Source organism: Rhodoluna sp. (assembly GCF_024639375.1).
In the GTDB taxonomy this organism is placed as follows: domain Bacteria; phylum Actinomycetota; class Actinomycetes; order Actinomycetales; family Microbacteriaceae; genus Rhodoluna.
Genome location: NZ_JAHEIM010000006.1, coordinates 1 through 53,012, shown reverse-complemented (window position 1 = coordinate 53,012; position 53,012 = coordinate 1). Strand labels below are relative to the sequence as shown.

Annotated in this window: 54 protein-coding genes and 1 tRNA gene; 40 read left to right on the top strand and 15 right to left on the bottom strand. The window is 51.9% G+C overall.

Translation table 11 applies throughout. From position 1 onward, the window contains the following. Positions 1-54 precede the first annotated feature (54 nt). A complete protein-coding gene (locus Q0L28_RS03190) occupies positions 55-2,004 on the top strand; it encodes a 5'-nucleotidase C-terminal domain-containing protein (protein ID WP_296631499.1) in 1,950 nt (649 codons plus the stop codon). A 47-nt stretch (positions 2,005-2,051) separates the two neighbouring features. On the opposite strand, the gene Q0L28_RS03185 is transcribed toward Q0L28_RS03190, so the two are convergent. Further along, complete coding sequence (locus Q0L28_RS03185) at positions 2,052-3,896, bottom strand: ABC transporter ATP-binding protein (RefSeq protein WP_296631505.1); 1,845 nt, start codon at positions 3,894-3,896, stop codon at positions 2,052-2,054. Positions 3,897-3,980: 84 nt separating this feature from the next. Here Q0L28_RS03185 and Q0L28_RS03180 point away from each other — a divergent pair, with 84 nt between their 5' ends. After that, entirely contained in the window at positions 3,981-4,433 is a 453-nt protein-coding gene (locus Q0L28_RS03180; protein WP_296631495.1) for a DUF1761 domain-containing protein, read from the top strand. 179 nt (positions 4,434-4,612) lie between these two features. Here Q0L28_RS03180 and cysE read toward each other — a convergent pair whose 3' ends face one another. Both cysE and cysK read right to left on the bottom strand, forming a co-directional pair. Next, entirely contained in the window at positions 4,613-5,119 is a 507-nt protein-coding gene (gene cysE, locus Q0L28_RS03175) for a serine O-acetyltransferase (protein WP_296631492.1), read from the bottom strand. A 12-nt stretch (positions 5,120-5,131) separates the two neighbouring features. Then, on the bottom strand, positions 5,132-6,064 hold the full coding sequence (gene cysK, locus Q0L28_RS03170) for a cysteine synthase A (protein WP_296631488.1): 933 nt from the start codon (positions 6,062-6,064) through the stop codon (positions 5,132-5,134). A gap of 110 nt (positions 6,065-6,174) precedes the next feature. Between cysK and Q0L28_RS03165 the strand changes: the two genes are divergently transcribed. The 4 genes from Q0L28_RS03165 to Q0L28_RS03150 all read left to right on the top strand — a co-directional run bounded on the left by Q0L28_RS03165 (position 6,175) and on the right by Q0L28_RS03150 (position 8,770). Then, positions 6,175-6,741 carry a hypothetical protein gene (locus Q0L28_RS03165; RefSeq protein ID WP_296631485.1) on the top strand — a complete coding sequence of 189 codons (567 nt, stop codon included), beginning with the start codon at positions 6,175-6,177 and terminating at the stop codon, positions 6,739-6,741. Next, entirely contained in the window at positions 6,741-6,938 is a 198-nt protein-coding gene (locus tag Q0L28_RS03160; RefSeq protein WP_296631482.1) for a DUF6186 family protein, read from the top strand. Before Q0L28_RS03165 ends, Q0L28_RS03160 begins: the two co-directional genes overlap by 1 nt. Positions 6,939-7,035: 97 nt before the next feature. Continuing rightward, complete coding sequence (locus tag Q0L28_RS03155) at positions 7,036-8,028, top strand: aldo/keto reductase (protein WP_296631479.1); 993 nt, start codon at positions 7,036-7,038, stop codon at positions 8,026-8,028. Positions 8,029-8,038: 10 nt separating this feature from the next. After that, positions 8,039-8,770 (top strand): creatininase family protein, encoded by a 732-nt coding sequence (locus Q0L28_RS03150; protein ID WP_296631478.1) that lies wholly within the window; start codon positions 8,039-8,041, stop codon positions 8,768-8,770. 47 nt (positions 8,771-8,817) lie between these two features. Here Q0L28_RS03150 and Q0L28_RS03145 read toward each other — a convergent pair whose 3' ends face one another. Next, positions 8,818-10,209, bottom strand: a complete 1,392-nt coding sequence (locus Q0L28_RS03145; RefSeq protein ID WP_296631474.1) for a cytochrome P450 — start codon at positions 10,207-10,209, stop codon at positions 8,818-8,820. Positions 10,210-10,303: 94 nt separating this feature from the next. Here Q0L28_RS03145 and Q0L28_RS03140 point away from each other — a divergent pair, with 94 nt between their 5' ends. From Q0L28_RS03140 to Q0L28_RS03090, 11 genes are all read left to right on the top strand, one after another. Then, positions 10,304-11,422: an FAD-dependent oxidoreductase gene (locus Q0L28_RS03140; RefSeq protein WP_296631471.1), complete on the top strand. Its 1,119-nt coding sequence runs from the start codon at positions 10,304-10,306 to the stop codon at positions 11,420-11,422. A gap of 2 nt (positions 11,423-11,424) precedes the next feature. Then, positions 11,425-11,868: a flavodoxin domain-containing protein gene (locus Q0L28_RS03135; protein ID WP_296631467.1), complete on the top strand. Its 444-nt coding sequence runs from the start codon at positions 11,425-11,427 to the stop codon at positions 11,866-11,868. Positions 11,869-11,989: 121 nt separating this feature from the next. Then, positions 11,990-12,946 carry a 5-dehydro-2-deoxygluconokinase gene (iolC, locus tag Q0L28_RS03130; RefSeq protein ID WP_296631464.1) on the top strand — a complete coding sequence of 319 codons (957 nt, stop codon included), beginning with the start codon at positions 11,990-11,992 and terminating at the stop codon, positions 12,944-12,946. After that, positions 12,946-13,821, top strand: a complete 876-nt coding sequence (locus tag Q0L28_RS03125; protein WP_296631462.1) for a deoxyribose-phosphate aldolase — start codon at positions 12,946-12,948, stop codon at positions 13,819-13,821. Before iolC ends, Q0L28_RS03125 begins: the two co-directional genes overlap by 1 nt. A 17-nt stretch (positions 13,822-13,838) precedes the next feature. Beyond that, positions 13,839-15,335 (top strand): CoA-acylating methylmalonate-semialdehyde dehydrogenase, encoded by a 1,497-nt coding sequence (locus Q0L28_RS03120; protein ID WP_296631459.1) that lies wholly within the window; start codon positions 13,839-13,841, stop codon positions 15,333-15,335. A gap of 19 nt (positions 15,336-15,354) precedes the next feature. Beyond that, complete coding sequence (gene iolB / locus Q0L28_RS03115; RefSeq protein WP_296631456.1) at positions 15,355-16,248, top strand: 5-deoxy-glucuronate isomerase; 894 nt, start codon at positions 15,355-15,357, stop codon at positions 16,246-16,248. A 24-nt stretch (positions 16,249-16,272) separates the two neighbouring features. Further along, entirely contained in the window at positions 16,273-18,198 is a 1,926-nt protein-coding gene (gene iolD, locus Q0L28_RS03110; RefSeq protein WP_296631453.1) for a 3D-(3,5/4)-trihydroxycyclohexane-1,2-dione acylhydrolase (decyclizing), read from the top strand. Then, positions 18,198-18,974 (top strand): TIM barrel protein, encoded by a 777-nt coding sequence (locus Q0L28_RS03105; protein ID WP_296631449.1) that lies wholly within the window; start codon positions 18,198-18,200, stop codon positions 18,972-18,974. The genes iolD and Q0L28_RS03105 overlap by 1 nt, the downstream gene beginning before the upstream one ends. A 32-nt stretch (positions 18,975-19,006) precedes the next feature. Beyond that, complete coding sequence (locus Q0L28_RS03100) at positions 19,007-19,882, top strand: sugar phosphate isomerase/epimerase (protein ID WP_296631445.1); 876 nt, start codon at positions 19,007-19,009, stop codon at positions 19,880-19,882. Positions 19,883-19,942: 60 nt separating this feature from the next. Beyond that, positions 19,943-20,971 carry a LacI family DNA-binding transcriptional regulator gene (locus tag Q0L28_RS03095; RefSeq protein ID WP_296631443.1) on the top strand — a complete coding sequence of 343 codons (1,029 nt, stop codon included), beginning with the start codon at positions 19,943-19,945 and terminating at the stop codon, positions 20,969-20,971. Between the two features lie 131 nt (positions 20,972-21,102). Next, positions 21,103-22,014: a sugar phosphate isomerase/epimerase gene (locus tag Q0L28_RS03090; RefSeq protein ID WP_296631440.1), complete on the top strand. Its 912-nt coding sequence runs from the start codon at positions 21,103-21,105 to the stop codon at positions 22,012-22,014. A 59-nt stretch (positions 22,015-22,073) separates the two neighbouring features. On the opposite strand, the gene Q0L28_RS03085 is transcribed toward Q0L28_RS03090, so the two are convergent. Further along, positions 22,074-22,835: a GntR family transcriptional regulator gene (locus tag Q0L28_RS03085; RefSeq protein ID WP_296631436.1), complete on the bottom strand. Its 762-nt coding sequence runs from the start codon at positions 22,833-22,835 to the stop codon at positions 22,074-22,076. Positions 22,836-23,035: 200 nt separating this feature from the next. Between Q0L28_RS03085 and Q0L28_RS03080 the strand changes: the two genes are divergently transcribed. Beyond that, entirely contained in the window at positions 23,036-24,028 is a 993-nt protein-coding gene (locus Q0L28_RS03080; protein ID WP_296631433.1) for a Gfo/Idh/MocA family oxidoreductase, read from the top strand. Between the two features lie 10 nt (positions 24,029-24,038). Here the strand turns inward: Q0L28_RS03080 and Q0L28_RS03075 are convergent, their stop codons facing one another. From Q0L28_RS03075 to aroA, 3 genes are read right to left on the bottom strand one after another with little or no spacing between them, the layout of a single operon-like run. After that, positions 24,039-24,815: an inositol monophosphatase family protein gene (locus Q0L28_RS03075; RefSeq protein WP_296631429.1), complete on the bottom strand. Its 777-nt coding sequence runs from the start codon at positions 24,813-24,815 to the stop codon at positions 24,039-24,041. A gap of 10 nt (positions 24,816-24,825) precedes the next feature. Continuing rightward, positions 24,826-25,863, bottom strand: coding sequence for a ribosome small subunit-dependent GTPase A (rsgA, locus tag Q0L28_RS03070; RefSeq protein ID WP_296631427.1), 1,038 nt, complete (start codon positions 25,861-25,863; stop codon positions 24,826-24,828). Continuing rightward, positions 25,860-27,188 carry a 3-phosphoshikimate 1-carboxyvinyltransferase gene (aroA, locus tag Q0L28_RS03065; RefSeq protein ID WP_296631425.1) on the bottom strand — a complete coding sequence of 443 codons (1,329 nt, stop codon included), beginning with the start codon at positions 27,186-27,188 and terminating at the stop codon, positions 25,860-25,862. Before aroA ends, rsgA begins: the two co-directional genes overlap by 4 nt. Before the next feature lie 75 nt (positions 27,189-27,263). Between aroA and Q0L28_RS03060 the strand changes: the two genes are divergently transcribed. Both Q0L28_RS03060 and rsrA read left to right on the top strand, forming a co-directional pair. Beyond that, the gene (locus Q0L28_RS03060; RefSeq protein ID WP_296631422.1) at positions 27,264-27,869 is read left to right on the top strand and encodes a sigma-70 family RNA polymerase sigma factor; all 606 of its coding nucleotides are present in this window, start codon (positions 27,264-27,266) and stop codon (positions 27,867-27,869) included. Next, positions 27,869-28,117, top strand: coding sequence for a mycothiol system anti-sigma-R factor (gene rsrA / locus Q0L28_RS03055; RefSeq protein WP_296631419.1), 249 nt, complete (start codon positions 27,869-27,871; stop codon positions 28,115-28,117). The genes Q0L28_RS03060 and rsrA overlap by 1 nt, the downstream gene beginning before the upstream one ends. A gap of 41 nt (positions 28,118-28,158) precedes the next feature. Here rsrA and Q0L28_RS03050 read toward each other — a convergent pair whose 3' ends face one another. Both Q0L28_RS03050 and Q0L28_RS03045 read right to left on the bottom strand, forming a co-directional pair. Continuing rightward, positions 28,159-28,770 carry a GDSL-type esterase/lipase family protein gene (locus Q0L28_RS03050; RefSeq protein ID WP_296631417.1) on the bottom strand — a complete coding sequence of 204 codons (612 nt, stop codon included), beginning with the start codon at positions 28,768-28,770 and terminating at the stop codon, positions 28,159-28,161. Positions 28,771-28,772: 2 nt separating this feature from the next. Beyond that, on the bottom strand, positions 28,773-32,495 hold the full coding sequence (locus Q0L28_RS03045; protein ID WP_296631502.1) for a multifunctional oxoglutarate decarboxylase/oxoglutarate dehydrogenase thiamine pyrophosphate-binding subunit/dihydrolipoyllysine-residue succinyltransferase subunit: 3,723 nt from the start codon (positions 32,493-32,495) through the stop codon (positions 28,773-28,775). Positions 32,496-32,668: 173 nt separating this feature from the next. Between Q0L28_RS03045 and Q0L28_RS03040 the strand changes: the two genes are divergently transcribed. Together Q0L28_RS03040 and Q0L28_RS03035 are read left to right on the top strand one after the other, a co-directional pair. Then, on the top strand, positions 32,669-33,979 hold the full coding sequence (locus Q0L28_RS03040; protein ID WP_296631414.1) for a hemolysin family protein: 1,311 nt from the start codon (positions 32,669-32,671) through the stop codon (positions 33,977-33,979). Then, positions 33,972-35,018 (top strand): hemolysin family protein, encoded by a 1,047-nt coding sequence (locus Q0L28_RS03035; protein WP_296631411.1) that lies wholly within the window; start codon positions 33,972-33,974, stop codon positions 35,016-35,018. Before Q0L28_RS03040 ends, Q0L28_RS03035 begins: the two co-directional genes overlap by 8 nt. Here Q0L28_RS03035 and Q0L28_RS03030 read toward each other — a convergent pair. Continuing rightward, positions 35,015-36,097, bottom strand: a complete 1,083-nt coding sequence (locus Q0L28_RS03030; protein WP_296631409.1) for an NADH:flavin oxidoreductase/NADH oxidase — start codon at positions 36,095-36,097, stop codon at positions 35,015-35,017. The genes Q0L28_RS03035 and Q0L28_RS03030 overlap by 4 nt on opposite strands. A 31-nt stretch (positions 36,098-36,128) precedes the next feature. On the opposite strand from Q0L28_RS03030, the gene Q0L28_RS03025 reads away from it, so the two are divergent. Continuing rightward, complete coding sequence (locus Q0L28_RS03025; RefSeq protein WP_296631406.1) at positions 36,129-37,337, top strand: glycosyltransferase 87 family protein; 1,209 nt, start codon at positions 36,129-36,131, stop codon at positions 37,335-37,337. Here Q0L28_RS03025 and Q0L28_RS03020 read toward each other — a convergent pair. Both Q0L28_RS03020 and Q0L28_RS03015 read right to left on the bottom strand, forming a co-directional pair. After that, positions 37,334-38,539 (bottom strand): homoserine O-acetyltransferase, encoded by a 1,206-nt coding sequence (locus tag Q0L28_RS03020; protein WP_296631404.1) that lies wholly within the window; start codon positions 38,537-38,539, stop codon positions 37,334-37,336. The genes Q0L28_RS03025 and Q0L28_RS03020 overlap by 4 nt on opposite strands. A 28-nt stretch (positions 38,540-38,567) precedes the next feature. After that, on the bottom strand, positions 38,568-39,866 hold the full coding sequence (locus tag Q0L28_RS03015; RefSeq protein WP_296631401.1) for a bifunctional o-acetylhomoserine/o-acetylserine sulfhydrylase: 1,299 nt from the start codon (positions 39,864-39,866) through the stop codon (positions 38,568-38,570). A gap of 109 nt (positions 39,867-39,975) precedes the next feature. Here Q0L28_RS03015 and Q0L28_RS03010 point away from each other — a divergent pair, with 109 nt between their 5' ends. Genes Q0L28_RS03010 through Q0L28_RS03000 form a run of 3 tightly spaced genes read left to right on the top strand, consistent with a single transcriptional unit; the run spans position 39,976 to position 43,273 of the window. After that, positions 39,976-40,623: a uracil-DNA glycosylase gene (locus tag Q0L28_RS03010; protein ID WP_296631397.1), complete on the top strand. Its 648-nt coding sequence runs from the start codon at positions 39,976-39,978 to the stop codon at positions 40,621-40,623. Positions 40,624-40,632: 9 nt separating this feature from the next. Continuing rightward, positions 40,633-41,205, top strand: a complete 573-nt coding sequence (locus tag Q0L28_RS03005; RefSeq protein WP_296631395.1) for a GNAT family N-acetyltransferase — start codon at positions 40,633-40,635, stop codon at positions 41,203-41,205. Between the two features lie 43 nt (positions 41,206-41,248). Beyond that, complete coding sequence (locus tag Q0L28_RS03000) at positions 41,249-43,273, top strand: S8 family serine peptidase (protein ID WP_296631393.1); 2,025 nt, start codon at positions 41,249-41,251, stop codon at positions 43,271-43,273. A 54-nt stretch (positions 43,274-43,327) separates the two neighbouring features. Here the strand turns inward: Q0L28_RS03000 and Q0L28_RS02995 are convergent. Further along, positions 43,328-43,412 (bottom strand) — tRNA-Leu (locus tag Q0L28_RS02995). Positions 43,413-43,500: 88 nt separating this feature from the next. Here Q0L28_RS02995 and Q0L28_RS02990 point away from each other — a divergent pair. Genes Q0L28_RS02990 through Q0L28_RS02960 form a run of 7 tightly spaced genes read left to right on the top strand, consistent with a single transcriptional unit; the run spans position 43,501 to position 47,242 of the window. Continuing rightward, a complete protein-coding gene (locus Q0L28_RS02990) occupies positions 43,501-44,601 on the top strand; it encodes an ATPase, T2SS/T4P/T4SS family (protein ID WP_296631390.1) in 1,101 nt (366 codons plus the stop codon). Then, complete coding sequence (locus tag Q0L28_RS02985) at positions 44,598-45,359, top strand: type II secretion system F family protein (protein WP_296631387.1); 762 nt, start codon at positions 44,598-44,600, stop codon at positions 45,357-45,359. Before Q0L28_RS02990 ends, Q0L28_RS02985 begins: the two co-directional genes overlap by 4 nt. Continuing rightward, positions 45,356-46,009, top strand: a complete 654-nt coding sequence (locus tag Q0L28_RS02980; protein ID WP_296631384.1) for a type II secretion system F family protein — start codon at positions 45,356-45,358, stop codon at positions 46,007-46,009. The genes Q0L28_RS02985 and Q0L28_RS02980 overlap by 4 nt, the downstream gene beginning before the upstream one ends. Before the next feature lie 11 nt (positions 46,010-46,020). Then, complete coding sequence (locus tag Q0L28_RS02975; RefSeq protein WP_296631381.1) at positions 46,021-46,176, top strand: hypothetical protein; 156 nt, start codon at positions 46,021-46,023, stop codon at positions 46,174-46,176. Beyond that, positions 46,166-46,555 (top strand): TadE/TadG family type IV pilus assembly protein, encoded by a 390-nt coding sequence (locus tag Q0L28_RS02970; RefSeq protein WP_296631379.1) that lies wholly within the window; start codon positions 46,166-46,168, stop codon positions 46,553-46,555. The genes Q0L28_RS02975 and Q0L28_RS02970 overlap by 11 nt, the downstream gene beginning before the upstream one ends. After that, positions 46,530-46,877, top strand: a complete 348-nt coding sequence (locus Q0L28_RS02965) for a hypothetical protein (protein WP_296631376.1) — start codon at positions 46,530-46,532, stop codon at positions 46,875-46,877. The genes Q0L28_RS02970 and Q0L28_RS02965 overlap by 26 nt, the downstream gene beginning before the upstream one ends. After that, entirely contained in the window at positions 46,874-47,242 is a 369-nt protein-coding gene (locus tag Q0L28_RS02960) for a hypothetical protein (RefSeq protein WP_296631374.1), read from the top strand. The genes Q0L28_RS02965 and Q0L28_RS02960 overlap by 4 nt, the downstream gene beginning before the upstream one ends. Here the strand turns inward: Q0L28_RS02960 and Q0L28_RS02955 are convergent. Further along, entirely contained in the window at positions 47,235-48,410 is a 1,176-nt protein-coding gene (locus Q0L28_RS02955) for an MFS transporter (protein WP_296631371.1), read from the bottom strand. The genes Q0L28_RS02960 and Q0L28_RS02955 overlap by 8 nt on opposite strands. A gap of 36 nt (positions 48,411-48,446) precedes the next feature. Here Q0L28_RS02955 and prfB point away from each other — a divergent pair, with 36 nt between their 5' ends. The 7 genes from prfB to Q0L28_RS02920 all read left to right on the top strand — a co-directional run. Next, positions 48,447-49,559 (top strand): peptide chain release factor 2, encoded by a 1,113-nt coding sequence (gene prfB, locus Q0L28_RS02950; protein WP_296631369.1) that lies wholly within the window; start codon positions 48,447-48,449, stop codon positions 49,557-49,559. A gap of 38 nt (positions 49,560-49,597) precedes the next feature. Further along, entirely contained in the window at positions 49,598-50,275 is a 678-nt protein-coding gene (gene ftsE / locus Q0L28_RS02945; RefSeq protein ID WP_296631367.1) for a cell division ATP-binding protein FtsE, read from the top strand. After that, positions 50,275-51,183 carry a permease-like cell division protein FtsX gene (ftsX, locus tag Q0L28_RS02940; RefSeq protein ID WP_296631365.1) on the top strand — a complete coding sequence of 303 codons (909 nt, stop codon included), beginning with the start codon at positions 50,275-50,277 and terminating at the stop codon, positions 51,181-51,183. Before ftsE ends, ftsX begins: the two co-directional genes overlap by 1 nt. A 47-nt stretch (positions 51,184-51,230) precedes the next feature. Then, positions 51,231-51,704 carry an SsrA-binding protein SmpB gene (smpB, locus tag Q0L28_RS02935; RefSeq protein WP_296631362.1) on the top strand — a complete coding sequence of 158 codons (474 nt, stop codon included), beginning with the start codon at positions 51,231-51,233 and terminating at the stop codon, positions 51,702-51,704. Next, positions 51,704-52,150 carry a DUF805 domain-containing protein gene (locus Q0L28_RS02930; RefSeq protein WP_296631361.1) on the top strand — a complete coding sequence of 149 codons (447 nt, stop codon included), beginning with the start codon at positions 51,704-51,706 and terminating at the stop codon, positions 52,148-52,150. Before smpB ends, Q0L28_RS02930 begins: the two co-directional genes overlap by 1 nt. 109 nt (positions 52,151-52,259) lie before the next feature. Continuing rightward, positions 52,260-52,529 (top strand): 30S ribosomal protein S15, encoded by a 270-nt coding sequence (rpsO, locus tag Q0L28_RS02925; protein WP_296631358.1) that lies wholly within the window; start codon positions 52,260-52,262, stop codon positions 52,527-52,529. A gap of 273 nt (positions 52,530-52,802) precedes the next feature. Beyond that, positions 52,803-53,012 (top strand): hypothetical protein (locus Q0L28_RS02920; protein WP_296631356.1); only part of this gene is annotated, 210 nt, incomplete at its 3' end.

Sequence of the window (53,012 nt, the reverse complement as noted above, 5' to 3'; positions counted from 1 at the left end):
CAACGTTAACCTTGCATTCTTATTCGGTTCACAGCACGGCCCTACTTTGGCAACATGTTGAACATTTCAAAAACACTTTCGCGCACTCTGCTTGGAGCCGCTGCTGCGGTTGCCATTGCCGCTGCATCTTTTGCAGCTCCCGCTTCAGCCGAGACCACCTATGCGGTGCCTACTGCACCCGAGGTAACCTCAGCCACCGTCGTTCAAGGCGGAGTAAAAGTTACTTGGAAGGCAGCTACTGCTGAGCCAAAGGTAACTAACTACGTAATCACCGGTGGCGTTGGCTCATGCCCAGTTATCGTTCCGGCAAGTGCTCACAGCGCGGTTATCCCGGCGCTAAATAAGAACGACCTTTACATCTCTGTTCTTGCGTCAAATGCTTATGGCCTATCGCCAGCCGGCACTTGGGATGAAGCAATCACCCCAAAGACCATTGCACGCAGCACCATCAAGTCTGTTCAGGTGCTTCAACTAAGCGACTTCCACGGTGCAATCGAAACTACTTCAAGCAACATTGGCGCACCAATCTTGGCGACAGCTTTTGCTGAAGAACGCAAGAACGTTGCGGCAACCGTGACACTTTCTTCTGGTGACAACATTGGTGCTGCACCGGTTATCTCAAGCGCATTCGACGAAATGCCAACCATCGAAGAAATGAACGCAATGAAGTTTGACGCTTCTACGTTTGGTAACCACGAGCACGACAAGAACCTGACTCACCTCAAGTCGGTTATCGCTGCCTCTGACTTCAAGTGGGTAGTTAGCAACTACGACACCGTTAGCCCGCTAAAGGCAAGCGCAACAAAGTTTGCAAGCAAGTTCACCATCATCAACCGTGGTGGAGTGAAGATCGGTGTTGTTGGTATGAACACACCTGAGACCGTAGACACTACTTTCCCAGGCAACCTTGACTACGCAACTGGCAAGTCAATCAAGATTCAGGCAGGCACTGGCTCAACCGTTGCTGCAATTCAGGCAGCTAAGAAGGCTGGCGCTGACCTAGTTATTGCTTTGGACCACGAAGGTTGGACTCAGAGCTTGGCTGGCAAGGCACTTGGTGGCTTGGTTGAAGATGCAAAGGCGCTGTCAGGTGCTGCAGTGGTCTTCGGTGGCCACTCGCACCAGCAGTTCACATCAGTGATCAACGGTCGATTGACTGCAGAAGTTAAGAACGCAGGTGTTCAGTACACTCGCACTCAGATCTGTGTTGACACTGCAAAGAACCGCGTGCTTGGTTCATCAATCGACTACATCAACAAGGCCGACGTGCCTGCGACTTACAACGCTGACGCGACAGCAGATGCTATCGCGACCAAGTACAAGTCGCAGATCACTGCTAAGTACGACGTGAAGATCGGCGTTATGTCAGCAATCGCACCTCGCGGTGGTACACCTGCTGTTGAGCGTTCGAGCGAAGCTGCACTTGGTTCATATGCTGCGGATGCAGTGCGCGCCAAGTACAACACTGACCTTGTGCTTCTAAACGGTGGCGGAATTCGCGACACCTTCCCAGCGGCAACCTACAAGCCAGCCGACACAAGCCTGCGTCGCCCGGCTACTGGTTCAACTGGCCCTTACGACGTGACTCTTGGTGACGCCTATGCAGTGTTCCCATTCGGTAACTCGGTGAGCATCGCTTCTCTAACTGGAGAGGGAATCTGGGCGGCTCTTGAGAACGGTGTTTCTCAGTACCCATCAGCTGGTCGCTGGCCACAGGTGAGCGGCATCAAGTTCACCGTTGACACCACTAAGGCTGCTGGCTCTCGCATCACTGCGGTGACCAAGACCGACGGCACTGCAATTGCCAAGGACTCAAAGGTTTACTCAGTGGCAACCGTTGACTACATGGTTTACGGTGGCGACGGCTACACCCAGTTTGACCCAAGCAAGGTTTCTGTTCGTGACCTACTTGTTGACGTTTTCGCTGACGCACTGAAGAAGGATCTCGCTGCTGGCAAGACCACAGTGATGGCAACCGACGGACGCATCACCGTAATCAAGTAATCAGGACCAAGTCGCAAAGTGGCCACCCTTCGAGGTGGCCACTTTTGTTACTCCGCGAAAGTGTTTTGAGATTTCACCAAGCGCGCATAAGCGCCGTTGGCGGCAAGTAATTCTGGGTGCGTTCCGCGCTCAACGATTTCACCTTTATCCAGAACCAAAATGATGTCGGCATTGGCCACGGTTGACAAACGGTGAGCAATTGCGATGGTGGTTCGATTGGCAGTCGCAGCATCGAGAGTAGCTTGCACGATGCGTTCCGAATTGGTGTCCATGGCACTTGTTGCTTCATCCAAAATAATTACTGGCGGGTCTTTCAGAAGCACTCGCGCAATAGCAATTCTTTGTTTCTCGCCACCACTTAGTCGATAACCGCGCTCACCCACCATGGTTTCGTATCCCTTGGGAAAGCTCATAATCACATCGTGGATGTTTGCTGCTTTGGCTGCATTCTCAATTTCAGCCTGAGAGGCCGAGGGCTTGGCATAGGCGAGGTTTTCGCGAATGGTGTCATAAAACAGGTATGTCTCTTGATTCACGATTCCAATTTTTTGAATCAACTCTTCTTGATTGAGTTCTCGAACATCGGTACCGGTAAATTTCACGACCCCGCCAGTCACGTCATAAAAGCGGGGGATTAGATAACTGATTGTGGTTTTGCCAGAACCAGAGGCTCCGACAATTGCTACATATTGCCCCACTTCAACTTTGAAGCTCACGTTTTTGAGAGTTGGCTCCGTGGCGCCTTCGGTTTCAGGGTAAGCGAAAGTCACATTCTCAAATTCAAGCGTGCCGAGTAAAGCTTGGTTTATTGCTTTGGTTTCTTTTTTATTTGTAATTGAAGGTTTCAAGTCAAAATACTCAAAGATACGTGCGAATAGCGCCTGAGAGGTTTGCAGATCCAAAGAGATTTGCATCAGGTTCATCATTGGAAATAGCAGACGAGCCTGGGCAGTGGTGAAAGCAACCACCGTTCCAACCGTGATTGGTTCAACGTTGAGAATTAGGTATCCAGCGCAGAGATAAATGATTGCTGGAATAGATGACATGAACACCTGCACCAAAGCAAAAAATGTTTGACCGCTCATGGTCTGTCGCACCTGCAAACCAATTTGGTTTTTGTTTTCGGTCTCATAGCGAGAAATCTCGCTTGCTTGGCGGCCGAAGCTCTTAGCCAGCAGGATTCCACTTACACCCAAAGATTCCTGGGTGATTGACGACATCTCGCTCAGGGACTCTTGAGTTTTGCTTGCGATCTTGGCTCGCACCTGGCCAACTTTGCGCTGCAGCAGAACCATCAGCGGCAACATCACTACTGCTACGAGTGTCAATTGCCAGCTCAGCAGCAGCATGGCCACAAAGGAAGCCAACACGGTCACGGTGCTTCCCAGGATGCTGCTCATTGTGTTGCTGAGCACTCCGGCCACTCCGCCAACGTCATTTTGCAGTCGAGATTGAATCGCTCCAGTTTTGGTCTTGGTGAAAAATGCCAATTCCATGGCTTGCAGGTGGGCAAACATTCGAACGCGCAAGGAGCCCATCACCTTGTTTCCCACATTTGAGGTTAGGTAGGTTTGCCAGACGCCGAGCACAGCAGCCAACAGCCAAATACCAATCATGCTCAACACGAAAACCATCAGAAGGTTTAGTTCCGGCGTTCCCGAAGAGGGGAACAGCGCGTTATTAAAAGCTCCCTGAATCAAGAGCGGTGGAATCACCGATAGTGCCGCAGAAAGGAAAACTAAAACTGCTGTGCCAATGAGGGGCCGCTTATATGGAGCAAAGAGTTGGAAGATACGCTTCAGAAGGTTCTCAATTTTTGGAGCTGAAGCATTGCGTGCTCGAATCTGTTCTGGGTCAGTCGAGAATCTTCCCATTGGTCCGCCACCATGCATGCTCATTGTTTGAGTCTAAAACCCTGGCCAACTTGGCTAGTCAAATGCGGATTCTTCGAGGTTTAGGTTGAGTAGTCTTTTGGCATGGATATTTCAAACATCAACTGGCTTGCAGTTTTCGTAGCGTCACTTTCTTCATTCGCGATTGGTGCAATCTGGTTTGGGCCAAAGACCTTTTACCCAACTTGGATAAAGGCGCAAGGGCGAGAAGTGCCAACCGAACGCATTGAAATGAGTGGTGGCGAAACCGCGCTTATGTTTGGCGGCACCTATGTTGCTGCACTAGTGCAGGTAGCTACATTAGCCATCATCATCGAGTTGGCGCGTGCAGCATCAATCACCGTTGACTGGAGCACCGGAGCCGTAATTGGATTTGCTTTCAGCGTTGGACTTGGAGCCTTTGGTTCACTTTCGCACCGCATGTTTGGCCAGGCCGACCACAAGGTATACCGATCAATCAAGGTGTGGTTGATTGAAGTGGGTCAAGACGTCTTGGCAGTTACCGTGGCCGGAATCATCCTGGGAGCCTGGTTCTAAACCAAAGAACTTAAATAAAAAAACCCCGACCACGGTCGGGGTTTTTATTGAATTACTTCTTGCAGTTGCAGCTACCGCCGCAGCATCCGTCTGACATGGAGTCTCCTTGTTTATGGAGGCGAACTATTCGTTCGTCGTTATCAGTATGCGCTTTGATTCTGTGAAATCAAGTGGGCTCGCTATGAGCGAACTTCGCCTCTTGGGCCAATTACTACGGCACCGGCAGGCACATCCTTAGTGACTACTGCATTGGCGCCAATTTTGGCGTTGTCGCCGATGGTGATTGGGCCCAGAACAACCGCGGTGGCGCCAATAATCACGCCGTTGCCGATGGTTGGGTGGCGTTTGCCGTCGGTGATTTCGCTGGCCCCAAGGGTGACACCGTGGTACAGCATCACGTCGTCGCCGATGATTGCGGTTTCGCCAATTACAACGCCCATTCCGTGGTCGATAACTACGCGGCGGCCAATTTGTGCGCCTGGGTGAATTTCAATGCCGGTCCAGAAGCGAGTCCAGAAAGCGTGGATGCGGGCGGGAATGCGCCAACCCCAACCCCAAAGCATGTGGGCCACCTGATGTGACCAGAGTGCGTGAAGACCCGGTGAAGTCAAAAACAGTTCGAACGCCGAACGGGTGGCTGGGTCGCGTTCTACGCCAGCCTTGAAGTCTTCACCGGGTCTTATCAAAGTCCCTTTAGTTTAGTCGAGGTCTGCAAGGTCCTTGTAAAGCACGGTTGAAAGGTAACGCTCACCGAATGAAGGAATGATCACAACGATCTTCTTGCCAGCAAATTCTGGGCGCTGTGCAATCTGGTTTGCGCCCCAAAGCGCCGCACCAGATGAAATACCGGCAAGGATGCCTTCTTCTGCACCCGCACGACGAGCCCACTTGATTGCTTCTTCGGTAGGCGCGTCAAGAACCTCGTCATAAACGTGCGTGTCAAGAATGTCTGGAACGAAGTTTGGGCCGATTCCCTGAATTGGGTGACCAGCAGGTGATCCACCGTTAAGAATCGGTGACGCTTCTGGCTCGATTGCGAAAACCTTGATGTCTGGGTTCTTCTCTTTTAGAACTTGCCCAACACCGGTGATGGTTCCACCAGTACCGATACCAGCAACGAGAGCTGCAACTTCACCGTTGGTGTCGTTCCAGATTTCCTGTGCAGTTGTGTGGCGGTGAATCTCTGGGTTCGCTGGGTTAGCAAACTGACGAACCAAAACAGCACCCTGAGTTGCGCCGATTTCTTCGGCCTTTGCAACTGCACCGCGCATACCTTCGGCAGCTGGCGTTAGCACTAGCTCTGCACCATATGCACGAAGCAAGGTGCGACGCTCACGGCTCATTGAATCTGGCATGGTCAAAACTACTCGGTAGCCACGAGCTGCACCAACCATTGCAAGCGCAATGCCGGTGTTGCCTGAGGTTGCCTCAACGATGGTGCCACCAGGCTTTAGTTCGCCTGACTTCTCAGCTGCGTCAACCATGGCGATGCCGATGCGGTCTTTAACGGTTGCACTTGGGTTGTAGAACTCAAGCTTGGCCAAAACCTCAGCCTTGCTGTCGATGATTCGGTTAATGCGCACCAGGGGAGTGTTTCCTACTACCTGGGTGATGTTGTCGTAAATCGCCATGAGACTTCCTTGTTTTGAGGGTTGATTACATCTGTTGCAAATATAGCCAGCCACAAACACTCGATTGAACGTGTTTCTGAGTGTTACGGCCATCGGCTAGCCTGTGAAATGTGAAGAGACTATTGCTGGGGATAAATCCGTGGTTGCCGGTCTTTGCCTTTGTAACCATGTTTCACACCATGCGCGGCAGCACCGTTGATGCCATCATTTTTGGCACCGGTACGGCCCTTTTGATTGCCGACTGGAAAAAGCTGATTCCTTGGCACATGCCAGAGCGACCGAAAGTAAGCCCTTGGGTGATCGCCGCGGTGATTGCGGTTAGCGCTTCGGTGCTGTTTTTCTCTGAGCGAGCCGGCTGGCAAGACTTCGTGCTCTTCTTTGTATTGGCTCCCGTGGCTTTGGTCATGGTCTATTACCGTGACCACGGGCCAAAGCCTTCGGCTACCAAGGTGATGAACCGCACCAAGTGGATCTGGGTCACTCTGGCCCTATTTATGGCTGTTTCGGAGCTTTTTGCCTACATTTTTGCCAACGTATATAAAGATGACACCACTTATCCGACGGTTTCGATCTTGATACACCCTTATTTAGAGTCGAACTGGGGTCGCGCAATCTTTTTGACCGTTTGGATGCTGATTGGCGTTGGCTTACTCAGAATCACTCGAGGTCGTCGCTAATGCCTCCGATTCCAGTCATTGAGTATGTCGCTGTGATCCTCATTGGGGTTGTCATTTGGTTACTCGGTCGCATTCGCCCAGATGTGATTGCACCTTTTGGTCGACTAATCGACCGCATCATGCACCACCGCAATACCCGCCTGGCCCTAATGGTGGTCTGGTGGTGGCTGGGCTGGCACTTCTTCACCGATAAATAGGGACCGTGCTCAGCGATCCGTTCTAGTCAGGTTTACTGGCACGTGCTAGGATAATCCAAAGTTTTCTCTCAATGTTGCGAGCAAAGGATTATTCATCGTGGAATACAGAGATTTTGGGCAGACTGGCTGGAAAGTCAGCGAAATTGCTTTCGGTGGTTGGCAGCTTGGCGGCACATGGGGTGAAGTCAATGACGACGATTCCGTCAAAACTCTCTTGCACGCCTATGAAAAGGGAATCAACTTTGTTGACACCGCCGAACTCTACGGGCGTGGCCGAAGCGAATCGGTGGTGGGTCGCTCTCTGAAAGAGTGGACTGGCAACAAGATTTATGTTGCCACCAAGATTCAACCTGTGCAGTGGCCAGATGCTGATGACGACAATCCTGAAATGCGCGGTCGTTACCCGAGTTGGTATTTGCGTCAGGGTGTTGATTCGGCGCTTCAGCGCCTAGGTGTTGAACGTCTAGATCTTTTGCAACTTCACTGCTGGGCCCCTGATCTGGTGCACTCGCTTGATTGGTTAGAGACTTTGAACGACCTTCGTCTCGAAGGAAAAATTGACCAAATTGGTGTTTCACTTCGTGACTACAGACCGAACGAAGGTATTGATCCAGCAAAGTTAAACCTGGTTTCATCGGTGCAGGTGATTTTCAATATGTTTGAACAACGACCTGCAACAGAAGGTTTGTTCGATGTATGTGGGCAAACCGGCACTGCAGCAATTGCAAGAGTGCCACTCGATTCCGGGGCACTCTCAGGTTTGTGGACTCAAGATACGCCAAATACCTGGTTGCCTGGCTCAGTGCCTGCAGAACTATTTGGTGGCGATCGATTTGCAAAAGTATTTGAGCGAGTAGAGCAGCTCAAAAAAATTGTTGAGCCTTACTATTCATCACTTGGTGAAGCCGCAATGCGCTATTCGCTTAGCTCGCCAAAGGTATCCACCACCATTCCAGGCATGAGCAATTCAAGAAGCGTAGACCGCAACGTTGATTACTCGGATGGTCAGGAATTTCCGGCCGAACTAATCGAAAAAATTGCGGAGTTCAACTGGCCACGCAACTACTACAAAATCAATAGCCCGGCCTAAGGAGTTTCGAATGACTGAATTTAGAAATGTGCAGGCAGAAGTTCTGCGCCCGGGTCAAATTCGTGAGGCCCTTGCCAAAAAATCTGTTGTCTATATTCCAATTGGTGCAACTGAGTTTCACCAAGAGCATCTTCCAATTGGCCTTGACACGTTGAACGCACACGGCATCACATGCCTCACTGCGTCTCGGTTCGGTGGCGTTGTGCTTCCTCCGCTATATGTTGGAACCGGAGGGGGGCACAAAACCTATCCGTGGACCATCATGATGGATGGCGAAGCTGAAATACGTTCAATTTTGATGAACACCTTGAAGCGACTCAACGATTTTGAAGTGAAGATTGCCGTCTTGTTCAGCGGACACTTTGCGCCAGAACAACTAGAGATGATCGATTCAATTGCAGCAGATTGGAACCAGGGCGCAAGCCAACTAAAGGTGCTGCCGTTAGCAATCAACATGCCTTTGGATGATGCACCAAGCCCCGACCATGCCGGCTTTTTTGAAACTACTGTTTTATCTAGATTCCAGCCTGAAACCATAGATATCAGCGCTTTGCCAAACCTGGAAGATCACCCCGCAGATGACCCAGACGGTGACCCCTACGGTCTGCACCGACATGATCCGCAACATGTGCTTTGGGGTGTCTTTGGGCCAGACCCAAGAAACTATCGCCCAGAAGACGCTAATGGTTTGGTGCTGAAAATCAGCGACAAGATAATCGCCAAGATTTCAGAAATTAGCTAAAAAAGAAAAACCCCGGGTCAAAGACTCGGGGTTTTTCTACGTCGCAACTATGCGAAGTTGGTTCCGCCGGCAACAAATTTGATTGGTAGCTTCGAGAATCCACGCACTAGTTGTTTCACCCAACGCTCTGGGAACCCTACGATGCGAATCTCATCAGATTGTTCAAGAATTACTTCAACTGCCAGACGAGCCATCAAACGCGCAAGCGGTGCACCCATACAAGCGTGAATTCCATCGCCGAAAGATGCCAACTTGGTTTGCTTTGAAAAGTCTCGGGTTAGATCAAACTCATCCGGATTTTCGAATACGCGTTCGTCGCGGTTGGCCGAGCCCTGAAGCAGCATGACTCGAGAGTTTGCAGGAATCGTAACGCCCTGAAAAACTAGTTCAGCGGTTGTTTGGCGCGAAACGTTTTGACCAGGAGTGTCATAACGAAGTACTTCTTCGATGAAGTTGGTAATCATCGATGGGTTCTCTCGAAGGAATACCTGAAGGTGCGGAAATTTGTCGAGGACTGCCACGCAGTTTGTTAGCAGTGCTGAAGGTGCATCTGTTGATGCAGAGTAGATCAAGTGGGCGAGGCCAACTACTTCGTCATCGTCAACCTTGCCTTTTTCTACCGAGGCAAGCACCTGCGTGATCACGTCTGAGACGTTTGCGTCAGCGCCAGCAGCCAACTCATCCATACGCTTTTGAACCACAGAGTGAATGTACTCTTCAGCTTCAAAGTTTGAAGTCGAAGCGTCTTCAGGAACACCCAGCTCACCGACGGTGCGCACCATTGAGCGGCTTAGGTGGTCGACTAACCAGTTAATGTCTTCTTTTGAGCCAGGCAAGCCAATTAGTCGGGTTGTTGTGGCAAATGCTAAAGGCAAAGCAAATTCGGTGGCAAAGTCACCGCCGCCATTCTTTTTCATGTCATTCAGAAGCTCTTTAGCAACAAGTCGCATTCCATCTTCTTTAGCCAGAATTTCACGCAAAGCAAACACGCGACGAACGGCTTGGCGCAAAGCGGTGTGGCGAGGAGGATCCTGAGCAACTAGGTTGCCCTTGCCGTATGAATCGTGGGTGCCATCGATGTCATTGCCAAACTTGCTCACCATGTGCTCGTGGTTCTTAAAGGCAGCCATTACGTCCTCATAGCGCGAGAGCACATAGACGCCTAGGCGTGGGCTGAAGTAAACCGGGGCCTTGTCGCGTAGTTGCTTGTATACGTCATAAGGGTGGTCGTAAATTGCGTACGAAAGTGGATCGTAGAAAATATTTGAACCTTCTGGCGGCTCAACTATCGGCGCCTTTACAGTGGTCTCCTCGGTGTCGGCATCCATGCGCATCACAATTGGCTTTGCCTCGGTTTGTGGCGTATTCGCCGAGCTCGGAAGCACGGCGCCTGAGTAAGGGCAAACCTGAGGTTGGGTCGAATCTTCATTTTGCTTCATTGCAAATACTCGCTTTCAGAACTTGTGTAAGAAACACTAGCACGTGCTAGTATCTTGTCAAGAAACTGAGCAAGTTTGCAAAGGAGCAAGTTCGATGGGGCAAAACCAAGTTCCCACTGTTGCAATTGTTGGTAGCGGCCCTTCTGGCTGCTACACAGCCCAGTTCCTGCGCAAGCGGTTCCCCGACGCCCAAATCACGATCTTTGATCGATTGCCCATGCCTTACGGTTTGGTTCGATTCGGTGTTGCTCCAGATCACGCAGGCACAAAAGCGGTGACCCAACAATTCGATCGCCTTTTTGAACGAGACGGCGTGAAGTTCGTGGGCAGTATTGAAGTAGGAAAAGATAAAAGCCTTGAAGAGCTGCGCGCTGAATTTGATGTTGTGGTCTTGGCTACCGGCTTAAGCGCAGATCGCCAACTTGGAATTCCTGGGGAAGAGAAAAATGGGGTTTATGGTTCAGGTCGAATCACCCGCCTGATAAATGGTCACCCCGACGAATCACTCGAAGGTATTCAATTGGGAGAGCGAGTAGTGATTGTAGGCCAGGGAAATGTTGCGATGGACTTGATTCGTTTGAGTCTGACTCATCCTGAGGAACTTGCTGGTGTGGGCGTTGATCGCGAAGTGGCTGATTTGATTGCTCACAGCATGTTGAAGCAAATTGATGTTGTTGGCCGGTCTGAAATTTCCGACGCAAAGTTTGATGTTGCCATGGTGAAAGAGTTGGGCAAGATTGCAGATGTGCGATTCACATCAGATGCACCAATTCTGGGCGAAGAGGGCGACCCTGAAACTCAAAAGCGCATTGACGCCATTAATACGTTGGTAGATAACTCGCCAGTCACGGCGGGTCGAGTCGTCAATTTTCACTTTGGGTGGGTGCCTTCTGAAATAAATGGCGAGCAGCACGTATCCGAGGCGATATTTACCGCCAAGCACACGGGGGAGCGAAAAGCTTTGCCAGCCGACGCAATTTACACCGCGATTGGCTTCACCGAGGCAGAAGCAGCAGCGGTTAAGCGTGACGCACACATCAGTGAGATAACTGACCTTGAGACTGGGCGACTTGCTCAGGGTCTTTACTGCGTGGGGTGGCTACGGCGCGGACCCCGAGGCACAATACCTGCAAACCGTGCCGATGCAAAAATGGTGAGCGAAGCGATCATCGAAGATTTTGAAAACAACCAACTAGAGAAAGTAACTGTTTAACCATGAGCAAAAAAGTAGTGATCCTTTTTGGTACTGAGTCAGGCAACGCAGAATTCGCCGCCGAAGACATCGCTGCAGAGATTGACGGTCGCGATTCCGAGGTTGTCGACATGACTGACTTTGATATAGCCGACTTTACTTCGGATAACTTCTACATCATCATTTGCTCGACACACGGTGAGGGCGATCTTCCTAGTGGGGCAGTGCCATTTTATGGGGCCCTTGAAGCTGATACTCCAGACCTATCTGGGGTTGAATTTGGTATTTTTGGCCTAGGCGACAGCAGCTATGAGAACTACAGCAAGGGCAGTGAGCGCATCGACGAAAAGCTGCGAGATCTGGGCGCAAAGCGGGTTGGCGACTATGGTCGCCACGATGCCGACACCGGCACATTGCCTAATGCGTCAGCAGTGGCTTGGTCGCAGGAGTTGCTAGCTAGCCACTGAAAATAACGGTTTGGAATCGGATTTAGGCTTTTTCTGAGATTTGTCCCCGCGAGGGCACAAATGTTAGTATGTTAGGACAAAGTAGTTCAAGCCACCGATTTAGAAAGTTGTACAGCGGAGTATGACCGAGCGAAGCAAACCATTCGACGTAATCACCATTGGCCGCGTCGGCGTTGACATTTATCCTCAGCAAATTGGCGTTGGTCTTGAAGACGTCACCAGCTTTGGCAAGTTTCTTGGCGGAAGTGCAACCAACGTTGCGGTTGCGGCTGCTAAATACGGCTTGAAGTCAGCGGTAATCACTCGCACAGGCAATGACCCATTCGGCAAGTACATACACGAAGAGCTAGTGCGTCTCGGTGTTAGCGACGAATTCGTTTCTGGAGTTGAAGGTCTGCCGACTCCGGTTGTCTTCTGTGAGATTTTTCCACCGGATGACTTTCCGCTTTACTTCTACCGCGAACCAAAGGCTCCAGATCTGGTCATCAACCAAAACGAACTTGACCTCGATGCAATTTCTCAGGCAAAGATTTATTGGTCAACCGTGACTGGCCTAAGCCAAGAGCCGTCTCGCACAGCACACCACGTTGCTTGGGATGCTCGCGGCCGCAAGGAACACACCATTCTGGACCTTGACTACCGCCCGATGTTCTGGTCAACGCCAGAGCTAGCAAGCGAGCAGGTGGCTAAGGCGCTTTCAAAGGTGACTATTGCAATTGGCAATAAAGAAGAGTGCCAGGTTGCTGTTGGTGAAACCGAACCAATGCGTGCCGCCGATGCGCTGCTTGAGCGCGGTCTTGAAATTGCAGTTGTGAAGCAGGGTCCTAAGGGAGTGCTTGCTAAGACTCGCGAACAGACCGTTGAAGTTCCTCCTTATTTTGTTGATGTTGTAAATGGCCTCGGCGCCGGCGACAGCTTTGGAGGCGCATTCTGCTACGGCTTGTTGCAAGGTTGGGAACTAGAGCGCATCTTGCGTTTTGCAAACGTTGCAGGTGCGATTGTTGCCAGCCGTTTGGAATGTTCTACTGCAATGCCAACCTTCGAAGAGGTTGAAGATATCCTGAAGGGAATGAAGTAATGACTTTGGATTTTGCAAAGCTTCGCGAAGACCGCGCTGCTCACCCAGAAAAACTTGCTGAGATTTATTCAGCGCGTAGCCGTCGAAATGTGGTTCAGGGCGATGGACGTTTATTCATCATTGCCGCCGATCACCCAGCTCGCAATGCACTTTCAGTGCGCGACAACGCACGCGCTATGGAAAACCGCTACGACTTGATCGAGCGTTTGGCTACCGCGTTGTCTCGCCCCGGCGTAGACGGCGTGCTTGGCACCCCAGACATCATCGACGATCTAGCTTTGCTTGGTTGCCTTGAGGGCAAGCTCGTGGTTGGTTCACTAAACCGCGGTGGTCTTCGCGGTGCATCCTTCGAAATGGACGACCGCATCACTGGCTATGACATCAACGGAATCGTGCGTGACGGTCTTGACTTTGCCAAGATGCTAAACCGTGTAAACCTCGGTGATGCCGGCACTTCAAACATGCTTGAGTATTCACACAACGCGGTTAGCCAAGCTGCAGCCGCAAAGTTGCCAATCATGCTTGAGCCGTTCATGAGCGAATGGGTCAACGGCAAGATTCGCAACGACCTTTCAACCGATGCAGTGATTGACTCAATAAGCATCGCAAGCGCACTTGGCAATTCATCTGCTTACACCTGGATGAAGTTGCCAGTTGTAGAAAACATGGCACGCGTGATGGAATCAACCACGTTGCCAACGTTGCTACTCGGCGGTGACCCAGTTGGTGATCCAAAGGAAATCTATGACTCATGGGGACGCGCCCTTGAGTTGCCAGGAGTTCGAGGCCTAGTTGTAGGTCGCAGTCTTCTTTACCCACAAGACGGCAACGTCGCCGTCGCAATCGACACCGCCGTAAAACTAGTACACGGTTAACAAGAAAAGGAAATTAAATGAGCAACCTACCTGTAGTTCCGCACTGGATTAACGGTCAAGAGGTACCAGGCAAGCCCGACCACGTTGCATTGGTTACCGACCCGGCTCTTGGTATTGCCACCAAGCAGGTTAACGTAGCCGGCGACGAGGAAATTGAAGCAGCTTTTGCAAGCGCACAGGCAGCGTTCCCAAAGTGGCGGGACATGTCACAGGCTCGCAAGCAGGCCATCCTTTTCAAGTTCCGTGAACTTGTCAACGAGCGCAAGCACGAGTGTGCCGAACTAATCACCGAAGAGCACGGCAAGGTTCTTGCCGACGCACTTGGCGAAGTTACTCGCGGTCAAGAAGTTGTTGAGTTTGCTTGTGGCATGCCTCACCTTCTAAAGGGCATGTTCAGCGAAAATGCGTCAACCGGTGTTGACGTTTACTCAATTCGCCAGGCACTAGGTGTAGTTGGCGTAATTGCTCCGTTCAACTTCCCGGCGATGGTTCCAATGTGGTTCTACCCAATCGCTATTGCCGCCGGCAACACAGTTGTTATCAAGCCTTCTGAAAAGGTGCCAAGTGCAACTCTTTGGATGGCTCGTCTCTGGAAGGAAGCTGGTCTTCCTGACGGCGTATTCAACGTGCTAAACGGTAACCGTAAGACCGTACAGTCAATGCTTGAAGACGAGCGCATCAAGGCAATCTCTTTCGTAGGTTCAACACCTGTTGCCAAGTACATCTACGAAGAAGGTTCAAAGCACGGCAAGCGCGTTCAGGCACTTGGTGGCGCGAAGAACCACGCGTTGATCTTGCCAGACGCTGACCTAGACCTAGTTGCCGACTCAATGATCAACGCAGGCTTCGGTTCTGCCGGTGAGCGTTGCATGGCAATCTCAGTTGCTGTTGCTGTTGAGCCAGTGGCTGATGACCTGATTGCAAAAATCGTAGAGCGCATGGGCAAGTTGGTCACCGGTGACGGCCGTCGCAACTGCGACATGGGCCCATTGGTTACCAAGGAGCACCGCGACAAGGTTGCTGGCTACATTGAAATCGCAGAGAAAGACGGCGGCCGCATCATCGTTGATGGTCGTAAGCAGGAGTTCGACGGCGCAGCTGATGGTTTCTGGCTTGGCCCAACCCTGATCGACAACGTTCCACTAACTTCAAAGGCTTACATCGACGAGATCTTTGGCCCTGTGCTAAACGTCGTTCGCGTGAAGAGCTACGACGAAGGTGTTGCTCTGATCAACAACGGTGCCTACGGAAACGGAACTGCAATCTTTACAAATGATGGTGGAGCCGCACGTCGCTTCCAGAACGAAATCGAAGTTGGCATGGTTGGCATCAACGTTCCTATCCCAGTTCCAGTGGCTTACTTCTCATTCGGTGGTTGGAAGGAGTCAGCGTTCGGTGACACCAAGGCTCACGGTGTTGAAGGCGTAAAGTTCTTCACTCGCGAGAAGACCATGACTTCTCGTTGGCTAGACCCAAGCCACGGTGGAATCAACCTGGGCTTCCCACAGAACTAGTACCAAGAAACAAATGACGATGCAGTGGTTCTTTCGCGCAGGAGAATTGGCCCAAGACAATTGGGACGTTCTTGTTGATGCTTCAATTCCAGGGTGGCAACACACTGGGGTGCGCGTTGGAACCTTGCATGTCGGTCAACACCTTCATATTCCGGCGGATGGCGTTGAACGCCTAATCACTCCGCTTGAGGGTGAAGGGTTCAAGGTTGATTATCGCCTTGAGGGCGAAGATCACTTTGCCAGTGCACAGCTGCGCGGGCGCGAATCGGTTTTTCACGGCCCAGCCGACAACATCTATTTGCCAGTAGCCACCGAAATCAAAATCGAAGGCACCGGACGTGTAATCATTTCGGAAGCTCCAGCTAAGAACAAGAAACCGGTTCGCTTTCAAGCTGCCGAAGACTGCCCGGTTGTGGTGCGCGGCGCTGGTCACGAAACTCGACAGGTCTACGACATCGGTGGGGCAGAAGCGCTAGACGCTGACCGTTTCATTGTGGTTGAAGTGATCGTGCCATCGGGCAACTGGTCTGGTATGCCACCACACAAACACGACACATTTATCCCAGGGGTTGAATCAAACCTCGAAGAAATTTACTACTTCGAAACAGCGGTCTCGCGTGGTCTAGGCAACCCGGTCAACAGCGACCCAACCGGTTTCTTGCGCGCATACGCTTCGGATGATCGCCCAATAGATATCACCGAAGAAGTGCGAAGCGGTGACGTCGGATTGATTCCTTATGGTTGGCACGGGCCGGTAATGGCAACTCCTGGTGCCGACCTCTATTTCTTAAATGTTATGGCTGGGCCTGACCCAGAGCGCACCTGGAATATCACCGATGATCCGAACTACGCGTGGATTCGCGAAACCTGGCGCCACAAAGATCCAGACCCAAGACTTCCTTACACCGCATAACCAAACTGCAAAGAAAGTAAAACCATGGCTACTCGCAGAATGTCAGTAAGCCAGGCAATCGTTGAATTCCTGGCACACCAGTACACCGTCGATGGCGACATCCGAGTGCGCACAATTGAGGGCTTTTATGGCATTTTTGGCCACGGCAACGTTGCCGGCATCGGTCAAGCGCTAAAGCAGCTTTCAGTTGCTGACCCGCAGCGGATGCCTTATCACCAGGCTCGCAATGAGCAGGCTATGGGCCACGCGTCTATTGCTTTCTCGCGCATGACGCGACGACGTTCAACCTATGCCTGTGCTGCCTCGGTTGGCCCGGGTGCTGCAAACCTTTTGACCGCAGCTGCGGTTGCAACCACCAACCGTTTGCCAGTATTGCTGTTGCCATCAGACACTTTTGCTAACCGTGTTGCCGACCCTGTGTTGCAGCAGTTGGAACAGCCGCACGATTCAAGCATGACCGTGAACGATGCTTTCAAGCCGTTGTCACGATTCTTTGATCGAGTGACTCGACCAGAGCAAATATTCTCTGCACTGCTTGGTGCAATGCGCGTTCTTACCGACCCGGTTGAGACCGGTGCGGTCACTATTGCCTTGCCAGAAGACGTTCAGGCTGAATACATCGATGTTCCAGAAGAATTTTTGGCTGACCGCGAATGGCACGTGCGCCGACCTCGCCCAGACCGTGGAATCATCGATGCTGTTGCCAAGGTAATTCGAAACGCCAAGAACCCGATGATTGTTGCCGGTGGCGGTGTCATTTACTCTGACGCAAATGCTGAGCTTCGTAATTTTGTTGAAGCTACTGGAATTCCAGTTGGAATGTCACAGGCTGGCGTTGGTTCATTGGTATGGGACCACCCACAAAACCTAGGTGCTATTGGAGCCACTGGCACAACCTCAGCAAACCGCATCGCTGCTGAGGCTGATGTGATTATCGGTATCGGCACTCGCTACAGTGACTTCACAACCGCGAGCCGCACTGCATTCCAGAATCCAAATGTGAAGTTCATCAACATCAACATTGCTTCATTCGATGCATTCAAGCACGGCTCGGCATTGCCAGTTGTTGCCGATGCTCGCGAATCATTGGTTGAACTAACCGAAGAACTCTTGGGCTACACCGTTGCAAGCGACTTCGTTGCCAAGTACACAAATGAAAAGAAAATTTGGGACGAGGCAGTTGACGCTTCATTTGAAGACCAGCGCCGCGAACTTCCGGGTCAACCAGAAATCATCGGAGCAGTTCAGCAGTCTTCAGATGCTCGCGACGTGGTAATTTGTGCTGCCGGCTCTTTGCCTGGCGACTTGCACAAGTTGTGGCGAGTGCGCGACGACCTCGGCTACCACGTTGAATATGCATTCTCATGCATGGGCTACGAAATCGCTGCTGGACTTGGTGTTGCTCGTGCAGATAAAACTCGCGACGCCATTGTGATGGTTGGTGATGGTTCTTACTTGATGATGCACTCCGAATTAGTCACCGCAGTTGCCGAACGCCTAAAGTTCATCACTGTTTTGATTCAAAACCACGGCTACGCTTCTATCGGCCACCTATCCGAAGATGTTGGTTCTCAGCGTTATGGCACTAAATATCGCTACCGCGATGAGGCAGGCAACAACCACGAAACCGGCGATATTCTGCCAATCGACCTCGCTGCCAATGCTGAAAGCTATGGCGTGAAGGTGATTCGTGTTGAGCCTGGGCCAAATTCAATTTCAGATTTAAAGGCTGCGATGAAGCAGGCAAAGGAGTACGTTGGTGGCCCAGTGCTAATTCACATCAACAATGACCCGTTGATTTATGCGCCAGACGGCGAAGGTTGGTGGGACGTACCGGTGATGCCTGTTTCTGAACTCGACTCAACCAAGCAGGCCTATGTTGGCTATGTCGAGGCGCAGAAGAAACAGAAGGCACTTTTGGGCCGCGGAGCAGTGGAGCGCAAGCACTAATGACATACAATCTCGCGGCCTGTGCCGAAATGATTTTTCAGGACCTGCCATTCGTCGACCGTGTGAAAGAGATTTCTGCCGCCGGTTTTTTGGTTGAAATCTGGGACTGGTCAAATAAAGACTTGCCTGCATTAGCGGCAACCGGCGCAACTTTCTCATCTATGACTGGTTACCTTGAGGGCGACCTAATCACCGAGGATGGCGCAAGCCGTTTGCTAGAAACCGCGGCACTTTCGCTAGAGCAAGCCAAAGTAATTGACTCACCTCGGCTCAACCTGCACGGCACAGGTTTGGGTGAAGGCGGTTTGCCAGTGAAGCCAACCTATTCAGTTATAGATGCCGACTGGGTTAAGGCAGTTGACACGCTGACTCGCATGGCTGACTTGGCTGCAAAGCACAATCGCGTTTTCACGCTTGAGAATCTAAATAATGCGGTTGATCACCCAGGCGTACCATTCGCTAAGGCTGCAGACACCCTTGAATTAGTGCAGCGAGTAGACCACCCAAACCTTCGGCTAAATCTTGACCTGTATCACGCGCAGATTGGCGAGGGAAATCTAACCGAGTTAGTTGCAAAGTGTTTTGACTGGATTGGCGAGATTCAGGTTGCAGACGTGCCTGGTCGCGCGCAACCTGGAAGCGGTGAAATTTTCTACCCACGCATCGCTAAAGAATTGAAGCACCTGAACTACCGAGGTGTTGTTGCAATGGAAGCATTTGCCACTGGCAACTCACACGAGGCCCTCACCGAATTCCGCAACGCATTTACTGTTTAACATTTGATTCAATAATTACAAGGGAGTAAGAAATGGTAAAAATCGCACTTGATCCAACCCCGTTCCACAGCACTCACTCACTTCTTGAGTTTCCGGCGCTGGCGGCAGACCTTGGCTACAAGTATCTGCAGATGACTCCGCACGCGGATTTGATTCCGTTCTTCAATCACCCAAAGGGCGATGACGACCTGGTGAAGAAGTTGAAGAAGGCCGTTAAGGATGCAGGCATCGAGATTGCATCGACCTTGCCGGTGCTGCGTTGGTCGGGTCCAGACGAAGACGCACGTGAAGCTGCAGTGCGCTATTGGAAGCGTGTGATTCAAATCACCGCAGACTTGGGCGTTGACACCATTGGTACCGAGTTCAATGGTCGCCCAGAGCGAGCCGAAGAGTCAGAGCGCGCGTTCTATCGCTCGATGGAAGAGCTTGTGCCAATCATCGAAAAGGAAGGCATCAAGGTCTTTATCGATCCGCACCCAGATGACTTTGTAGAAAACGGCGTTGCTGCTTGGCGTGTCATCCGCGGCATCAACTCAAAGAATTTCGGCATGGTTTATGTGGCTTCGCACACATTCCACATGGGCAATCAGCCGGCTCAAATTCTTGAGGTAGCAAAAGACCGCGTGGGCATTGTGCACATGAGTGACACCATGGACCACACCGCTTCGCATGGATTGCGCTACATCACCAACCCGCCGGGCAACGCTGTGCGCGTACATCAGCACTTGCGCATCGGCGCTGGTGACGTCAACTTCGATGAAATGTTCAAAGGCCTCAAGGCCAATGGGTTCCTTGACAACCCAAACAGCATCATGTGCTCAAGCGTTTTTGCCGAAAACGAAAACGCTCGCGAAGTCTCAATCTTCCAGCGCGAAGCTATTGAGCAGCTTGTGGCCAAGCACAAGTAGATAACTTTGATTGCGGGTTGCCTTAGCGGGCAACCCGCTTTGTCTTTCTAGGATAGTTACATGGCCATCAATACCAAAGACAGCGGTACTCCGCGCCCGCCAACCATGGCAGACATTGCTGCGGCCGTTGGTGTCTCAAGACAACTTGTTGGACTAGTTTTTCGTGGCGCTCCTGGCGTTGGCGCAGAGACAGAAGCAAAGATTCGTGCTGCAGCAAAAGAACTAGGGTATCGGCCGAATTTGGCGGCACAAGCCCTGCGCCGTGAGGGTTCAAAATACATTGGTGTTGTCTTTCACACCGACCACAGCTCGATAAATGAATTAATACCTGAGGTGTATCGCCAAGCTTCGAAATTTGGATTTCAGGTCATCCTAAGCGCGGTTTCAGAAGCTCGCTCGGAAGTAGAGGCAATTGAAGAAGTGTTGGGCCATCGCTGTGATGGAATCATCTTGATGTCGAGCGGCTTGAGCCTTTCGAAAATTCAAAAACTGGCTCAAGAAATGCCTTTGGTGAGCATGGGTCGAAGGCTAACTAAAGTGCGTTGCGGTTTTGTTTCATCGCGCGGAGAAGCCGGAATGTTTGAAGCGGTTGAGTATTTGGTCCATCTTGGGCACAAGTCGATTACGTATGTAGACGGATCAGAAATGTACGACCACGAATTTCGCCTAGAGGGCTACAGTGCGGCGATGGCCAAGGCAAAGTTAAAAACCCATGTCATGCAAATATCTGGCAACTACACAGAGGTTGGTGGCGCCACTGCCGCAGATCGGTTGCTGGCTTTGAAAGTCAAACCCACTGCAGTTATTTGCAGCAATGACCAAATGGCATTCGGGCTCGTTCATGAGCTTCAAAAAAATGGCATTTCGGTGCCTCGCGACATTTCTGTGATTGGCTATGACGACACCATTGCGAAATGGCCATTTCTAAACCTGACGACTGTTCGACAAGACGCAGCAGAATTGGCGCAGGCGGCGGTGGAAGATCTAGCTGCTCGAATTCGAGGCGAAAAACTTCTATCAGAGACCTATCTGACCAGCTCAAAGCTTGTAATTCGTTCCACGACAGGTAAGCCTCGAGCCAATATTTAGCTTTCGTTTGAGCGAAAGCGCCGGCACTCCAAATCGTTATTTAAGAATGTCCTTATGTCATTACATTTGATTTAATTTGGACTAGATTGAAGCACGTAAATAGATTTGCCTCAATGGCGAGTTAGGGCAAGATGAGCAATCAAATTCGTGTTGGTACAGCACCGGATTCATGGGGCGTATGGTTTCCAAATGACCCAAAGCAGGTTCCATGGGAGCGCTTTTTAGATGAGGTTCAGGCTGCTGGATACCACTGGATTGAACTTGGCCCTTTCGGCTACTTGCCAACTGATCCGAACCAACTTTCCGATGTATTGGCAGAGCACGACCTGAAGCTTTCTGCTGGAACTGTATTCACCGGTTTTCATAAGGGTGATGACCAATGGAAGCGAGCTTGGGATCAGGCCCTAGATGTGGCTGGCTTAGTTTCGAAGCTTGGCGTAGAACATTTAGTAGTGATTCCAGACCTATGGCGCTCAGACGCAACCGCAGAGGTCCTTGAGTCTCGTGTGCTCGACAATGACCAGTGGAAAAAACTGGCCGCCGGTCACGACAAGCTTGGCAAGGCTTTGCTTGAAGAGTATGGCATTCACCAGCAATTCCACTCGCACGCAGATAGCCACATTGGCACCTATGCCGAAGTGGAAAGATTCCTGCAAGAAACAAACAAAGAGTTCACCAACCTTTGCCTCGACACCGGTCACTTTGCCTATTACCTAGGCGACAACGTGAAGCTAATGAATGCTTATCCAGAGCGCATCGGATACCTGCACCTCAAGCAGGTTCACCCCGACATTCTGGCTGACACCTTGAAGAACGATCTGCCGTTCGTAGATGCTGTTGCTGCTGGTGTTATGACCGAACCTGGTTTCGAAGGTGTGCCGGAATTTGCGCCGATCATTGAAAAAGCTGCTGAGATTAATCCAGAGATGTTCGCCATCGTTGAACAAGACATGTATGGCTGTGGCGTTGATGTTCCTGGCCCGATTGCCGATCGTACTCTTAAGCACATTATGAGCTGCACGCACGCAGCACGCCTACGCTAAAAAACTACTAAATAGAAAACCCCAGCGAGCAATCGCTGGGGTTTTTAGTTTTTAAGTTGCTATTTTTCAACCAAAGTGGCTTCGAATGAATAAAGATCTGGTCGGTAGCAGTGGTGTCCAAACTCAACTGCACGCCCAGAGTTGTCGTAAGCAGTTCTATCCATAGTTAGTAGCGCTGAGTTTTTGTCGATTTCAAGAATGTTCGATTCTTGCGCGGTTGATTTGCGAGCACCAATCTTTTGCTTCGCCACGCGAATGGTCACGCCACGACTGCGCATGATTTGATAAAGCCCGTGGGCGTTTAGTTCATCTTCGGTGATGTCAGTGAAATCCTCGGGCAGCCAGTTTTCCATAATCGAAACCGCAACCTTGTCTGCAAATCGCACGCGCTGCAAATAGAGCACTGAGGAACCAAGCTTCACACCAAGTTGTTCAGCAACCTTGGCGTCAGCTTTGGTGATTTTGTAAGTGAGTATTTTGGTTGAGGGTTTCTGACCGCTTCGCGAAAGGTCTTCATAAAGGGAAGTGAGCTCAACACCGCGGGTTACTTGACCGTGTACCACTTGGGTGCCAATGCCGCGACGGCGCACCAGCAGGCCTTTATCTACAAGATCCTGAATAGCGCGACGAACAGTTGGGCGACTGAGTCCTAGGCGATCACCCAATGACACTTCATTTTCGAGTCGGCTGCCAGCAGGCAGCGAGCCATTCATGATGGCTCCTTCGATTTTTTGGGCTACCTGAAAATAAAGGGGAACCGGACCCGAGCGGTCGAGGTCCATGAAAACTTCGATGGGCAGAATGTTCTCAACCTGGTTCATTTTGCTCCCGTCCTCATCGACCTTGTTTACACTTGCCAAACTTTGGCAACATGTAATGACATTAGCACTAAGTCCTCGGATTTTCCCGCCGTCAGTATGTCATAACATTGTCAAGTAGCGAAGTCGATGGTGACTTGGTGGCCGAATTCCGGCCGATGCCTTGCCGGCTGAAGCACATTCATTCGTAGTAGGGAACATAGATGTCACAACTTCGCTGGGGATTCATTGGCACGGGCTGGATTGCCGATGTTTGTTCAAAAGACCTCGACTTAGTCGCAATCAATAAATATGCAGTCGCGTCGAGAAGCGAAGACAATGCACGAGCATTTGCTGAAAGTCACGGCTTCGAAAAGTACTATGGCGGTTTTGAGGCGATGCTTCAGGATCCAAACGTCGATGTTGTCTATGTAGCCACACTTAACCCCTTTCACTATGAGCACACCAAGGCCGCTCTAGAGGCCGGCAAGCACGTGCTCTGCGAAAAGCCATTCACTATCAACGCAGGTCAGGCTCGCCAAATCATCGAGCTTGCACGTAGCAAAAACCTATTTCTCCTAGAAGCCATGTGGGTGCCGCACTTTCCAAAGTTCAAAATTCTGGAACAAAAAATTGCTGAGGGTCTAATAGGTGAACCAAAAACTTTAATGGCCAACATGTCGTTGTTTCAGTTGGAGCAAGATGGCTATGGCCGAATGTGGCACAAGGCTACCGCTGGCGGCACATTGCTAGATCTCGGAATCTATCCGCTGCATTTTGTCTCTCGCATGCTTGGAATGAAGCCGAGCAAAATTGTTGCCGCGGCGCAGCTAACTGAAAACGGTGAAGTCGATGAAGACACCTCAGCCATTTTGCAATTCCCGGGTGGTAAGACAGGAATTTTGCACAGCACTATGTCGGCAACCGGTTCAAACGACGCTGTAATTCTTGGTAGCAAAGGCCGAATCGAAATCGATAAAAACTGGTGGGAGCCTGGAGCGTTTCGCATCTTGGATCACGCCGATAATGTTCTCTTTGAATTCAAAGAGCCGCAAGAAGGCTCTGGCCGTCAATACCAATTCCTAGAGGTAGAGCGTTGCATAAAAGCTGGCTTGACCGAGTCACCAGTTCTAACTTTGGATGACACCATCACTGTGATGGAGAGCATGGACGAGATTCGTCGCCAAATTGGCGTGACCTTCGAGTGGGATAAATAAGCCTTCGCGACTAAGCGAAAGCTTTTTGCGCAGCCTCGTGTAGTTTGCCGTTGGTTGCCAACACTGAGGATGTGTCAGCGGTGAGGTCGCCATCTAGGGCGCTGAATTTGCCACCGGCAACCTCAACAATTGGCACCAGGGCAGCAATGTCGTAAATCTTTAGGTCGTGTTCGGCAACGATGTCGACCGACCCTTCGGCCAGCAGCATGTAGCTATAGAAGTCGCCATAGGCGCGGGTGCGCCAAACCTTGCGGCTCAACTCAATCAGTTGTGGCAACTTGCCCGATTGATCCCAAAGTTGCAGATTGTTGTAGCTGATTGAGGCATTTTCAAGATCGCCAATGAAAGAAACCTGAAGCTTGCGCACAGTGCCGTCAATGTCGCTGGTGAATGCACCCTCGATTGGGTCGGCCCACCAACGGCGGCCAAGTGCTGGAGCAGAAACCACACTCACGGTTGGTTTGCCATCGATGGCCAGCGCAATCAGAGTTGCCCAAACCGGAACACCGCGCAGGTAGTTAGCTGTGCCATCGATTGGGTCGATGATCCAAGTGCGACTAGCGGTGCCGGCTGAGCCATATTCTTCACCGATGATTGCATCGCTTGGTGCTCGCTCAGCAAGCAAGGCCTTCATGCCCTGTTCAACCGAGCGGTCGGCGTCGGTCACCGGTGAACGGTCTGGCTTGGTTTCAACCACTAGATCAAGCGCGTGAAAGCGCTCTAGTGAGATTTCATCTGCAACATCTGCCAGCGCAAGCGCCAACTCAAGGTCCGCTTGGTAGGTCATGCTATGAATTCTATTCGGCGTGATTTGAAAGCGAGCCAATCAGGCGTCTGAGTGAGTCCACTCGGGCTGCACCGCTGGCACCCAAAGCGCCGGCCTCAATTGCATCGTCGAGGGCACAGTCGGGGGCATCCGCGGTGTGATTGCAGTCGCGCGGGCAAGTTTCAATGACTGCGTATAGATCTTCAAATGATCGCAACAGATTCTCTGGCTTCACGTGACCGAGCCCAAAAGAACGAACTCCAGGGGTGTCGATGATCCAGCCGCCATCAAAGTTTTCGTCGAGTCGAATTGCACGCACCGAAGATGACGTGTGTCGACCGCGACCGGTCACAGCGTTGACTCCACCCGTCGCGCGTTGCGCGTGTGGTGCCAGGGCATTAACCAGAGTTGATTTTCCAACACCCGAGTGACCGACAAAAACCGTAGTTTGGCCGGCAAGAAAATCTTTTAGCTGATCCATCGCAGGCTTGTCTGAACGGTTCAAGACCACAGGAATGCTTAGGCCAGCAAAGTTGGCCAAGAATTCGGCCGGGTCAGCAAGATCGGTCTTGGTGATGATAAGAATTGGCTTCAGACCAGCATCAAATGCTGCCGCTAGATAACGATCGATCAAGCGGGTGCGTGGCTCAGGGTTTGCAATTGCCACCACAATCGCCATTTGGGTTGCGTTGGCAACAATAACGCGCTCAACCAAATCCGAGTCATCGGCACTTCGACGCAACAACGAGGTGCGCGGTTGAATGCGCACGATGCGGGCCAAGGCGCCTTCGGTCTCTGAGATGTCGCCAGCCAGCGCAACTCTGTCTCCAACAGCAGCACCAACTTTGCGTAGCTCTTTGCCAAGCGTGGCATTTACGATTCGATCTTCATCAAGCAGCAGAACGCGATAGCGACCTAGATCAACACCGAGCACCATGCCAATTGGCGCTTCGTTATAAGCGGGACGGTTTTTGGTTCGTGGCTTGTTGCCCTTTGGGTTTGGGCGAACACGCACATCTGATTCGTCCAGGTCGTTTTGACCCGGGTCTGGCTCATAGAGCCAACTCAATCGGCAACCTCAACTTCGAAGCCATTCTGCCAATCGCCGAAGCCCAACATCATGTGCCACATCGAAGCAAAGTTCGGCATGGTTTTCGAAGTGGTGGTGATGTCTTCAATTTCAATTCCGGGCACGCGCAAACCGATGATTGCACCGGCTGTTGCCATGCGGTGATCTTCATACGTGTGCCACAGTGCACCGTGCAGATTATCGCTTGGGTCAATCTCGAGACCATCCGGGGTTTCACGAGCGATGCCACCAATGCGATTAATTTCTGCAGCCAGTGCCGCTAGGCGATCGGTTTCGTGCCCACGCAGGTGTGCAACACCGCGGATGACAGTTGGCGTGCTCGCGATTGCCGCAAGTGCTGCGATAACCGGAGTGAGTTCTCCGCCGATTGAAAGATCAATATCGATGCCACGAATTTCACCGGTGCCAGTAATTTTCAAGCCGCCGTTTTCGCGCACAATGGTTGCACCCACCTGTTGCAAAATGCCGTCGAACTCATCGCCCACCTGTGTGGTTGAGTCAGGCCATCCCGAGATAAACACCGAACCACCAGCAACCATTGCAGCTGCCAAGAATGGGCCGGCATTAGATAGGTCTGGTTCGATGGCAACTTTGCCGCCAGCGATTGGCCCTGGCTCAACTCGCCAAACGGCTGCAGCCGGTGATGAAACCTTCACGCCGCGTTTTGCTAAGCAGTCCAGGGTCATTTCAATGTGTGGCATCGATGGCAGGTGCTCGCCAACGTGCCGAAGAGTGATGCCGTTTTCAAATCGGGCAGCAGCCAACAGCAGGCCTGAAACAAACTGGCTAGAGGCAGATGCATCGATGGTCACGTCGCCGCCGGCAACGGTTCCCGTGCCGTGCACGGTGAATGGCAAGGAACCGGTGCCTTGGTCTTCCACTTCAACGCCAAGCGCACGCAAGCTGTCGATGGTGGTGTGCATTGGTCGACGGCGCGCAGCCTCATCGCCATCAAACTGAATGTTGCCATTGGCAAGCAAAGCGGCCGGGGGCACGAAGCGCATCACGGTGCCGGCGAGGCCACAGTCGATTCGCGCATCCTGAGTAAATGGGTGAGGTGTCACCAGGATGCTGCCATCCTCGTGTTCAACAATTTCGGTGCCTAGTGAACGCAAGGCCTCAATCATCAGAGCGCTGTCGCGTGACTTCAAGGTGTCGGTTAGCAGGGTGGGTTCGCTGGCAAGCGCCGAGAGCACGAGTTCGCGGTTGTTTAGCGACTTTGACCCAGGCAGGGCAATTGCGGCGTCGAGCGCGGCATGGGCCACCGGCGCCGGCCATGGCTGGGAATTTTGAGGCGTAGTCATTAGTTCAAAGTTACCATGAGCAGTTTTGCAGGCACCGGGCCAGTCTTTGGGCGCACACGGCTAAACTCGAAATCAATGAAATCGAATGCAGAAGCCACCAAACAGGCCCAAATTAACGAATTTGAACAGCAGGCTTTGCCGCTGATGCCTCAGCTTTATGGTGCAGCCTTGCGCTGGACAAGAAACCCATCGGATGCAGAAGATTTGGTTCAAGAGACTTTCGCCAAGGCCTTTGTGGCCTGGGCGCAATTTCAGCAGGGCAGCAATCTAAAAGCCTGGTTGTACCGCATCATGACCAACACTCACATCAACTTGTACAACAAGAAGGCCAAAGATCAGGCCAAGGGTGGGCTTGACGAGCTAGAAGACTGGCAGCTGGGTTCAGCTGAATCAGTCACCGCTCTCTCAACCCGCTCAGCTGAACTTGAGGCAATTGATAACCTCCCGTCTGAGACCATCAAGAAGGCAATGCAAGAGATTCCAGAGGAGTTTCGCATGGTGGTTTATTACGCGGTGGTTGACGGTCTTCCATACGCTGAGATTGCTGAAATCATGAACACTCCGGTGGGAACTGTTATGAGTCGTCTGCACCGTGGCAAAAAACTATTGCGCACACTACTTGCTGAATACGCAGCTCAAGAGGGCTACGACACATCGAATAAAGACAACGGGGGCAAATAATGTCACAGTTCGATTGCCAAGAAACTAAGCGTCACGTGCACGAGTATTTGAACAATGAGCTGACAGAGCTAGAGATCACCGAGATCACGGCGCACCTAGCGGGTTGTGACAGTTGCGAAGGCGACTATGACATCGAGAATGCGCTGAACGGTGCAATTTCTCGTTCATGCGGCGAGGTACCTCCACAAGAACTTGCCGAGCGCATTCTTGCTCAGATACGCGAACTTCAAAAAGAGATTAAGCACTAAAGCTTAAGTAGAAATTCCGCATCAAGCGATGCGGAATTTTTCTATTCTGGAGTTGCAATTCCTAGCCACTCATACCAACCACGGTTGAGCACCAACCAAGCAATCAATCCGTGACCAATTTGCCCTGGCTGACCGTGCTCTGAATTCTCAATTTCTGAATTCCAACCCTCGTGCTCCACAAGTGGTCTAAAGCAATCAACAAATGGAATGCCTCGACGCGAAGCAACATCTTCGAAGCCAGAAGCAAGGTGTTCAACTTCGCTGTTTAGCTGCGGATTGCGATGCGGGGTAGGGCCAACTAAGAACGACTCGATACCTTGGCGCTTGGCCTCATCAACCATGGTGGCGATGTTTAGGCGGCTGCGTGAAATTGAAATGCCGGCTGCAGGGTCGGCATTGCTAAGTGCAATCACCAAGCGGTTCTCGGTTTCAGCGCTAAAGCGACGCTGCACTTCGTTTTTCCAACGCTCGGCGAGCATGCTCGTGGTTTCATCCGGGGCAGGCAAAGCAAAGATGTCGATGCGTGGTGAATGGCTTGGAGTCTTAGCGGTCACTCGACCAACCCAACCCATTCCCTTTGGGTCGCCAGATGCCGAAACTAACGCATCGCCAATAATGACAATGCGCACATCGCGGCGCGGCTCATGCAACATCGTTAGATCGAGAATGCGCGCTCAATGAGATCGGCCTGCTCAACAGCGTGACGCTTAGCCGAGCCGGTTGCTGGGCTGGCACTCGCTGGGCGAGAAACAAGCTTGGCAACTTGGCCATTCATGTAGCGAGGCAAGAACAAACCGATGTAGGTCCAAGGGCCTTGGTTTGCTGGTTCGTCTTGAACCCAAACCAACTCGGCATTTGGATACTGCGCGTAGGTTGCCTTGATCTCGTCAACCGGAGTTGGGTAAAGCTGCTCAACGCGAACGATGGCGGTAGTGCCGTCGTTGCGCTTTTGCGCTTCAGCCAAAAGATCCCAGTAGACCTTGCCCGAACAGAACAGCACGCGCTTGACGGCGTTCTTGTCTAGACCCTGCTGGTCATCGATTACCGGCTGGAAGGTGCCGTTGGTGAAGTCTTCAACCGATGAAGAAGCTGCCTTTAGGCGAAGCATCGACTTTGGAGTGAACACAATCAACGGGCGCTTAGGAGTCGAGTAAGCCTGACGACGAAGCAAATGGAAGTGCGATGCCGGTGTTGATGGCTGAGCAACGGTCATGTTGTTCTCGGCACACAACTGCAGGTAGCGCTCGATGCGAGCTGATGAGTGGTCAGGACCCTGACCTTCATAACCGTGAGGCAAAAGCAAAACCACACCCGAGTGCTGGTTCCACTTTTGTTCCGCGGATGAAATGAACTCATCGATCACGGTTTGGGCACCGTTTGCGAAGTCACCAAATTGGGCTTCCCAAAGAACCAAAGCTTCTTGGTTTTCCACTGCGTAGCCATACTCGTAACCCATCGCCGCATATTCGCTTAGCAGTGAGTCATAGATGTAGAACTTGGCTTGGTCTGGAGCAAGGTTGCGCAGCGGCATCCACTCCTGACCGTTTTCACGATCGTGGAATACGGCGTGACGCTGAACGAAAGTTCCGCGACGGCTGTCTTGACCTGCCATGCGAACGGTCTTGCCTTCAATCAACAACGAACCAAGAGCTAGCAACTCACCAAAGCCCCAGTCAATGCCGCCTTCGCGAGACATCTCTGAACGCTTGGCCAACAACTGCTGCAACTTAGGGTGCACGTTGAATGCCGGTGGAACATTTTCGTGAGCCTTGCCGATGAGTTCAACCACTCCGCGAGAAATCGCGGTTGGCTTTTCAATGGTTGGGTGGTCACTTGCGGTGGTGCCAATGCCAACTGGGCGAGATGGCAATGCTGGAGCCGCAATCATCGCTTCGTGAACTTCAATGAAAGCGTTTTCTAGGCGCTGCTGGAAACCAATGTTTGCTGCTTCGAATTCTTCGCGGGTTAGATCGCCGCGACCAACCAAAGACTCAAGGTAAAGAGTGCGCACTGAACGCTTTGCCTCAATCAGGTTGTACATCAATGGCTGAGTCATCGATGGGTCATCACCTTCGTTGTGACCGCGACGGCGGTAGCAAACGATGTCGATGACAACATCCTTCTTAAACTCCTGGCGGAATTCGAATGCCAAACGAGCAACGCGAACCACGGCTTCTGGGTCGTCACCATTCACGTGGAAGATTGGAGCTTGAATGCCCTTGGCCACGTCGGTTGAATAAACAGTCGAGCGTGATTCCATCGGTGGTGTGGTGAAGCCAACCTGGTTATTAATCACAATGTTGATGGTTCCGCCAGTTTTGTAGCCGCGCAATTGCGACATGTTCAGAACTTCTGGAACAACACCCTGACCAGCAAATGCTGCGTCACCGTGAATCACAACAGGCAATACCGGGTATACATCTTTCTTTACTGAGTCGCTTCGGTCTTGCTTGGCGCGAACGATTCCCTCAACAACTGGGTTTACCGCTTCTAGGTGAGATGGGTTAGCAGCTAGTGAAACGCGAACCTGCTTGCCCTCAAGGTTGGTGAAGTTGCCTTCGGTGCCCAAGTGGTACTTCACGTCGCCAGAACCCTGAACGGTCTTGGTGTCGGTGTTGCCTTCGAATTCGCGGAACACCTGGCCGTAGGTCTTGCCAGCAACGTTGGTAAGAACGTTTAGGCGACCGCGGTGGGCCATACCAATTACAACTTCATCGAGCTCAGCGTTTGCGGCCTCTTGCAAAATTTCGTCGAGTGCAGCAATGGTTGATTCGCCACCCTCAAGGCTGAAGCGCTTCTGACCAACAAACTTTGTCTGCAAGAAAGTCTCGAATGCTTCTGCTTCGTTTAGCTTCTCAAGAATGCGCATCTGCTCAACGCGAGTCGGCTTTGCATAAGGGCGCTCGAGCTTGTCTTGGAACCAAGCGCGCTGTGCAGGGTCTTGAATGTGCATGTACTCAACACCAACTGTGCGGCAGTAGCTGTCGCGCAAAATCTTGTAAATTTCGCGGAACTCCGCCTTTGGCTTGCCACCAAAACCACCGGTCTTGAAAGTGCGGTCAAGATCCCAAAGGCTTAGGCCGTGGTTCAAAATGTCAAGGTCTGGGTGAGTGCGCTGCTTGTATTCCAACGGGTCGATGTCTGCCATCAAGTGACCGCGCACTCGGTAGGCATTAATCATTTCTTGGATGCGTGACGCCTTGCTGCGGTCATCTGCATCGTCTTGATCGAAGTCTGCAACCCAGCGAACTGGCTCATAAGGAATGCGCAGGTCGGCAAAGATTTCGTCGTAGAAGCCACGCGCACCAAGAAGTAGCTCGTGAATCTTCTTCAAGAACTCGCCAGAACCAGCACCCTGGATAACACGGTGGTCGTAAGTAGAGGTAAGCGTGATGGTCTTGCTTACGCCAAGCTTTGAAAGCTGTGCGTCTGACAATCCCTGGAATTCGGCTGGGTAGTCAAGTGCGCCTGCACCAACGATGCAGCCCTGACCCTTCATTAGGCGAGGAACCGAGTGAACGGTGCCGATGCCGCCAGGGTTGGTTAGCGAAATGGTCGAACCGGCAAAGTCGCCAGCGGTCAACTTGTTGTCGCGTGCCTTCTTAACCAGCTCTTCGTAAGCGGTCAAGTACTCGGCAAAGTTCAAACGCTGTGCGCGCTTTATGTTTGGCACCAAAAGTGCGCGGGTGCCATCCTCTTTTGGAATGTCAATTGCCAAACCAAAGTTGATGTTTGCCGGCTGCACAACTGCAGGGCGACCATCAACTAGGTCGTAGTAAACGTTTTGGCTTGGAAACTCTTTTAGCGCGCGAACAATCGCGAAGCCGATGATGTGAGTAAACGAAACCTTGCCACCGCGTGAGCGAGCAAGGTGCGAGTTAATCACAATGCGGTTGTCGATAAGCAATTTCGCAGGGATGGTACGAACTGAAGTAGCAGTAGGAACTTCGAGTGAGGCATCCATGTTGGTTGCCAATGACTTGGCCATGCCCTTAAGAATGTTGACCTGGTCGGTCTCTTCGAGTTCATCGGCATCGATGGTGTTGATGAGACCTGTGATTGGTGCCTGAGCCGGAATTGGCTGAGGGCGAGCCTCAAGATTCGTGGTTTTGGCTACCAGTGGGGCTGAAGGCAGGCTTGCTGCGGCAGCTTCAACCGGGTTGGTCTGAATTGCTGGTGCAGCAACAGTTGGCTGTACAGAAATTGGGCCAGTGGCTACATGAGGGGTCTCGGTTGGGTGGTAGCTCTCAAGAATTGGCCACCAAGCCTTGTCAACCGAATCTGGATTGGATTTGTACTGAGCGTACATTTCATCAACGAGCCAGTCGTTGGCTCCAAAAGTGTTGTCTGCGCCCGAATTCTCGCCGTTGGTTGACAGAGAAATCACCTCTTCATGATTTGGTCTTTACCTGCCAACTCTACCCGCTGCGCCTTGAGCAAATTGGCCCCAGCGACCGATTGGCTCATGAATTGCTCGGTTTTCGATGGGTATGCTGGAACCAAGATGGATAGCGCAGGTTCTGACCATAGTTTGGCGAGCGGGGGAGCTCGATGAATGAGTGGCTGATGCTCGGATTCGGGCTTTTGCTCACAGTAGGAACTGGTCTTTTTGTGGCCAGCGAGTTCTCGCTGGTAAACCTTGAGCGAAGTGACCTTGAAGCCCGCAGAGATCGTGGCGAAAAAGGTTTAGGCAACACCATTCTTGCCTTGGCTAAAACCAGCACACACCTATCCGGGGCTCAATTGGGCATCACTCTGACCACAATGCTCACCGGATTCTTGGTTGAGCCGGCCCTAACCTCGCTGATGAAGCCAGCTTTGCTTGACATGGGCGTGAGTGAATCGATCGTGGCCGGGGTGGGGCTAGCCGTCTCGATGTTCATCGCCACCCTGTTTTCAACCTTGATCGGCGAATTGGTGCCAAAGAAGTTGGCCCTCTCGATTCCGCTTGAAGTCAATAAGTTTGTTGTCGGTTTTCAACTGGCTTTCACCTGGGTTTTCAAACCAGCCATCTTTTTGCTCAACAAGGTGGGCAACGCAATTGTGCGCTCGCTGGGCATTGAGCCAAAAGAAGAACTGAGTTCGACTCGAACAGCCGAAGAACTTTCGGCTTTGGTTCGTCGCTCGGCAAGTTTGGGTGCCCTCGATGCACAAACCGCAACCTTGCTCACCAAGACGTTAGCGCTAACCCAATTGGTTGCTGCAGACATCATGACTCCGCGCCCGCGCATGACCATTCTGGAGAAAACTGCTTCACTTCAAGATTTGGTTGATGCATCGATCAAAACCGGTCACTCGCGGTTCCCAGTTTCAGATGGTTCGAGTGACGACATCGTTGGTGTTGCACACGTTAAGAAGGCGGCAGCCGTGCCACGCGAAAAACGCGGCGGCGTGCCAGTTTCGGCCGTGATGGTTGAGGTGCTTCGTGTGCCAGAGACAATGCGACTAGAGACTCTGATGGTTGACCTGCGCGCCAAAGGTTTGCAGTTGGCAATTGTGGTTGATGAATATGGTGGCACTGCTGGCCTAGCCACACTCGAAGACTTGGTTGAAGAACTGGTTGGCGAGCTTGCTGATGAACATGACCGCGCCAAAGCGGGCGTCACCCGAGGTGCAAATTCTTCAATTCTTTTCCCGGGGATGATTCGCCCCGACGAACTTGCCGAAATGGCAATCAAGGTGCCGGCAGACGGTGCCTACGAAACCGTTGCTGGATTCATGATGAGCGAACTTGGCCGAATTCCATCGGTTGGTGACGAAGTAAAGATCGAAGACGGCGTGCTTCGCGTTGAGCGCATGGATGGCCGCCGAGTTGACCGCGTTCGCTTCTCGCCGCTGCAGGAGGCTGATTCGAATGAATAGCGACTGGGCTGGAATTCTTTGGTTTGTGCTTTTGATTTTGGCAAACGGATTTTTTGTTGGTGCAGAATTTGCAGTGATTAGTGCACGACGCGCTCAAATTGAACCGCGTGCCGAGGCTGGCAGCAAGCCGGCGAAGCTAACTATCAAGGCGATGGAAAATGTTGCGTTGATGCTGGCGACCACGCAAATTGGCGTGACCATTTGCTCGCTTTTGATTTTGATTATTGCCGAGCCAAGCATTCACCACCTGCTCGAACCGTTGTTGCACTCAACCGGTATGGGTGAGGAGCTAATTACAGGAGTCGCTTTTGCGATCACCTTGTTGGTGGTTTCGTACCTGCACGTTGTGATTGGTGAGATGGTGCCTAAGAACATTTCGTTCTCGATTCCAGAGCGTGCCGCTTTGGTTTTGGTTCCGGCCCTGTACTACCTGGCTCAGGTAGTAAAGCCAATCGTGGTGGCGTTGAACGTAACTGCCAACGGCATTCTGCGACTAGTGCGTGTTGAACCTAAAGATGAAGCCAACAGCGCATTCACGTTGGATCAGGTTGAAGACATTGTTGAGCACTCGACTCGAGAGGGTGCCTTGTCAGATTTGAGTGGCGCAATCTCCAACACTTTTGAATTCACCGAAAAGAAAATCAGTGACATTGCTGTTCCGTTCACCCGCCTGGTTTCATTTCCAGAAACTGTGACTCCACGCGTAATCGAACAAGCCGTGGCTAAGTACGGTTTCTCGCGCTATCCGTTAACCGATGAATCAGGCGATTTGGTTGGCTACCTTCACCTCAAAGACGTTATCGATCTTGAGCAGGATGAAATTGACGATGCGTTTCCGGCAAAGCGTGTGCGTACGCTAATTTCGTTGCCTGCAACTATGGAGCTCGAAGACGCCTTGGCAAGCATGCGTCGAGTGCACGCCCACATGGCCAAAGCTTTTGACCGCTCAGGCAAAGTGCGTGGTGTGCTTTTTCTAGAGGATATTCTCGAAGAGCTAATTGGCGAAGTTCAAGACGCCACAAGTCGCGAAACTAATTAGTTAGGCCATTTGCCGCGACGGTACTGCGGTGGCCAATAGCTAAGTTCGGCGTTCAGTTCATGCGCAGCGCGAAGTGGCCAGTAGGGGTCACGAAGGCTAGCGCGGCCAATCAAAATAACTTCAACAGCACCTGATTGCAGAATTTCTTCTGCCTGGTGGGCGTGGGTGATTTGCCCAACGGCACCAACTGGTTGCTCAACTTCCTCGGCAACAAACTCGGCCAGGGGAACCTGGTATCCGGGGCCTGTTGGAATCTGCACACCGGTGATTAAACCGCCGCTTGAAATATCAAATAGATCAGCACCGGCATCGGCACACCATTTTGCAACCTGCACAGTTTGTTCTTTATCCCAGCCGCCCTCTTTGTAGTCGCTAGCCGAGAAGCGCACCATCAGAGGAATGTTGTGCCCGAGTGTGGAGCGAACGGCAGCAACAATCTCAAGCAAGAAGCGAGCGCGGTTTTCTAGCGAACCACCGTATTCATCGTCACGTTGATTGGTGAGCGGAGACAAGAACTGGTGAATCAAGTAACCGTGGGCAGCGTGAATCTCCACGGCATCGAATCCTGCCAAAATCGAACGCTTTGCCGCATCGGCGAAATCCTGAACGAGCTCTTTGATTTCGCTAACTCGCAAACGACGGGGTGGCTCGTAGCCATCAAAGGCCTCTTCGCCGGCCGACACGGTTTTCCAACCACCGAGTTCACGAGGCACCGAACCTGAGCCCGACCATTCGCGGTAGCTCGAACCTTTGCGGCCTGCGTGTGCCAATTGAATTGCTGTTTTTGCGCCCTGCGAGTGAGCGAATGCGTTCACTTCGGCCCAGGCTGCTACCTGATCAAAGTTCCAGATGCCTGGGCACCATGGGCTGATGCGACCTTCGGGGGTAACCGCGGTGGCCTCGCTGATGATCATGCCGGCGCCACCAACTGCACGCGAACCCAAGTGCACTACGTGCCACTGATTGACGATGCCATCTTGAAACTCGCAAGAATATTGGCACATTGCCGCAATGAAAATTCGATTACGAATTTCTAGCGATCGTAGTTTTAGCGGCTCAAAAAGCTTTGGCGAGGTCATGCCATGAATTTACCAACGATAGCCTTTGAAGGTGCGCTATCGAACTGCCCTAAAACTTCTGCCGCTCATTGTGGCAAGCATGGCCGTGCACGCTTGGTTGCTAATTTCAGCTTGGCCCTTCACTCAGGTTGCGCCATTCAACGACGTTTTGCTCTATGGCTACTGGTTAGACACCATGCCCCGAAACGTTCTGCTCGGCATTAACGGCAACTGGGTTTATCCATACGTGGCCCTGGTTCCGATGGCTCTGGCCAAAGTTATTGGCGGTGGCGCCGGCATTCTCGCTGGATGGGTAGCCATGGTTGGCATCATCAACACCCTCGCAATTTGCTGGCTGGTTCAGTGGGGTGCCGGCCCAGAATCGCGTTTCAAAGCTGCTTGGTTCTGGTTGGCATTTCTAGTGGTGCTGGGCCCGGTGGCCATTGGCCGCATCGATGGGATCGCAACGGCGTTTGCTCTCTTCGGTCTGATTGCCCTTACCAAAAATCGAATTCAACTGGCTGCCGCACTTTTCACAGCAGGCGCGTGGATGAAAATCTGGCCAGTTGCCATGGCTCTGGCAACATTTGTGAGCCAAGCAAAGAAACGAATCGTTGTGATTTCCGCAATCGCTGTGAGTTCGGGTGTGCTGGTTGCAGGTCTAATCATGGGTGGCAATGCAGCTCTGTTTTCGTTCATCACGATGCAGTCCAATCGAGGCATCCAAATTGAAGCACCGGTAGCAACTTTTTGGATCTGGGCTTCGAAGCTTGGGGCACCGCAGACCTACATGTATTTTGATGACGCGCTGCTAACCAACCAGATTGCTGGCGGGGGAGTCGATCTTGTGTCAAGCCTGATGACTTGGGCCATGTTTGTTGCACTTGCAATTACCGCTTGGCTCGGTTGGCGGGCATCCAAAAACACTTCGATGCAGCAGCTAATTTCAGCAGTCGCGCTCACTGCCGTGCTTGATTTGATTGTTTTCAATAAGGTCGGTTCGCCGCAATTTATGGCTTGGCTAGCAGTGCCTACTATCGCCTGGATTATCTTTGAGCGTGCGAAAGCGAAAACTTTAATCGCAGCAGTGCTGTTGATTGGGTTGCTGACACAACTCGTGTATCCATTGCTTTACATCGATTTGATGGGCTACGGATGGCTTTCGATCGCAACATTAACGATGCGCAACGTTTTGTTAGTTGTTTTGCTTGTTTGGGCAAACTTGCAACTTGCCGCGCTCGCTAAAACTAAAGCGAATTAAGACTCAAGAAGTTGGGTTATAAACGGGCCAACAAGTTTGTCTTCAATCAAGAAGCCATCGTGACCAAACTCCGAGTGCACAACCTGCAAACCATTTCCAACTAGTTCGCCACCGATGTGATCGGCAATGAATTGTTGTTCTTCAATTGGAAACAAGCGGTCCGAAGAAATGCCAAGCACCAAAGCTTTGTGCTTGATAGAGGCCAAAGCAGACTCAACCGAGGTGCGTCCGCGACCAACATCGTGCGAATTCATTGACTCAACCAAAGTGATGTAGCTGTTGGCGTCAAAACGGCGAGTGAATTTGTTGCCGTGAAAATCTAGGTAGCTCTCAACAGCAAAGCGACCGCCACCGCCAAGTGGGCTAACACCAGATTGCCAAGCGCGCGCAAATCTGTCATTCAGTTCACTGTGAGAGCGGTAATTCAAAAGCGCCATGCGACGCGCTAAGGCCAGACCCTGGTGAGGTCCAAAGCCAGGCTTCGCGTCATAGTAGTGACCGCCATTAAAGTTTGCATCGCTTCGGATGGCTTCAATCTGCACCGAGTTGGTAGCAATCTGGTCGGAAGTAGAAACCGCTGTTCCGGCGATGGCCGCAACGCGAGAAAGCTCATCCGGATATTCAATGGCCCACTCAAGTGCGTGCATTGCGCCCATTGAGCCGCCAACAATTGCGTGCCAGTGTTTGATGCCAATCAGGTGAGAAAGTGCGCGCTGCGCCTTTACCTGATCGCGAATGGTGACGTAGGGAAAGTTCGAACCGAATTCGCGGCCGCTGCTATCTAGTGACGAAGGGCCGGTGGTGCCTTGGCAGCCACCTAGGTGGTTAGGGGCAACAATGAAAAATTTATTGGTGTCGATGGCCAATCCAGGGCCAATGATATTGCGCCACCAGCCATCCGTAGGGTGTTCTTTTGATGCTGGCCCGGCCGCGTGTGAATCACCGGTAAGACCGTGCAAAATCAAAACCGCGTTGCTGTTGTCGTCGTTGAGTTGACCCCAGGTTTCAAAGGCCACTCGATAAGACGGCAGAACGCGCCCACTCTCTAACTCGAGGTTAGAAAGGGGCGCGAACTGGCGGTCACCAGCAGGGTCACCGTCGCGCCAGCCTCCGCTCGCGGGTGGGCGGCCGATCAGCTGTCGGCTCTGCTCCTCCGTGATGAAGTCTGACGGTGATGTTTCCGCCGATGATTGAAATTCCATAGGTATTTGAGCCTAGCGGCTCGCCTCGCTACTTGGCAGCGGCGAAGGCGGTTTCCAGGTCTGCAATCAAGTCTTCAACTGACTCAAGGCCAACCGAAAGTCGCACGAGACCAGGAGTAACACCCGAGGTCAATTGCTGCTCTGGGGTCAACTGTGAGTGAGTAGTCGAAGCCGGGTGAATAACCAACGATCGAACATCACCGATGTTGGCAACGTGGCTAAACAATGCGAGTGCGTCAACAAATTTCGAGCCAGCGCTAACGCCACCCTTAATTTCGAAAGACACAATCGCGCCGGCACCCTTAGGTGAGTACTTAAGGCCCGCTTGATACCAAGGTGATGATGGCAATCCGGCGTAGTTCACGCTTTCAACCTGCGGGTGTGCAGCAAGCCATTTGGCAACCTTGGTTGCGTTTTCAACGTGACGCTCCATGCGCAGGCTCAAAGTTTCAATACCCTGAAGCAACTGCCATGCGCTGTTTGGCGAAATTGCCGCACCAATGTCGCGAAGCAATTGCACGCGCGCCTTGATGATGTAGGCAATGCCATCGCCCAGTGCCGCGGTGTAGTTAACGCCGTGGTACGAAGGGTCTGGAGTGGTAAGACCTGGGAACTTGTCTGACTTGCTCCACTCGAACTTTCCGCCGTCAACGATTGCTCCGGCAACAACAGTGCCGTGACCGCCAAGGAACTTGGTAGCTGAGTGCAGCACGATGTCGGCACCGTGCTCAAGTGGGCGAATCAAGAATGGTGTGGCAACTGTGTTGTCAACAATTAGTGGCACGCCATTCTTGTGAGCAACATCGGCAACGCCTTGAATGTCAAGAATTGAAACCTTTGGGTTGCCAATGGTCTCGGCAAAGAAAGCCTTGGTGTTTGGCTTGACGGCAGCTTGCCATTCGGCCAGGTCATCTTGGTTTTCAACGAAGGTAGTGGTGATACCAAGTTTTGGCAGTGTGTACTTAAACAGGTTGTATGTACCGCCATAAATAGTTGACGACGCAACAATGTGGTCGCCAGCTTCTGCAATGTTCAAAATAGCAAAGGTTTCAGCTGCCTGGCCAGAAGCCAAAAGCAATGCCGCGGTGCCGCCTTCAAGCGCAGCGATGCGCTTCTCAGCAACATCCTGAGTTGGGTTCATGATGCGGGTGTAAATGTTGCCAAATTCTGCAAGGCCAAACAGCTTCGCTGCGTGCTCGCTTGAATTGAACACATACGCGGTGGTCTGATAAATCGGAGTAGCGCGGGCATTTGTAGTTGGGTCAGGGGTGGCGCCCGCGTGAATCTGAACGGTTTCAAAGCCCCAGTTTTGTGGGTCGGTGCTCATGTTGAATTCCTTTTGTTTGAGGGTTTCGTGGCATTAGCCTAAAAGGCTTTTAACCTACGCGAAATACCCCATGCAATCTCGCGTAACTCAAGGCGAATAGTCTGGGTAGATGTTCTTCGAGCAAATGCACCCAACTTGGCAAACTGTACTTGCCGACGCCAAACCGCTGCTCGATCAAATTGAAGCCAAACTCGACTCGCAGCCCGGTGGGTTTGTTCCACCTAAACCACTGGTGATGCGGGCATTTGAAACCGCTTTGGATGATGTGTGCGTTCTGCTCGTTGGCCAAGATCCGTACCCAACCGAGGGGCATGCGATTGGGCTTTCGTTTGCAGTCGACCCAAGTGTCAAGCCTTTGCCTCGAAGCCTCACCAATATTCTTCGCGAACTTCAAGACGACCTGGGCCGCTCGGTTTCTGCCACTGGCAATTTGCAGCAATGGCAAGAGCAGGGTGTGATGCTGCTGAATCGTCACCTAACCACAGATGTGGGCGACGCTGGCGCTCACACAGACCTGGGTTGGGCTGCCTTCACCAACAAAGTTGTGCAGGTTTTGAATCGCAAACGTATCGTGGCAATCCTCTGGGGCGCACAGGCTCAAGAACTTTTGCCGTTGTTGGTTGATTGCCAGGTAATAGCATCGGCGCACCCCAGCCCGCTTTCGGCGCGAAAAGGTTTCTTTGGTTCTAAACCGTTTTCAAAAGCCAATGCCGAATTGCGCATGCAGGGGCGCGATGAGATTAACTGGTCTTGTTAGGAGGTTGGCATGGCTTTAGATTCTGAATCACGTTGGCGCATGATTCGCATGATGCGCGCAAAGGGAGTTCAGCCAACTTCGAACGAAACCACGATTCGCGAGGCCACCGAAGCTGACCTGCTGCAGATGGTCGAAATCTACAACTACTACATTCAAAACAGCGTGGTCACTTTTGACATGGACAAGATGAAGTTGGCTGACTGGAAAACGAAGTTTGAATGGATCAAATCTTTGGGTCTTCCATTTCTGGTAGCCGAAAGTGCAGGCGGTCAAGTTCTCGGGTTCGCTTATGTTGCGCCGTGGCGCCAGAAGGCTGCATTCAAGCGCACGGTCGAAGACTCTATTTATTTGCGACCGGCTGCAATCGGTAAGCGCGTTGGTACCAAGTTGCTCGAGGAGCTTTTGGTGCGCGCGAAGGCAGCGGGGGTAAAAGAAGTTGTTGCCGTTATTTCTGATCAAGGTGCCGAATCTTCGATTGCTTTGCATGAGCACTTCGGATTCAAGCGACAGGGGCACCTTGCCAAAGTTGGCTTCAAGTTTGGGCGCTGGCTCGGTACCATCCTGATGCAACGCAGTCTCTAGAACCTTGCAGGCAATGTTCAGGTTCGAGGCATAGGCTGTAGCGGTGAAGTCACGACGTCGCCTCTCCGCTTTAGTTGCCGTTGCAAGCCTTGCCATTGGAGTCTTTGTTCCAATACAAGCCAGCAGCGCTGATACACAATCAGAAAACGCCTACGGCCTCATAGTTAAGTACCGCAATGGTGTTGTTGCCACGGATGCCTCCGGAGCCCCAACCGCCGAAGCGGCAAGCGGCGTAGATCTTAAAACTAGCGAAGCCCTTGGCTTGGGTTATTACGCACTTTCTTTCGCTCAACCTATTTCTATAGCTGATGCGTCGCGGGCCGCAAAAGCAATTGCCACAGACCCATCCGTGGCAACTGCAGAGCTTGATTTGGCGATGGGAAAGAGTTCAGTAGTTTTCAAAAACACCAGCACACTGCTGCGACCGTTGGCGGCTTTTCGAGCACCTAGTGCAGCTCGCTCACTAAAAGTTGTTGATGCTTGGCAAGCGGACGATCCGCTTAACGCGCAAGCAAAGTTGAGCTGGCTGAAACCGCTATCGCTTTATTCAGCAAAGTTGGTTGGCTACAAAATTGAGAGCAGCACCGATGGAACCACCTGGAAAACTTTGGTTCGCAACTCAAAATCAACCAGCACGAACTACGCAATTTCTACCGGTTTAATTGCCGGTACAAAGTATCAATTCCGTGTTCGTGCAATCACACAACTTGGTGCAATCGCAAAAGTCGGTACAGCATCTGTAGCGGTTAGCAAATCATTTGCTACGGCTCCTGCCGCTCCGGTTTTGCTTGGCCTGAGCACAGCCTCGGTAAAAACTAACGGCCCGCTAACCATCAAATGGGTCGCGCAGACCGCCTCTGAAACTGGAGGCTTGCCTGTCACCTATGCAGTCGTTGCTAAAGCAGCTGGCCAAACAGATTTGACTTGCACTTCGAACACAAATACTTGCGTTCTCGCAAATGCAGTTGCCGGTATCAGCTATCGAGTGCAGGTGACTGCAAAGAATTCACGTGGTTCGGCAACAAACACCGACAGCCTTAAACCAGCCGACGCCGACTACTCCAAGCAGTGGTACTTAACCGAGGCTCATGGTATTGCAGCCGAACGCGCTTGGGCTATCACAAAGGGGTCGCCGAATGTGGTGGTTGCCGTTCTAGATACTGGCATCACTAGTCACCCTGAGCTCAATGACTCGATCATCGCTGGTTATGACTTTGTCGATAACGACACCGACGCCACTGACCCAGGTGACGGAATTGTTGCAACCAACGAACACAGTTCTTGGCACGGCACACACGTTGCCGGAATCATTGCCGCCAAGTGGAACAGCGAAGGCATCGCCGGCATTGCACCTAATGTGAAAATTCAACCGGTGCGCATTTTGGGCTCGGGCGGCGAAGGCACAACCAGCAACTTGATCAAGGCAATCAACTGGGCAATTGGCAATGATGTTGCTGGTGCGCCAAAGAACCTCACACCGGCAAAGGTAATTAACCTTTCTTTGGCGAGCCTAAATTCTTGTTCCCAACTTGGTTCACTGCAGGCTACTGTCACGGCCGCTTACGACATGAATGTCACCATTATTAGCGCCGCAGGCAACGAAGCAAATGACAACCGCCTCTATTCACCAACCGGATGCTGGCACCCTATCTCGGTAGGTTCGAGTGGCTTCGCTGGTGACCGTGCTTACTACAGCAACTACAACGTTGACATCACAGCCCCAGGTGGCGATGACTCGGTTACTACTGGCGATGCAAACGTGCCAAGCGCCATTTTCTCAACCTACAACTCAGGCGCTTACACCTACGGATCACCTAGCTACGCGGCTGAAGAGGGCACGAGCATGGCAGCCCCGGTTGTTTCTGGAATCACCGCGTTGCTGTATTCCTACAATCCAAGTTTGACTGCCGACCAAATTGCCGATGCTTTGATTAAGACCGCAACACCATTTGCGGCCGGCACTTGGTGTGCAGCTCACTCGAGCGAAAGCGTTGGTTGTGGCAGCGGAATCGTGAATGCTGCAAATGCTTTGGCCTCGATTGTGTCGGTTGCCACCAGCGCTAAATAACTCAAACTTAAACACAAAAGCCGGTTCTAGTTTTTACTAGACCGGCTTTTTTGCTGGTGCGGAAGGTGGGACTTGAACCCACACGCCGTGAGGCGCTGGAACCTAAATCCAGTGCGTCTGCCAATTTCGCCACTCCCGCATGCCTGTCTATTCTAGGGGCAAATTTGTGTGGATAACTTCGGAAGCCAAAATCTCTCGATTGCAAGATGGGGTCGAAGGGGTTTCCAATGAATTTGATCAGGTCTGCTTTGGCTTCGAGCGCCAGAGAACTAGCCCTTCGCGAGGGCTTATCGGCATCGGATGCAATCGATAAATCCCTAGATATTTTGATTGAGAGTTCACCGAATTTAGCTGGGGCAGAAAGCCACATGCGCACCGAAGCGCAAAATAATTTGCTTGGCTTTGGTTCACTTCAAGACTTGATTGACGATGAATCAATTGAAGAAATTTGGATCAACTCGCCGACCCAAATATTTTTTGCTCGATCAGGCGTGGCTCATTCGGCGGGCTTGCAGCTCAGCAGCGAAGAAGTTGCCGCGATTATTGAGCGCATGCTTAGGCCAACTGGCCGCCGGCTAGATCGATCTTCACCGTTTGTTGATGCTTCGTTAGCAGACGGTTCAAGACTGCACGTGGTCATTCCTGATATCACGAAGGCTGCCTGGGCAGTAAACATTCGAAAATTTCCCTGGCAACTTCTGACTTTGCAAAAACTTTGTCTGCTTGGGGCACTGACTCAAGAGCAGCTGCAATACCTATCCAAAGCTGTGCAGGCTGGCAAAAATATTTTGGTCTCTGGGGCAACCCAGGCAGGCAAGACCACAATTCTTTGCGCGCTTTTGGCCGAGGCAAACCAAACTGATCGCATCGTTTCGGTTGAAGAGACCTTTGAATTGCGAGTTCAGCAACCAGATTGGGTGGCTTTGCAGACTAGGCAGCCCAACCTGGAAGGAGTGGGGGAAGTCTCACTTCGGCGCTTAATCAAAGAGGCCTTGCGCATGCGCCCAACGCGGTTGGTGGTTGGTGAAGTGAGAGAAGCCGAGAGTCTAGACCTGCTGATCGCGTTGAATTCGGGGCTTCCGGGTGCGTGCACGATTCACGCAAACTCGGCTGCCGAGGCAATTGCAAAACTTTGCACGCTGCCGCTGCTTGCTGGGCAAAACATTTCAAGTGACTTTGTGAACCCAACCGTGGGCAACTGCATCGATGTTGTGGTGCATTGCGAAATGAATTCAACGGGCGCCCGTCGAATCAAAGAAATTTGTGAAGTTGAGTGGAATGCGCAAAGTCAACAAATTGATTTGAGCAAAGTCGAGTTCAAATCGTGAACTGGCTCAGGTCTTCGGTTGAGGGTGCGGGCTTTGCAAAATATGGGGCACCCAGTGTGGTGTTTGTAATTTTGTTTAGCGCACTGATCGTCGGGGTTTGGGTGCATTCTGCATTCGGGGTCTTGGCGTTGGCCATATTCGTTGCCATCGGTGCGGTTGGGCTGGGCTTTGAAATGCTGTTGACCAAAGCCAGGAATCGCAGGGCAGAGTTGGTCAAGGTTTGGCCCGAAGTAGTTGATTCAATTCATTCGGCGATTACATCTGGCCTTTCGCTCGCCGAGGCCCTGGCTGAGGTAGCTCACTCCGGGCCAACAAAACTCAGGCTTGCATTTGCAAACTCCAGCGCCAGATTGGATGCAGGCGTGCAAATGGTCGATTCGCTCGATCTGCTCAAAGCAGATCTCGGTGAGGTTCATGCTGACCGGCTGTGTGAAATTTTGAGACTGAGCGCCACTGGTGGCGGCGAGTCATTGGCAAGAGCACTTAGGGAACAGTCAAAACAATTGCGTTCTGACGTTGCTCTTTGGGGAGAGCTTGCTTCGAAGCAGGGGTGGGTCGCTGGAACAGCAAAACTCGCGGTGGCTGCTCCTTGGATTGTTGTTGCGATGTTGTCGATTCGCTCAGAAAATGCTGCAATTTACAATTCGACGGTTGGCGTGGCCATCCTGATGGTTGGCTTCGTGGTTTCGGTCTTCGCCTATCGACTCATACATTTCCTTGGCACACTTCCAGAGCAACCGAGGGTGTTTGCCTCATGACTTCCCTGTTGATTGCCCTCGTACTTTCGGTTGGTTTGCTTTCGTTGGCATCTGCGTTGATGCCCGCACGTCGACCGAGTCTGCTCAACAGAGTTTTGCTGCGGCTGCCATCACAGCAAGTGGTGCGGACAAGTTTTAGCATCACATCGCGCGCAGGGCTCAAACAATTCGTGGCGAAACTTTTTGTCTCCAAAAAACGGCTGCAAAATGCCTTGTTTGAATTACCTGACATTCTGGAGCTTCTTGCCATGGCATTGTCTTCTGGAGACAACCTCTACTCGGCCATCAAGCGAGTTGCGCCAAGAGTGAGCGGTGTGGTTGCCGAAGAGTTGAAATTCGCCCTACGTGCCATGGATCTAGGCTCCGAGCTGGAAACTGAACTGCATGAGATGGCAAGGCGATTACCCCACCGCCAAGTTGGCGAATTCGCAAACAAAGTTTCACTTTCGTTGCGACGTGGCACCCCGCTTGCAAACCTGCTTGTTGAACAAGCTCACAGTGCAAGAGCTGAGGTGCACAATCTACTGCTAAAGCGTGCTGGGCAAAATGAGACTCGCATGTTGATTCCATTGGTGTTTTTGATTTTGCCGGTCACGGTTCTGTTTGCAATTTATCCGAGTTTGCAATTGCTAAATCTCGATTACATCTAGAAAGGAACAAAATGAAATCCAAACTAACCGAAGAGACCGGAGATGTGCCCGGCTGGGTCTTGATTACCTTAATGACGGCTGGCCTAGTGGTGTTAATGTGGTCGGTCGCTGGCCCAGCGCTCAAGGGAGTTTTTGAGCAAGCGCTGAGCAAGGTCGTTGCCTTTTGAATTAGGCAGTAGTCGCGGTTCAGCTCCATTGAACTTTGTTTTGGTTGCTGTGCCCTTGCTGCTGCTTGCGTTTTCAGTCGTTGGAATTTCGCTGACTACTCTGGTGCGAAATCAATTGGTTGACTCAGCCATCGAGGGCGCGAGGTATGCAGCACTCGCCGACCAAACCTCGGTAGATGGTTGTGCCCGAGCCAAAGCAGTTGTTGTGGCAACGGTCGCTAAAAAACTTGACCTGCAGGTCTCGTGTTTCAACACTTCATCGCTGGGTTTAGAACAAGAGGTTGTTCAACTGACGCTTCGAGTGCCGGCGCTGGGGTTGTTGCCTGCAAATCAACTGATCAAGGCGGTGGGCCATGCAACTCGTGAACTTCAAAGATGACCGCGGATCAGCAGTTGTGGAATTTATTGGATTTGGTTTGCTGCTTCAAATCTTGCTGTTGACTGGAGCGTTGCAGATCGCCGAGGTGCAAAAGCAACAAATTGCTGCCGAAGCAATTGCTCGGCACTCATTGCGTTCCTATGTAATAAGTGGCGTTTCGATTGAGAGCACAGCGCAGCAGGTGGCTAGGGATTTTGGAATCGCTCAGTTGCCTAGTGTTCAACTTGTTTGCCGGCCAGATTGCGAAACCCCAGGCGCTCTGGCGCAACTTCGAGTTGTGGTTGGCAAGGCTGTGGCTCAATCGGCAATGAGGGTCGAATGAATCTGTTTTCAAATGAGCGTGGCTCGGTGGCTCCACTGGCCGTTGGGTTGGCTCTGATCTCACTCGCAACCGTGATCGCGGTATCCATGGCAAGCACGCTTTTTGTTTTTCAAAAACGGCTCACAAATTTGGCGGAGTCAGCCGCCTTGGCAGCAGCTAGTGGTGAATCTGCCCAGGCTTTTGTTTCAGAGATTCAACCAACGGGGTTTGTCGGTTTACAAGTTGAAGAAACGCTAGCGACCGATGAAAAGACTGTGCAGGTTAGAGTTTGCGCCACCTGGCAGTCACCAATTCAAATTTTGAAAGTGTTCAAAACAACTCAAATTTGCTCACACGCTTCTGCGCGCCAAGAGCTGCTTATTTGATGTTGAACTTTGGCAAATAACGCCAGAACAAAAATGCACCAACCAGACTCAAAGCACCCATAGAAGAAATGCCAACGCCGAGGCTGAAAATCACAGCGAGTGTTGAGATCACTGGCGCTGTCAGGGCGATTCCGGAATCAAACATGAAGCGGTATGCCGAAAGAAATTCATTGCGCGCATCTGCTGGTGCCAGGTCGGCACCAATAACCAAGACCACACCGGCAGCAATTCCGTTCGCCAGTGCCAGCGCTATTGCAGCAATTAGAAAACCGTTTGCGTCTTTCACGGTAGCCAGCAATATCAGGCAGAAGCCCATCGCGGCAAGACTTGGAAACGCAACCCAGCGACGGCCGAATCGATCCATAATCTGCCCCGAAGTGTAGAACAATGCAAAGTCAATTCCTCCGGCAATGCCGATAATAAGTGCCGACCGCGCTGGTCCTAGATTCAGGCTGAGTGCCCAAAGTGGCAAACCAATGGTTCGAGTTGTGCGCGACATCTGCAAGATTGTTGACGCTGCGCCCAAAGTTATTAGTTTTTTGTATTCGCGTTTGGCGATGAACCAGGTGTTGCCAACCGGGGCGTCATTGGTGATGGTCATGATGCCTGGCTTGGTGGTGAAAATAAGCAGAGCCCCTGCCAGGCTGCACAAAATAACCGGCACAACGTAGGCAGAACTCAGGCCGAAAAGTGAAATCACCGCTGCACCTAGAAGTGGTCCACCAAAAGTTCCGAGGCGAAAGGTTCCGCCAAGCATTGCCATGGCTCGAGCGCGGTGAGTAGTGGGCACACTTTCTGCGATGTAGGCGTGGCGGGCTAGGCCGTAGATTGCGGCCGATGCACCCATGGCAAATACGCCGAAACCAAGCATGTAAATGTTGGTGGCGTATAGCGAAAACAAAATTCCAAACGCGGCAATGAAGGAGGCCCAGATCATGGAGGTGCGTTCACCCACACGATTCACGATTCGTGCTGCCGGCAAATCAGCAAGCACTGTGCCAATCATTAGCACGCCAGCAACCAAGCCTGCAGTTGGCAGGTCGGCTCCGAGTGATTCAGCGCTCGCTGGAATCACAGGAATAATTGCGCCCTCACCAATGCCAAACAGAGCTGTTGGCAGATAAACCGGCAGCACCAGCGACTTCATTGAGTATTTTGGGCTCTGCACCTTTCAATTATGACGCTCACCTAAACTAGTGATGACATGGCAGACATCGACTTATCCGCAGAAATTCGCGACTTGCGCGCAACTTTTGCCGATATTCAACATGTGGTGGATGCGCCCAAGCTGAATCACGAGATCGCTGTTCTCAAAGAGCAGGCCACCGACCCAAACATTTGGGACAACCCAGTGCACGCACAGAGCGTGACAAGCAAGCTCTCTCACAAGCAAGCCATGATCACCAAACTCGAATCGGTGCAGTCGCGCCTCGATGACCTTGAGGTTTTGGTTGAGATGGCTAACGCCGAGGGAGACTCTTCGGTTCAGAGTGAAGCCAAGGCAGAACTCACCGCGCTTCAGGAAGTTATTTCAGAACTTGAAATTCAAACTTTGCTCAATGGTGAATATGACTCACGCTCAGCCGTAGTAACCATTAGATCGGGTGCCGGTGGCGATGACGCCACCGACTTCGCCGAAATGTTGATGCGCATGTACCTGCGCTATGCCGAGAAGCACAAGATGCCTTATCAAGTGCTCGACACATCTTATGCCGAGGGTGCCGGCATCAAGTCGGCTACTTTCGAAATCGATGCCCCCTTTGCCTTCGGCACGCTTTCGGTTGAGGCTGGAACCCACCGCCTCGTGCGCATGAGCCCGTTTGGTGCAGCTGGTAAACGCCAGACTTCTTTTGCTGCCGTCGAAGTTGTTCCGCTGGTCGAACAGACCGAAGCAATTGAGATTCCTGACAACGAAATTCGCATCGATGTTTTTCGTTCTTCTGGCCCGGGCGGCCAATCGGTCAACACCACCGACTCGGCAGTTCGAATCACTCACATTCCAACCGGCACCGTGGTTAGTTGCCAAAACGAAAAGAGCCAGATTCAAAACAAGGCTGCCGCGATGCGTGTGCTGCAATCTCGTTTGCTCGAGATTCGTCGTCGCGAAGAAGATGCCAAGAAAAAGCAAATCGCCGGAGACGTAAAAGCCAGCTGGGGCGAACAAATGCGCTCATATGTGCTTGCGCCGTACCAAATGGTGAAAGACCTGCGCACCGAGCACGAGCAAAACAACCCGAATGCGGTTTTTGATGGTGACTTGGATGGCTTTATCGCGGCAGGCATCCGCTGGCGCAAGCAGACACAACTGGGCGCTTAAGCCTCCCCTGCCAGCCGGCAACTTAGGCTGGGCACATCATGATTTTGATCGAAAACGTCTCTAAGCAATATCGGGGTTCAGTGCGCCCAGCTCTAAACAACGTGTCGATTGAAATTAGCAAAGGCGACTTCGTTTTCTTAGTTGGTGCTTCGGGGTCTGGCAAATCATCGCTGATGCGCTTGATGCTTCGAGAAGATGTGCCAAGCTCTGGTTCTGTGCATGTGCTGGGCGAAAACCTGGTTGGCATTCCTAGCCGCCGCATTCCGTTTTTTCGCCGCCGCCTAGGTGTAGTTTTTCAAGACTTTAGATTGTTGCCAAACAAGACCGTCGCCCAAAACGTTGCCTTTAGCCTCGAGGTGATTGGCAAGTCCCAGGGTTTTATTCAAGAAGCCGTGCCAGATGTGCTTCGCCTGGTTGGTCTCGATGGCAAAGCCGATCGCCTGCCAAGTGAACTTTCAGGTGGCGAGCAGCAGCGCGTTGCGTTAGCACGCGCAATTGTGAACAAACCAGCAATCTTGCTGGCCGACGAACCAACCGGAAACCTTGACCCGGCCACGTCGCAGGACATCATGGCTTTGATTGAGCGCATCAACCTAAATGGAACCACAGTGGTTATGGCCACTCACGATCGTTCTATCGTTGACCGACTAAAGAAGCGTGTGGTTGAACTCAAAGACGGCGAAATCATTCGCGACCAGGTTGGCGGTTCTTACTAATGAAGTTTGTTTTCAAAGAAGTTGCCGAGGGCATTAGCCGCAACGTTTCGATGGTGGTTTCAATCATCCTGGTCACTTTTATTTCACTAACCTTCGTGGGCACTGCTTCGCTGCTGCAAATGCAAATTGGTCAGATGAAGAACTATTGGTACGACCGAGCTCAAGTTGCCATTTACTTGTGCACCGATGTTTCTCCCGATTCAGCCTGCCCTCAGGGTGAAGCCTCGGGTGATGTAAAAACGGCCATCGAAGAAAAACTCAACTCGGCAACGCTCAAGCCATACATTGAAAAGTTTTACTTCGAAAACCACGACCAGGCCTATGAAACTTTTCAGCAACAGTTTGAGGGCAACGCAGTTGCCAAATATGTAACTAAGAACCAACTCAACGAAACTTTCTGGGTCAAGTTGAATAATGCCAACCAGGGCAAAATCATCACCGAGAGTTTCACGGGTGTTGCTGGCGTTGAAGAAGTGCGTGACCAACGCAGCTATCTAGATCAAATCTTTTCCATCTTGAATGCGGCTTCGTTAGCAGCCATTGGCGTTGCCGGCCTAATGCTTATTTCGGCAGCATTGCTAATTTCAACCACTATTCGCCTGAGCGCATTCAGCCGACGTCGCGAACTCGGCATCATGCGTTTGGTGGGTGCAAGCAACTTCTACATTCAGCTGCCATTCATCCTTGAAGGTGTGGTTGCCGCCACAATCGGCTCGGTGTTGGCCGGTGGGGCAGTGTTGGCCATTGTTCAGTTCTTTGTTCAGGGCTACCTTGCCCAGGTGCTGCCATTCACCAGCTTCGTCGGCCTAGCCGATGGCCTGCTGGTGGTTCCAGTGCTGATTGGCGCGGGAATCCTGCTGGCCGCACTGGCTTCTGGCCTTTCTATCCGTCGCTATCTAAAGATCTAATCGGTAGACTGGTGGGCTAACCAACCCCCAAAAATCAGGAGTGAATCGTGCCTAGAGAGCGCGGCCAGAAAGTTGTGGCCAGCAATCGAAAAGCCCGTCACGACTACACGATCGTGGATACCTACGAAGCTGGCATGGTGCTTACCGGTCCAGAAGTGAAGTCGTTGCGGGCCGGTCGTGCATCTCTGATTGACGGGTTTGCCAGCATTGAAAACGGCGAAGCTTGGCTTGAAAACGTGCACATTCCCGAGTACACCCAAGCCACCTGGAATAACGCGCCTTCTCGCCGCAAGCGCAAACTGCTGTTGCACGCCGAGGAGATTTATAAGCTGACCGGCAAACTCAAAGAATCTGGTTTCACGCTGGTGCCGCTTTCGATCTATTTCAAAGATGGCCGCGCCAAAGTTGAGATCGCCCTAGCAAAGGGTAAGAAGGAATACGACAAGCGTCAGACTCTGAAAGAGCAGCAAGATACTCGCGAAGCTGCGAGAGCTATGTCATCAAAGGGCAAGGATTGGTAATGACCGAGAAAATCACATTCGCCGGGGCCGTCAAGCGTGACCTGCAGAAATACTTCAACTTCAGGGGAGTAGCCACTCGCGCTGAATACTGGTACTTCGTATTGTTCGTGGTTTTGCTTACCTTGGTGAGTGGCACCTTCGATCAAATTGCTTTTCCAGACCTCGTCTCGCGCGCCCAGCAATCCGCGGATGCGTTATTCGCCCACCTTGAGGCCAACCCAGACAACCCAAACTGGGCCTTATTTCAGACAGCCATGAGCGACAACCTGGCTGCCTCGCCAATTAGCAACTTCATTGGGCTGGCCACCGGAATTCCATTGCTTACGGTTCAGGTTCGCCGCATGCGAGACGCCGGATTCGGCGGCTGGTGGCTGCTTTTGGTTTGGCTAAACGTGTTCACCTTTGTGATCACTCTGCTGCCAAGCAAGCCGCGCCCTAGCGCCTAAGCGCCATTTGCACTAGACTCGTCAGGTTGCCGTGAATCGGCCGCGGATTAAGAGAGCCAAAACATTGGGTTTTGTGCGCCGCGCAGCTAGTTAGAAGAAGGAACCAGAAATGGCACTAGACGCAGCAGTTAAAACTGCAATCATCAATGAATACGCAACCAAGCCAGGCGACACTGGTTCTCCTGAAGTTCAGATCGCTGTGCTTACCAAGCGCATCTCTGACCTAACTGAGCACCTAAAGCAGCACAAGCACGACCACCACTCACGTCGTGGTCTATTGATCTTGGTTGGTCAGCGCCGCCGCCTACTTGGCTACCTACAGGGTGTCGACATTGCTCGCTACCGTGCGCTAATCGAGCGCCTAGGCTTGCGCCGCTAAGTAGTCGACAGCACCAAATATTCATCTTCTCAAAACCGCCTTCCTGTTCAGGAGGGCGGTTTTCTGTTAGCCTGAACTCTGAGCATCGCAGCAGGTTTGCTGGTCTCCGGTTGTGGATCTTGAGTCTTGAACTTCAAGGTTTTCTACTGCAGACCAGGGCAGCCCTCCAATGTGGGCAAGTTACTTGCCGCGAACGCTCGCGCGCACCATCCAAAGAAGGCATTAAAAATGCTGCGGATTTGTTGCGCAAAGAGGATATAAAGAGGAGGGACCATGGAAGGTCCAGAAATCAAAGCAACAGAAGCAATCATCGACAACGGTAAGTTCGGCAAGCGCGTTATTCGCTTCGAAACCGGTCGTCTAGCTCAGCAGGCACAGGGTGCCGCAGCTGTTTACATCGACGAAGAGACCATGCTGTTCTCGGCTACCACTGCAAGCAAGCAGCCAAAAGACCAGTTCGACTTCTTCCCACTAACCATCGAC

Coding starts and splice junctions, on each gene's coding strand:
- Q0L28_RS03190 (WP_296631499.1), top strand. CDS start 55: ATGTTGAACATTTCAAAAACACTTTCGCGCACTCTGCTTGGAGCCGCT.
- Q0L28_RS03185 (WP_296631505.1), bottom strand. CDS start 3,896: ATGCATGGTGGCGGACCAATGGGAAGATTCTCGACTGACCCAGAACAG.
- Q0L28_RS03180 (WP_296631495.1), top strand. CDS start 3,981: ATGGATATTTCAAACATCAACTGGCTTGCAGTTTTCGTAGCGTCACTT.
- cysK (WP_296631488.1), bottom strand. CDS start 6,064: ATGGCGATTTACGACAACATCACCCAGGTAGTAGGAAACACTCCCCTG.
- Q0L28_RS03160 (WP_296631482.1), top strand. CDS start 6,741: ATGCCTCCGATTCCAGTCATTGAGTATGTCGCTGTGATCCTCATTGGG.
- Q0L28_RS03150 (WP_296631478.1), top strand. CDS start 8,039: ATGACTGAATTTAGAAATGTGCAGGCAGAAGTTCTGCGCCCGGGTCAA.
- Q0L28_RS03145 (WP_296631474.1), bottom strand. CDS start 10,209: ATGAAGCAAAATGAAGATTCGACCCAACCTCAGGTTTGCCCTTACTCA.
- Q0L28_RS03140 (WP_296631471.1), top strand. CDS start 10,304: ATGGGGCAAAACCAAGTTCCCACTGTTGCAATTGTTGGTAGCGGCCCT.
- Q0L28_RS03135 (WP_296631467.1), top strand. CDS start 11,425: ATGAGCAAAAAAGTAGTGATCCTTTTTGGTACTGAGTCAGGCAACGCA.
- iolC (WP_296631464.1), top strand. CDS start 11,990: ATGACCGAGCGAAGCAAACCATTCGACGTAATCACCATTGGCCGCGTC.
- Q0L28_RS03125 (WP_296631462.1), top strand. CDS start 12,946: ATGACTTTGGATTTTGCAAAGCTTCGCGAAGACCGCGCTGCTCACCCA.
- Q0L28_RS03120 (WP_296631459.1), top strand. CDS start 13,839: ATGAGCAACCTACCTGTAGTTCCGCACTGGATTAACGGTCAAGAGGTA.
- iolB (WP_296631456.1), top strand. CDS start 15,355: ATGCAGTGGTTCTTTCGCGCAGGAGAATTGGCCCAAGACAATTGGGAC.
- iolD (WP_296631453.1), top strand. CDS start 16,273: ATGGCTACTCGCAGAATGTCAGTAAGCCAGGCAATCGTTGAATTCCTG.
- Q0L28_RS03105 (WP_296631449.1), top strand. CDS start 18,198: ATGACATACAATCTCGCGGCCTGTGCCGAAATGATTTTTCAGGACCTG.
- Q0L28_RS03100 (WP_296631445.1), top strand. CDS start 19,007: ATGGTAAAAATCGCACTTGATCCAACCCCGTTCCACAGCACTCACTCA.
- Q0L28_RS03095 (WP_296631443.1), top strand. CDS start 19,943: ATGGCCATCAATACCAAAGACAGCGGTACTCCGCGCCCGCCAACCATG.
- Q0L28_RS03090 (WP_296631440.1), top strand. CDS start 21,103: ATGAGCAATCAAATTCGTGTTGGTACAGCACCGGATTCATGGGGCGTA.
- Q0L28_RS03085 (WP_296631436.1), bottom strand. CDS start 22,835: ATGAACCAGGTTGAGAACATTCTGCCCATCGAAGTTTTCATGGACCTC.
- Q0L28_RS03080 (WP_296631433.1), top strand. CDS start 23,036: ATGTCACAACTTCGCTGGGGATTCATTGGCACGGGCTGGATTGCCGAT.
- Q0L28_RS03075 (WP_296631429.1), bottom strand. CDS start 24,815: ATGACCTACCAAGCGGACCTTGAGTTGGCGCTTGCGCTGGCAGATGTT.
- aroA (WP_296631425.1), bottom strand. CDS start 27,188: ATGACTACGCCTCAAAATTCCCAGCCATGGCCGGCGCCGGTGGCCCAT.
- Q0L28_RS03060 (WP_296631422.1), top strand. CDS start 27,264: ATGAAATCGAATGCAGAAGCCACCAAACAGGCCCAAATTAACGAATTT.
- rsrA (WP_296631419.1), top strand. CDS start 27,869: ATGTCACAGTTCGATTGCCAAGAAACTAAGCGTCACGTGCACGAGTAT.
- Q0L28_RS03050 (WP_296631417.1), bottom strand. CDS start 28,770: ATGTTGCATGAGCCGCGCCGCGATGTGCGCATTGTCATTATTGGCGAT.
- Q0L28_RS03040 (WP_296631414.1), top strand. CDS start 32,669: ATGAATGAGTGGCTGATGCTCGGATTCGGGCTTTTGCTCACAGTAGGA.
- Q0L28_RS03035 (WP_296631411.1), top strand. CDS start 33,972: ATGAATAGCGACTGGGCTGGAATTCTTTGGTTTGTGCTTTTGATTTTG.
- Q0L28_RS03030 (WP_296631409.1), bottom strand. CDS start 36,097: ATGACCTCGCCAAAGCTTTTTGAGCCGCTAAAACTACGATCGCTAGAA.
- Q0L28_RS03020 (WP_296631404.1), bottom strand. CDS start 38,539: ATGGAATTTCAATCATCGGCGGAAACATCACCGTCAGACTTCATCACG.
- Q0L28_RS03015 (WP_296631401.1), bottom strand. CDS start 39,866: ATGAGCACCGACCCACAAAACTGGGGCTTTGAAACCGTTCAGATTCAC.
- Q0L28_RS03010 (WP_296631397.1), top strand. CDS start 39,976: ATGTTCTTCGAGCAAATGCACCCAACTTGGCAAACTGTACTTGCCGAC.
- Q0L28_RS03005 (WP_296631395.1), top strand. CDS start 40,633: ATGGCTTTAGATTCTGAATCACGTTGGCGCATGATTCGCATGATGCGC.
- Q0L28_RS02990 (WP_296631390.1), top strand. CDS start 43,501: ATGAATTTGATCAGGTCTGCTTTGGCTTCGAGCGCCAGAGAACTAGCC.
- Q0L28_RS02980 (WP_296631384.1), top strand. CDS start 45,356: ATGACTTCCCTGTTGATTGCCCTCGTACTTTCGGTTGGTTTGCTTTCG.
- Q0L28_RS02975 (WP_296631381.1), top strand. CDS start 46,021: ATGAAATCCAAACTAACCGAAGAGACCGGAGATGTGCCCGGCTGGGTC.
- Q0L28_RS02965 (WP_296631376.1), top strand. CDS start 46,530: ATGCAACTCGTGAACTTCAAAGATGACCGCGGATCAGCAGTTGTGGAA.
- Q0L28_RS02960 (WP_296631374.1), top strand. CDS start 46,874: ATGAATCTGTTTTCAAATGAGCGTGGCTCGGTGGCTCCACTGGCCGTT.
- prfB (WP_296631369.1), top strand. CDS start 48,447: ATGGCAGACATCGACTTATCCGCAGAAATTCGCGACTTGCGCGCAACT.
- ftsE (WP_296631367.1), top strand. CDS start 49,598: ATGATTTTGATCGAAAACGTCTCTAAGCAATATCGGGGTTCAGTGCGC.
- ftsX (WP_296631365.1), top strand. CDS start 50,275: ATGAAGTTTGTTTTCAAAGAAGTTGCCGAGGGCATTAGCCGCAACGTT.
- Q0L28_RS02930 (WP_296631361.1), top strand. CDS start 51,704: ATGACCGAGAAAATCACATTCGCCGGGGCCGTCAAGCGTGACCTGCAG.
- rpsO (WP_296631358.1), top strand. CDS start 52,260: ATGGCACTAGACGCAGCAGTTAAAACTGCAATCATCAATGAATACGCA.